This window comes from Pseudomonas citronellolis, assembly GCF_029335315.1.
In the GTDB taxonomy this organism is placed as follows: domain Bacteria; phylum Pseudomonadota; class Gammaproteobacteria; order Pseudomonadales; family Pseudomonadaceae; genus Pseudomonas; species Pseudomonas citronellolis_A.
This window is the reverse complement of sequence record NZ_JARJLT010000139.1, coordinates 1-55,064: the sequence shown is the minus strand read 5'-3', so window position 1 is coordinate 55,064 and position 55,064 is coordinate 1. Positions and strand designations below refer to the sequence as shown.

General features: G+C 62.5%; 53 protein-coding genes, 2 tRNA genes and 3 pseudogenes. 32 read left to right on the top strand and 26 right to left on the bottom strand.

Annotation, left to right across the window (positions count from 1 at the left end):
* Positions 1-14: 14 nt before the first annotated feature.
* Positions 15-836 carry a M48 family metallopeptidase gene (locus P3W75_RS11750; RefSeq protein ID WP_276227520.1) on the bottom strand — a complete coding sequence of 274 codons (822 nt, stop codon included), beginning with the start codon at positions 834-836 and terminating at the stop codon, positions 15-17.
* Positions 837-1,028: 192 nt separating this feature from the next.
* On the opposite strand from P3W75_RS11750, the gene P3W75_RS11745 reads away from it, so the two are divergent.
* A complete protein-coding gene (locus tag P3W75_RS11745) occupies positions 1,029-3,170 on the top strand; it encodes a methyl-accepting chemotaxis protein (RefSeq protein ID WP_276227519.1) in 2,142 nt (713 codons plus the stop codon).
* Positions 3,171-3,436: 266 nt separating this feature from the next.
* Here P3W75_RS11745 and hemH read toward each other — a convergent pair whose 3' ends face one another.
* Complete coding sequence (gene hemH / locus P3W75_RS11740; protein ID WP_276227518.1) at positions 3,437-4,462, bottom strand: ferrochelatase; 1,026 nt, start codon at positions 4,460-4,462, stop codon at positions 3,437-3,439.
* Between the two features lie 33 nt (positions 4,463-4,495).
* A complete protein-coding gene (locus P3W75_RS11735) occupies positions 4,496-5,398 on the bottom strand; it encodes a TIGR01777 family oxidoreductase (protein ID WP_276227517.1) in 903 nt (300 codons plus the stop codon).
* A 259-nt stretch (positions 5,399-5,657) separates the two neighbouring features.
* Here P3W75_RS11735 and P3W75_RS11730 point away from each other — a divergent pair, with 259 nt between their 5' ends.
* The 4 genes from P3W75_RS11730 to phrB all read left to right on the top strand — a co-directional run bounded on the left by P3W75_RS11730 (position 5,658) and on the right by phrB (position 10,066).
* Complete coding sequence (locus tag P3W75_RS11730) at positions 5,658-6,641, top strand: NAD(P)/FAD-dependent oxidoreductase (RefSeq protein ID WP_276227516.1); 984 nt, start codon at positions 5,658-5,660, stop codon at positions 6,639-6,641.
* A gap of 116 nt (positions 6,642-6,757) precedes the next feature.
* Positions 6,758-7,717, top strand: a complete 960-nt coding sequence (locus P3W75_RS11725) for a DUF1722 domain-containing protein (protein WP_276227515.1) — start codon at positions 6,758-6,760, stop codon at positions 7,715-7,717.
* A complete protein-coding gene (locus P3W75_RS11720; RefSeq protein WP_276227514.1) occupies positions 7,707-8,651 on the top strand; it encodes a MerR family transcriptional regulator in 945 nt (314 codons plus the stop codon). The genes P3W75_RS11725 and P3W75_RS11720 overlap by 11 nt, the downstream gene beginning before the upstream one ends.
* Positions 8,648-10,066 carry a deoxyribodipyrimidine photo-lyase gene (gene phrB / locus P3W75_RS11715; protein WP_276227513.1) on the top strand — a complete coding sequence of 473 codons (1,419 nt, stop codon included), beginning with the start codon at positions 8,648-8,650 and terminating at the stop codon, positions 10,064-10,066. The genes P3W75_RS11720 and phrB overlap by 4 nt, the downstream gene beginning before the upstream one ends.
* 204 nt (positions 10,067-10,270) lie before the next feature.
* On the opposite strand, the gene P3W75_RS11710 is transcribed toward phrB, so the two are convergent.
* The 6 genes from P3W75_RS11710 to hemA all read right to left on the bottom strand — a co-directional run bounded on the left by P3W75_RS11710 (position 10,271) and on the right by hemA (position 15,639).
* The gene (locus P3W75_RS11710) at positions 10,271-10,792 is read right to left on the bottom strand and encodes an acyloxyacyl hydrolase (RefSeq protein WP_276227512.1); all 522 of its coding nucleotides are present in this window, start codon (positions 10,790-10,792) and stop codon (positions 10,271-10,273) included.
* 126 nt (positions 10,793-10,918) lie between these two features.
* The gene (murI, locus tag P3W75_RS11705; protein ID WP_276227511.1) at positions 10,919-11,713 is read right to left on the bottom strand and encodes a glutamate racemase; all 795 of its coding nucleotides are present in this window, start codon (positions 11,711-11,713) and stop codon (positions 10,919-10,921) included.
* Positions 11,706-12,461: a molybdopterin-synthase adenylyltransferase MoeB gene (locus P3W75_RS11700; RefSeq protein ID WP_276227510.1), complete on the bottom strand. Its 756-nt coding sequence runs from the start codon at positions 12,459-12,461 to the stop codon at positions 11,706-11,708. Before P3W75_RS11700 ends, murI begins: the two co-directional genes overlap by 8 nt.
* Positions 12,455-13,285 carry a peptide chain release factor N(5)-glutamine methyltransferase gene (gene prmC, locus P3W75_RS11695; RefSeq protein WP_276227509.1) on the bottom strand — a complete coding sequence of 277 codons (831 nt, stop codon included), beginning with the start codon at positions 13,283-13,285 and terminating at the stop codon, positions 12,455-12,457. The genes P3W75_RS11700 and prmC overlap by 7 nt, the downstream gene beginning before the upstream one ends.
* Before the next feature lie 6 nt (positions 13,286-13,291).
* A complete protein-coding gene (prfA, locus tag P3W75_RS11690) occupies positions 13,292-14,374 on the bottom strand; it encodes a peptide chain release factor 1 (protein WP_276227508.1) in 1,083 nt (360 codons plus the stop codon).
* Entirely contained in the window at positions 14,371-15,639 is a 1,269-nt protein-coding gene (gene hemA, locus P3W75_RS11685; RefSeq protein WP_276227507.1) for a glutamyl-tRNA reductase, read from the bottom strand. The genes prfA and hemA overlap by 4 nt, the downstream gene beginning before the upstream one ends.
* Before the next feature lie 190 nt (positions 15,640-15,829).
* Here hemA and P3W75_RS11680 point away from each other — a divergent pair, with 190 nt between their 5' ends.
* The 22 genes and pseudogenes from P3W75_RS11680 (at position 15,830) to P3W75_RS11570 (ending at position 34,410) form a co-directional block, all read left to right on the top strand.
* A complete protein-coding gene (locus tag P3W75_RS11680; RefSeq protein ID WP_276227506.1) occupies positions 15,830-17,551 on the top strand; it encodes a tetratricopeptide repeat protein in 1,722 nt (573 codons plus the stop codon).
* A gap of 8 nt (positions 17,552-17,559) precedes the next feature.
* Complete coding sequence (gene lolB, locus P3W75_RS11675) at positions 17,560-18,183, top strand: lipoprotein insertase outer membrane protein LolB (protein ID WP_276227505.1); 624 nt, start codon at positions 17,560-17,562, stop codon at positions 18,181-18,183.
* Between the two features lies 1 nt (position 18,184).
* The gene (gene ispE / locus P3W75_RS11670; protein ID WP_276227504.1) at positions 18,185-19,033 is read left to right on the top strand and encodes a 4-(cytidine 5'-diphospho)-2-C-methyl-D-erythritol kinase; all 849 of its coding nucleotides are present in this window, start codon (positions 18,185-18,187) and stop codon (positions 19,031-19,033) included.
* A gap of 32 nt (positions 19,034-19,065) precedes the next feature.
* A tRNA-Gln gene (locus P3W75_RS11665) sits at positions 19,066-19,140 on the top strand.
* A 58-nt stretch (positions 19,141-19,198) separates the two neighbouring features.
* Positions 19,199-19,273: transfer RNA gene (locus P3W75_RS11660), tRNA-Gln, on the top strand.
* An 84-nt stretch (positions 19,274-19,357) separates the two neighbouring features.
* Complete coding sequence (locus P3W75_RS11655; RefSeq protein WP_024128138.1) at positions 19,358-20,299, top strand: ribose-phosphate pyrophosphokinase; 942 nt, start codon at positions 19,358-19,360, stop codon at positions 20,297-20,299.
* Positions 20,300-20,404: 105 nt separating this feature from the next.
* On the top strand, positions 20,405-21,013 hold the full coding sequence (locus P3W75_RS11650) for a 50S ribosomal protein L25/general stress protein Ctc (protein ID WP_276227503.1): 609 nt from the start codon (positions 20,405-20,407) through the stop codon (positions 21,011-21,013).
* Between the two features lie 41 nt (positions 21,014-21,054).
* Complete coding sequence (pth, locus tag P3W75_RS11645) at positions 21,055-21,639, top strand: aminoacyl-tRNA hydrolase (RefSeq protein WP_276227502.1); 585 nt, start codon at positions 21,055-21,057, stop codon at positions 21,637-21,639.
* Between the two features lie 25 nt (positions 21,640-21,664).
* Positions 21,665-22,765, top strand: coding sequence for a redox-regulated ATPase YchF (ychF, locus tag P3W75_RS11640; RefSeq protein ID WP_276227501.1), 1,101 nt, complete (start codon positions 21,665-21,667; stop codon positions 22,763-22,765).
* Positions 22,766-22,954: 189 nt separating this feature from the next.
* Positions 22,955-24,220 carry a tyrosine-type recombinase/integrase gene (locus tag P3W75_RS11635; RefSeq protein ID WP_043157457.1) on the top strand — a complete coding sequence of 422 codons (1,266 nt, stop codon included), beginning with the start codon at positions 22,955-22,957 and terminating at the stop codon, positions 24,218-24,220.
* Positions 24,221-24,461: 241 nt separating this feature from the next.
* A complete protein-coding gene (locus P3W75_RS11630) occupies positions 24,462-25,076 on the top strand; it encodes a hypothetical protein (RefSeq protein WP_147311980.1) in 615 nt (204 codons plus the stop codon).
* Positions 25,054-26,193: a helix-turn-helix domain-containing protein gene (locus tag P3W75_RS11625; RefSeq protein WP_079392140.1), complete on the top strand. Its 1,140-nt coding sequence runs from the start codon at positions 25,054-25,056 to the stop codon at positions 26,191-26,193. Before P3W75_RS11630 ends, P3W75_RS11625 begins: the two co-directional genes overlap by 23 nt.
* A 697-nt stretch (positions 26,194-26,890) precedes the next feature.
* A complete protein-coding gene (locus P3W75_RS11615) occupies positions 26,891-27,214 on the top strand; it encodes a hypothetical protein (protein WP_043157458.1) in 324 nt (107 codons plus the stop codon).
* Positions 27,215-27,327: 113 nt separating this feature from the next.
* Positions 27,328-28,296, top strand: a complete 969-nt coding sequence (locus P3W75_RS11610) for a DUF932 domain-containing protein (protein ID WP_033970295.1) — start codon at positions 27,328-27,330, stop codon at positions 28,294-28,296.
* Positions 28,297-28,451: 155 nt separating this feature from the next.
* On the top strand, positions 28,452-28,838 hold the full coding sequence (locus tag P3W75_RS11605) for a hypothetical protein (protein WP_276227500.1): 387 nt from the start codon (positions 28,452-28,454) through the stop codon (positions 28,836-28,838).
* Between the two features lie 103 nt (positions 28,839-28,941).
* Positions 28,942-29,946 (top strand): YqaJ viral recombinase family protein, encoded by a 1,005-nt coding sequence (locus P3W75_RS11600; RefSeq protein WP_043157463.1) that lies wholly within the window; start codon positions 28,942-28,944, stop codon positions 29,944-29,946.
* A gap of 80 nt (positions 29,947-30,026) precedes the next feature.
* On the top strand, positions 30,027-30,947 hold the full coding sequence (locus P3W75_RS11595; RefSeq protein WP_043157466.1) for a hypothetical protein: 921 nt from the start codon (positions 30,027-30,029) through the stop codon (positions 30,945-30,947).
* Positions 30,948-30,992: 45 nt separating this feature from the next.
* Positions 30,993-31,175 (top strand): hypothetical protein, encoded by a 183-nt coding sequence (locus tag P3W75_RS11590; RefSeq protein ID WP_024767088.1) that lies wholly within the window; start codon positions 30,993-30,995, stop codon positions 31,173-31,175.
* A gap of 92 nt (positions 31,176-31,267) precedes the next feature.
* On the top strand, positions 31,268-31,603 hold the full coding sequence (locus P3W75_RS11585; RefSeq protein WP_043157471.1) for a hypothetical protein: 336 nt from the start codon (positions 31,268-31,270) through the stop codon (positions 31,601-31,603).
* A gap of 141 nt (positions 31,604-31,744) precedes the next feature.
* Positions 31,745-31,982: pseudogene (locus P3W75_RS11580) on the top strand (hypothetical protein).
* A 209-nt stretch (positions 31,983-32,191) separates the two neighbouring features.
* The gene (locus P3W75_RS11575) at positions 32,192-33,130 is read left to right on the top strand and encodes a LysR family transcriptional regulator (protein ID WP_043157474.1); all 939 of its coding nucleotides are present in this window, start codon (positions 32,192-32,194) and stop codon (positions 33,128-33,130) included.
* 89 nt (positions 33,131-33,219) lie between these two features.
* Positions 33,220-34,410 carry an MFS transporter gene (locus tag P3W75_RS11570; protein ID WP_116825777.1) on the top strand — a complete coding sequence of 397 codons (1,191 nt, stop codon included), beginning with the start codon at positions 33,220-33,222 and terminating at the stop codon, positions 34,408-34,410.
* A gap of 199 nt (positions 34,411-34,609) precedes the next feature.
* On the opposite strand, the gene P3W75_RS11565 is transcribed toward P3W75_RS11570, so the two are convergent.
* Complete coding sequence (locus P3W75_RS11565) at positions 34,610-34,957, bottom strand: helix-turn-helix domain-containing protein (protein ID WP_024767084.1); 348 nt, start codon at positions 34,955-34,957, stop codon at positions 34,610-34,612.
* Between the two features lie 141 nt (positions 34,958-35,098).
* Between P3W75_RS11565 and P3W75_RS11560 the strand changes: the two genes are divergently transcribed.
* From P3W75_RS11560 to P3W75_RS11550, 3 genes are read left to right on the top strand one after another with little or no spacing between them, the layout of a single operon-like run.
* Positions 35,099-35,548 (top strand): hypothetical protein, encoded by a 450-nt coding sequence (locus tag P3W75_RS11560; protein WP_033970270.1) that lies wholly within the window; start codon positions 35,099-35,101, stop codon positions 35,546-35,548.
* Between the two features lie 40 nt (positions 35,549-35,588).
* Positions 35,589-35,954 (top strand): hypothetical protein, encoded by a 366-nt coding sequence (locus P3W75_RS11555; protein WP_033970263.1) that lies wholly within the window; start codon positions 35,589-35,591, stop codon positions 35,952-35,954.
* Positions 35,955-35,965: 11 nt separating this feature from the next.
* A complete protein-coding gene (locus P3W75_RS11550) occupies positions 35,966-36,232 on the top strand; it encodes a hypothetical protein (RefSeq protein ID WP_153576273.1) in 267 nt (88 codons plus the stop codon).
* A gap of 150 nt (positions 36,233-36,382) precedes the next feature.
* Here the strand turns inward: P3W75_RS11550 and P3W75_RS11545 are convergent.
* Positions 36,383-37,210 (bottom strand): annotated as a pseudogene (locus P3W75_RS11545) (aldehyde dehydrogenase family protein); the annotation flags it as partial.
* On the opposite strand from P3W75_RS11545, the pseudogene P3W75_RS11540 reads away from it, so the two are divergent.
* Positions 37,164-37,734: pseudogene (locus tag P3W75_RS11540) on the top strand (transposase); the annotation flags it as partial. The pseudogenes P3W75_RS11545 and P3W75_RS11540 overlap by 47 nt on opposite strands.
* Positions 37,735-38,263: 529 nt before the next feature.
* Here the strand turns inward: P3W75_RS11540 and P3W75_RS11535 are convergent.
* Positions 38,264-39,055: a hypothetical protein gene (locus tag P3W75_RS11535; protein ID WP_033970260.1), complete on the bottom strand. Its 792-nt coding sequence runs from the start codon at positions 39,053-39,055 to the stop codon at positions 38,264-38,266.
* Between the two features lie 96 nt (positions 39,056-39,151).
* The gene (locus tag P3W75_RS11530) at positions 39,152-39,991 is read right to left on the bottom strand and encodes an oxidoreductase (protein ID WP_043157478.1); all 840 of its coding nucleotides are present in this window, start codon (positions 39,989-39,991) and stop codon (positions 39,152-39,154) included.
* Between the two features lie 157 nt (positions 39,992-40,148).
* On the opposite strand from P3W75_RS11530, the gene P3W75_RS11525 reads away from it, so the two are divergent.
* Positions 40,149-41,156, top strand: a complete 1,008-nt coding sequence (locus tag P3W75_RS11525; protein ID WP_033970253.1) for an amidohydrolase family protein — start codon at positions 40,149-40,151, stop codon at positions 41,154-41,156.
* Between the two features lie 28 nt (positions 41,157-41,184).
* On the opposite strand, the gene P3W75_RS11520 is transcribed toward P3W75_RS11525, so the two are convergent.
* The 13 genes from P3W75_RS11520 to P3W75_RS11460 form a co-directional block, all read right to left on the bottom strand.
* Positions 41,185-42,105, bottom strand: coding sequence for a DMT family transporter (locus P3W75_RS11520; RefSeq protein WP_052172128.1), 921 nt, complete (start codon positions 42,103-42,105; stop codon positions 41,185-41,187).
* An 86-nt stretch (positions 42,106-42,191) separates the two neighbouring features.
* A complete protein-coding gene (locus tag P3W75_RS11515; RefSeq protein ID WP_231278067.1) occupies positions 42,192-43,067 on the bottom strand; it encodes a cache domain-containing protein in 876 nt (291 codons plus the stop codon).
* Between the two features lie 18 nt (positions 43,068-43,085).
* Positions 43,086-44,210 (bottom strand): acyl-CoA dehydrogenase family protein, encoded by a 1,125-nt coding sequence (locus tag P3W75_RS11510; RefSeq protein WP_033970251.1) that lies wholly within the window; start codon positions 44,208-44,210, stop codon positions 43,086-43,088.
* A gap of 28 nt (positions 44,211-44,238) precedes the next feature.
* On the bottom strand, positions 44,239-45,039 hold the full coding sequence (locus P3W75_RS11505) for a crotonase/enoyl-CoA hydratase family protein (protein WP_116825776.1): 801 nt from the start codon (positions 45,037-45,039) through the stop codon (positions 44,239-44,241).
* A 7-nt stretch (positions 45,040-45,046) separates the two neighbouring features.
* Positions 45,047-46,105: an acyl-CoA dehydrogenase family protein gene (locus P3W75_RS11500; protein WP_043157481.1), complete on the bottom strand. Its 1,059-nt coding sequence runs from the start codon at positions 46,103-46,105 to the stop codon at positions 45,047-45,049.
* 2 nt (positions 46,106-46,107) lie between these two features.
* Complete coding sequence (locus tag P3W75_RS11495; protein ID WP_043157482.1) at positions 46,108-47,256, bottom strand: acyl-CoA dehydrogenase family protein; 1,149 nt, start codon at positions 47,254-47,256, stop codon at positions 46,108-46,110.
* 99 nt (positions 47,257-47,355) lie between these two features.
* Complete coding sequence (locus P3W75_RS11490) at positions 47,356-48,663, bottom strand: amidohydrolase family protein (RefSeq protein WP_043157483.1); 1,308 nt, start codon at positions 48,661-48,663, stop codon at positions 47,356-47,358.
* A 149-nt stretch (positions 48,664-48,812) separates the two neighbouring features.
* Entirely contained in the window at positions 48,813-50,087 is a 1,275-nt protein-coding gene (locus P3W75_RS11485) for a cytochrome P450 (RefSeq protein WP_043157486.1), read from the bottom strand.
* 162 nt (positions 50,088-50,249) lie between these two features.
* On the bottom strand, positions 50,250-50,783 hold the full coding sequence (locus P3W75_RS11480) for a carboxymuconolactone decarboxylase family protein (protein WP_242412769.1): 534 nt from the start codon (positions 50,781-50,783) through the stop codon (positions 50,250-50,252).
* A complete protein-coding gene (locus P3W75_RS11475; protein WP_033970239.1) occupies positions 50,776-51,951 on the bottom strand; it encodes a thiolase family protein in 1,176 nt (391 codons plus the stop codon). The genes P3W75_RS11480 and P3W75_RS11475 overlap by 8 nt, the downstream gene beginning before the upstream one ends.
* Positions 51,948-52,853: a 3-hydroxyacyl-CoA dehydrogenase gene (locus P3W75_RS11470; RefSeq protein WP_043157489.1), complete on the bottom strand. Its 906-nt coding sequence runs from the start codon at positions 52,851-52,853 to the stop codon at positions 51,948-51,950. Before P3W75_RS11470 ends, P3W75_RS11475 begins: the two co-directional genes overlap by 4 nt.
* 14 nt (positions 52,854-52,867) lie before the next feature.
* Entirely contained in the window at positions 52,868-53,722 is an 855-nt protein-coding gene (locus tag P3W75_RS11465; RefSeq protein WP_033970236.1) for a fumarylacetoacetate hydrolase family protein, read from the bottom strand.
* A complete protein-coding gene (locus P3W75_RS11460) occupies positions 53,722-54,798 on the bottom strand; it encodes an amidohydrolase family protein (RefSeq protein ID WP_033970234.1) in 1,077 nt (358 codons plus the stop codon). Before P3W75_RS11460 ends, P3W75_RS11465 begins: the two co-directional genes overlap by 1 nt.
* Positions 54,799-55,064: the final 266 nt, after the last annotated feature.

Here is a 55,064-nt window from a genome sequence, read left to right as displayed (position 1 = left end):
GATCCCTCCGCACATCAATTGCGGCTCTTGGCCTGCTCGTACAGCGGCATCACCTTGGGAATGGTGGCCTGCAGGTTGGCCATGCGCGTGCTGTCCGCCGGGTGGGTGCTGAGGATCTCCGGCGGGGCATCGCCGCCGGCCTGGCCCATCTTCTGCCACAAGGTCAGCGCGGCGTTGGGGTTATAGCCTGCGCGAGCGGCAAGTTCCAGGCCGATGAGGTCGGCTTCGGTCTCGTTCTGCCGGCTGTTGGGCAGGGTCATGCTGTACTGCACCACCTGGTCGGCCAGCTGCATGCTGTCCTGGCCGAGGCCGAGCAGCGCGCCGCCGAGGTTCTCGCCCATCTGCACGGCGTAGGCCCGCGACATCTGCTCGCGGCCATGCTCGCGCAGGGCGTGGGCGATCTCGTGGCCCATCACCGCGGCGATCTCGTCGTCGGTGAGCTGCAGCTTATCGATCAGGCCACTATAGAAGATGATCTTGCCGCCGGGGCCGCAGTTGGCGTTGAGCTCGTCGCTCTTGATCACGTTGACCTGCCAGTCCCAGCCCGGGGCGTCCTGGCGGAACGCGCCGGTCTGCGGGATCAATCGCGCGGCCACGGCCTTGACGCGCTTGGCGTCGCTGCTGGCGTTGTCGAGCTTGCCCGCCGAGGTCGCCTCGGTGAGGGTCTTCTGGTAGGACTGCGAGTACATCTGGTCCACCTGCTGGCTCGACAGCATGCTGAACATGTACTGCTTGCGCTCGACGCCGACGGCGCCGCCGCTGGTGGTGTTCACCTGTTGGCAGCCGGCCAGCAGCAGGGCCGCGGCCAAGCCGGTGAAACGGAATATGCGGGGCATGATGCTCTCCTGAAACTATGCAATCACCCTTGGACAGCGCGCCATGGTAGGCCGCCCCCCGATGGCCGGCAACCGCTCCGAGTGGCTCTCGACACAAGGGCGTTACAACCCATTACAACGCCCGCCTAAGGAAAGCCTGGAGTCCTGCCGATACAGCTGAACAGGCTTTCCCTGGTACGCGGGTATTTCGTCATGAAGTTCAAGTCGATCCAGTTTTCCGTGGTGGCGCTGGCCGGAGCCAGCGTCCTGGCCGTGGTGGCGGCGCTGGTGCTGTACGCGCTGTTCGCCAGCGGGCGCACCCAGACCCTGGTGCAGGAGCGCACCCAGGGGCTGCTCGAGAAGGTCATCAACGAACGCCTGGTGGCCCTCGCCCGCGCCCAGGCCAGCCAGATCCAGCGCGAGCTGGAATACCCGCTGACGGTGGTCAAGGGCCTGGCCCAGGCCAACATGCTGATGGACGACAAGGACGCCGAAGGCAAGCCGATGCTGGGCATCAGCCGCGGCGAGATGTCCAACCTGCTGCGCCAGACCGTGCAGCAGAACCCCAAGCTGCTGGACGCCTTCGCCGGCTGGGAACCCAACGCCTTCGCCGGCGCCGACAGCCTCTACGCCGGGCAGACCGGCGCCGGCTACGACGCCAGCGGACGCTTCATGCCCTGGTGGTACCGCAAGGCCGACGGCAGCCTGACCGTGGAAGCCATGGGCGACACCCTGGAAAGCCAGAAGGTGCTCCCCACCGGGGTACGCGAGGGCGAGTACTACCTGTGCCCGAAAGAGCGCCTGAAGCCCTGCGTGATCGACCCCGCGCCCTACGAGATGGGCGGCCGGATGGTACTGATGTCGTCGTTCAACGCCCCGGTGGTGGTCAACGGCCAGTTCCGTGGCGCGGTCGGCGCCGACCTGTCGCTGGACTTCATCCAGGACCTGCTCAAGGCTGCCGACGCCACCCTGTATGACGGTGCCGGCGAGCTCGCGCTGATCTCCGCCAACGGCCGCCTGGTGGCCTACACCAAGGACGCCGCGAAGCTCGGCGAAGCCGCCGCCAAGGTGCTCGACGCCAGCCAGGCCGCCAGCCTGGCCAAGCTGCAGGGCGAAGAGCCGCTGTACATCCAGGACGAGGCCCGCGACACCATCGACCTGTTCCTGCCCTTCGCCATCGGCGACACCGGCACGCGCTGGACGCTGATGCTGGAAATCCCCCGCCAGGCCGTGCTCGGCGAGCTCAAGCAGCTGCAGGGCGCGCTCAAGGCGCAGAGCGATTCCGACACCCTGGGCATGACCCTGGTCGGCCTGCTCATCGCCGCCGGCGGCCTGCTGGTGATCTGGCTGGTCGGCCACGGCATCGCCCGGCCGCTGCGCCAGCTGGTCGGCATGCTCGACGACATCGCCCAGGGCGAAGGCGACCTGACCCGCCGCCTGTCCAGCGACCGCGCCGACGAGCTGGGCTCAATCGCCAGCGGCTTCAACACCTTCCTCGGCAAGCTGCAGGGCATGATCGGCCAGGTGGTGACCTCGGTGCAGCACGTCAGCGACTCCTCCGAGCACACCGCGGACATCGCCATCCGCACCAACCAGGGCGTGCAGAAGCAGCTGGCGGAAATCGAGCTGGTGGCCACCGCCGTCCACGAGATGACCGCCACCGCCCAGGACGTGGCGCGCAACGCCACCCACGCGGCGGAAGCGGCCAGCCATGCCGACCAGGCCGCGCACCAGGGCAAGCAGATCGTCGAAAGCAGTTCGGCGGCGATCCAGGCCCTGGCCACCGAGATCGGCCGCGCCGTGGGCGTGGTGCAGACCCTGGCCCGCGACAGCGAGAACATCAACGCCATCCTGGTGGCCATCCGCGGCATCGCCGAGCAGACCAACCTGCTGGCGCTCAACGCCGCCATCGAGGCGGCCCGCGCCGGCGAGCAGGGCCGCGGCTTCGCCGTGGTGGCCGACGAGGTACGCAACCTGGCGCAGAAGACCCAGCAGGCCACCCAGGAAATCCAGACGATGATCCAGCAGCTGCAGAACGGCACCCGCGAAGTGGTGCAGGTGATGCAGCAGAGCCAGGACAAGACCGACGACAGCGTGCGCCACGCCCACGAGGCCGCGCAGGCGCTGGAATCGATCACCCAGGCGGTGTCGGTGATCAACGACATGAACACCCAGATCGCCAGCGCCGCCGAGGAGCAGAGCGCGGTGGCCGAGGACATCAACCGCAACGTCGCCAATATCGGCCTGGTCGCCAACCAGGTCGCCGGCGGCGCCGACGAGGCGTCCCAGGCCAGCGCCGAGCTGACCAAGCTGGCCGAGCAGCAGCGGCGGCTGGTGAATCAGTTCAAGGTGTAGGCCCTGGCGGCCCCCGGTAGGAGCGAGCTTGCTCGCGAATGGGGTTTGCCGGTGGCATGGGCGCCGGGCTAAAGAGCGCCCTCTCCCTGAAGGGAGAGGGGGCTGTCCTGAGCGGACTGGAAGTCAGGCGTCATCCTCACACCTTCGTCGCTCCCTGGACGTAGGGCGGATAACGCCTACGGCGTTATCCGCCGTTTTCGTCAGGCTCCGCTGCCTTGGCCAACGGCGGATAAGCGCAAGCGCTCATTCGCCCTACGTTCCGGGCGTCAGAGCGGTTCCGGCAGGCGCTCGCACAGCCGCGCCAGGGCCAGGGCCCAGGCCTGCTGGTCGTTGAGACAGGGGATCAGCACCAGCTCCTCGCCACCGGCGGCGATGAACTGTTCGCGGCCGCGCTGGCCGATTTCCTCCAGGGTCTCGATGCAGTCGGCGACGAACGCCGGGCACATCACCAGCAGGCGCTTCACGCCCTGCTTGGCCAAGGCTTCCAGCTGCGTCTCGGTGTAGGGCTCGATCCACTTGGCCTTGCCCAGGCGCGACTGGAACGACACCGACCAGCGCCCTTTCTCCAGCGCGGCGGCCTCGGCGAGGATTTCCGCGGTGCGCAGGCATTGGCTGCGGTAGCACAGCGCCAGGACCTCGGGACGCACATTGCGGCTGCTGGTGGCGTTGAGATCGTGGGCCGGGTCGCGCACCAGCTTGCGGATGTGCCGCTCGGGCAAGCCGTGGAAGCTCATCAGCAGGTGGTCGTAGGGCTGCTCCAGGTACGGCTGCACGCTGGTCAGCAGCGCCTGCTGGTATTCCGGCTCGGCGTAGAACGGCGGCAGCACCATCAGGCGCATGCCGTGCAGGCCGAGCTGGCGGATCAGCCGCCGGGTTTCCTCGATCACCGTGGTCGTGGTGCTCTCGGCGAACTGCGGATACAGCGGCGCCAGGGTCACCCGGCGCACGCCCTGCTCATAAAGGTCGAGCAGGGCGTTCTCGATCGACGGCTGGCCATAGCGCATGCCCAGCGCCACCGGACCATGCGGCCAGAACTTGCGCATCACCTGCTGCAGGCGGCGGCTGATGACCACCAGCGGCGAGCCCTGGTCCCACCAGATCGACGCGTAGGCGTGGGCCGACTCTTCCGGGCGCTTGCGCAGGATCAGCGACACCAGCAGGCGCCGCACCGGCCAGGGCAGGTCGACCACATAGGGGTCCATGAGGAACTGATCCAGGTAACGGCGCACATCGGCCACCTCCGTCGAGGCCGGCGAGCCCAGGTTGACCAGCAGCAGTGCGTTGAGGGTCATTCAGCATCCTTAGTGACGGTGACGGGCGGCGGTTCAGCGCTGTGCGAGCACAGCCGCGAGGGCCGCCGGCAGATCGTTGTAGCGGAACACGAAGCCGGCCTCCAGCAGGCGCCGTGGTTCGACCCGCTGGCCGCCGAGCAGCAGCACCGCCATCTCGCCGAGCGCGGCACGCAGTACGAAGGCCGGCACGCTCAGTAGCGTCGGGCGGTGCAGCGCGCGCCCCAGCGCCCGGGTGAAGTCGCGGTTGCGCGCCGGCTGCGGCGCGCAGGCATTATACGGACCGCTGGCGTCGCTCCGCTGCAAGAGAAAATCGATCAGGCCGATCACATCCTCGATATGCACCCAGGGCATCCACTGCCGGCCGTCTCCCAGCTGGCCGCCGAGGCCCAGGCGGAACGCCGGCAACATGCGCTTGAGGAAGCCACCTTCCGGCGCCAGCACCAGCCCGGTGCGCAGGCGCACCACGCGGATGCCCAGGCCCTCGGCCTGCAGGGCTATCTGCTCCCAGGCCAGGCACAGTTCGCTGGCGAAATCCTCGCCGGCGGCCGCGCTATCCTCCCCCAGCGGGCGCTCGCCGGCATCGCCGTACCAGCCGACCGCCGAGCCGCTGATCAACACCGCCGGGCGCTGTGCGCGGCCCTCCAGCCACTCGACCAGACGCTCGGTCAGGCGCACCCGGCTGTCCCACAGCTGCGCCTTGCGGCGCGACGTCCAGGGCCGCTCGGCGATGGGTTCGCCAGCCAGGTTGACCACCGCGTCGAGCGGCTCGTCAGCCAGCTCCTCGAACGCGGAGATGCCGCGCACATCCACGCCGCAAAGCGCCGGTACCTGTTCCGCACGCCGGCTCAGCACCGTCAGCCGGTGTCCGGCGGCGCGCCAGTGCTGGCACAAGCGGCGACCGATGAGCCCGGTGCCGCCGGTAATCAGGATGTGCATCTGAACCTCCTTGCGCTGACCTGCCCCTACCATCAGTCTGGACGAGGGAATGACGCTTGCATTGGTGAACCCGTCTGCCGGTTTCGACGGTCTACGCTGTAAGTGCCGGAATCGACACGCCGCGCCCGACGGAATGGTCGCGCCGCCGGATGGATTCCCCGCATCGCTCGAACGCGAGCCGCACAATTATACAAGAAAGTTCGATTGTACAAGATTGTGCGAGTCGCTAACCTGAACTTCTCAACCTATGAGGCATGTCATGAGCGCCCCCATTGCCATCATTGGCACCGGAATCGCCGGACTCTCAGCCGCACACGCCCTGCTCGACGCAGGACAGGACGTCCAGCTGTTCGACAAGGGCCACGGCAGCGGCGGCCGCATGGCGAGCAAGCGCAGCGATGCTGGCGCCCTCGACCTCGGCGCCCAGTACTTCACCGCCCGCGACCGCCGCTTCCTCGACGCCATCCAGCACTGGCGCGACGCCGGCTGGGTGGAGGAGTGGGACCCGGCCCTGTACCAGTACCGCGACGGCATGCTCAGCCCGTCGCCCGACGAACAGCCGCGCTGGGTCGGCATCCCGCGCATGAGCGCGATCACCCGCGCGCTGCTGCACGGCCTCAAGGCCACTTTCTCCTGTCGCATCACCGAAGTCTTCCGCGGCGAACAGCACTGGCAACTGCAGGACGCCGAAGGTTGCAACCACGGGCCGTTCAGCCATGTCCTGGTCGCCACTCCGGCGCCCCAGGCGGCGGCGCTGCTGGCCGGCGCGCCGAAGCTGGCGGCGGCCGCGGCGAGCATCGCCATGGAGCCGACCTGGGCCGTCGCCCTGGGCTTCGCCGAACCGCTGCAGACCCCGGTGCAGGGCTGCTTCGTCCAGGAGGGCCCGCTGACCTGGATGGCCAGCAACCGCTGCAAACCCGGCCGCGACGAGCACCTCGACACCTGGGTGCTGCACGCCAGCAGCAGCTGGAGCCGGCAGAACATCGACAAGCCCAGGGAAGAAATCATCGAGCACCTGAGCGGCGCCTTCGCCGAGATGATCGGCTGCGCCGTGCCCGCCCCGGCCTTCGCCCTGGCCCACCGCTGGCTCTACGCGCGGCCGCTGGAAGCGCACCAGTTGGGCGCGCTGGCCGACGCCGACCTGGGCATCTACGCCTGCGGCGACTGGTGCCTCTCCGGACGCGTCGAAGGCGCCTGGCTGAGTGGCCTGGAAGCCGCGCGGCGGCTGCTCCAGCACCTGTGATCCGACGGCGCCCGCCGGGGCGCCACCTTGTACAAGTACGTTGCCGCCGTACAACTATTCGCCTATTCTGATCGAAAAGTTGTACAACCAAGGCAACCTTGTACAGGTCTGGCGCCATGCACACTCCCCCACCCCGCCCACGACTCGCCATCAGCGCCTGCCTGCTCGGCGCCAACGTGCGCTATAACGGCGGGCACAAGGCGTCGCGCCTGTGCCTGGAAGAACTCGGCGAGCACTTCGACTTCGTGCCGCTGTGCCCCGAGGTCGCCATCGGCCTGGGCATACCGCGCCCGACCCTGCGCCTGGTCGAAACGGCCGGCGCCGTGCGCGCCCTGGAGTCACGCGAGGCCAGCCGCGACCACAGCGACGCACTGCGCCGCTACGGTGACGAACAGGCCCGGCAGCTGGAGGACATCGGCGGTTACATATTCATGCAGAAGTCGCCCTCCTGCGGCCTGCAGCGGGTCAAGCTCTACTCGGCCGGCGACCAGCCCCTGGCGGGCGGCGCGCGCGGTCTCTACGCCGAGGCCTTCTGCGCGGCACGCCCGGAGCTGCCGGTGGAAGAGGAAGGCCGGCTGCACGACGCGACGCTGCGCGAGAACTTCATCACCCGCGTCTACGCCCACCTGGAATGGCAGGCGCTGTGCCGCGCCGGGCTGACGCACAAGGCGATCCTCGACTTCCACTCCCGCTACAAGTACCAACTGCTCGCCCATAGCCCACGGCAGTACGCCGAGCTGGGTCACCTGCTGGCCGACATCGGCCGCCACGCCGCCGAGACCTTCGGTGCGGATTACTACCGGCGCTTCGCCCAGGCCATGCGCCACTGCGCCAGCCGCGGCAACCACGCCAACGTGCTGCTGCACCTGGCCGGCTACCTCAAGCGCGCGCTGGCGGCGGAGGATCGCGGCGAACTGTGCGAGCTGATCGACCAGTATCGCCGCGGCGTCGTGCCGCTGGTGGTTCCGCTGGCCCTGCTCAAGCACCACTTCCGTCGCCACCCGCATCCCTACATCGCCCGCCAGGCGTACCTGCAACCCCATCCGGAGGCCCTCGGGCTACGCAATGCCATCTGAACCTTCAACGCTCATTCCCGCCGACTATCGCGAGGCGCTGGCCGCCGGCTGGCTGCCGATCCGCGAGGTGGCCCAGCGCACCGGCGTCAACCCGGTGACCCTGCGTGCCTGGGAGCGTCGCTACGGCCTGGTCGTCCCGCAACGCACGGCCAAGGGCCACCGCCTGTACTCCCCGGCGCAGCTGGAGCGGGTGCGCCACATCCTCACCTGGCTGGAGCGCGGCGTCGCCGTGGGCAAGGTCCGCGACCTGCTCGATGAACCGCCACAGGCACGTACGGACGACGCCTCGCCATGGGACGGCCTTTTGCAGCAGGCGCTGGCGGCCATCGGCCGGCTCGACGAGGCGCGCCTGGACGAACTGTTCAACGGCGCCCTGTCGCTCTACCCGGCGCAGACCCTCTGCGAATTCCTCATGCTGCCGCTGCAGGCCGAACTCCAGCGGCGCTGGCAGGGCCAGTTCGGCAGCGGCGTCGAGCGCCTGCTCTACCACGCCTGGCTGCGCAGCAAGCTGGGCGGCCGCCTGTACCACTACAACCGCCAGCAGCACGGCCGCCCGCTGCTGCTGGTCAACCAGTCGGAGCACCCGCGGGAAACCGGACACTGGCTCTGCGCCTGGCTGGCCAGCTCCGCCGGCTGCCCGGTGCAGGTGTTCGACGGGCCGCTGTCGGCCGGCGAGATTCCCCTGGTCGAGCAGCGCCTGGCCCCCCGCGCCCTGCTGCTGTATTCCGACAAGGCGCTGCCGCCGGCGCAACTGCCGAGGTTGATCGAGGGGGCGGCCTGCCCCGTCCTGCTGGCCGGCGCCGCCGTGAGCATCCACCCCGAAGAGCTGGCGGCGCTCTGCGAGGCGCACCCCAACCTGCACCTGGCGCGCGACCCACTGCAGGCGCGCGACATCCTGCAACGCGCAGGCCTGCTGCATGGCGGTGGCGAATGAAGCGCCAGTTGCTCTGGCTGCGCTGCGACCTGCGCGTGCGGGACAACAGCGCCCTGCTCGCCGCCGCCGAGGCCGGCCCGGTCATCGCCTGCTACCTGCTCAGCCCCGGCCAGTGGCGGGCGCATGACGACTCGCCGAACAAGGTCGACTTCTGGCTGCGCAACCTCCACGCGCTGCGCCGCGAGCTGGCGCACCTGAACATCCCGCTGCTGCTGCGCGAGGCGGACACCTGGGAGCAGGCCCCGGCGGCCTTGCTGCGACTCTGCCGGGAACTGGACATCGGCGTGGTCCGGGCCAACGAGGAATACGGTGTCCATGAAAGCCGCCGCGACCAGGCGGTGAAAGCGGCCCTGGAAAACGCCGGGATCGGTTTCCGCAGCTACCTCGACCAGCTGTTCTTCACCCCCGGCAGCCTGCTCACCCGTGGTGGCACCTATTTCCAGGTGTTCAGCCAGTTCCGCAAGCTCTGCTACCAACGGCTGGCCAGCGCCCTGCCCGCATGCCAGCCGACACCGCGCGCGCAGGCGCCGCTGGATATCGCCAGCGACCCGCTGCCCGAGGAAATCCCAGGCTTCCGCATTACCGCGCCGCAGGCGCGGGAGTTCTGGCCGGCGGGCGAGGCGGCCGCCGGAGAGCGACTCGCGGCCTTCGCCGAGGACGACCTGGCGCATTATCAAGAGCGCCGCGACCGCCCCGACCTCGACGGCACCAGCCAGCTCTCGGCCTACCTCGCCGCCGGCGTGCTGTCGCCGCGTCAGTGCCTGCACGCCGCGCTGGCGAACAACCACGGCGAGTTCGAAACCGGCAACAGCGGCGCGGTGGCCTGGATCAACGAGCTGCTCTGGCGCGAGTTCTACAAGCACATCCTGGTCGGCTTCCCCTGGGTCAGCCGCAACCGCGCCTTCCGCCAGCAGACCGAAGCCCTGCCCTGGCGCAACGCGCCGGCCGACCTCGAGGCCTGGCAGCAGGGCCGCACCGGCTTCCCGATCATCGACGCGGCGATGCGCCAGTTGCTGGCCACGGGCTGGATGCACAACCGCCTGCGCATGCTCACGGCCATGTTCCTCAGCAAGAACCTGCTGATCGACTGGCGCGAGGGCGAGCGCTGGTTCATGCGCCAACTGGTCGACGGCGACCTGGCGGCGAACAACGGCGGCTGGCAATGGAGCGCCTCCACCGGCACCGACGCGGCGCCCTACTTCCGCCTGTTCAACCCGCTGACGCAGTCGCGGCGCTTCGACCCCCACGGCCGCTTCCTGCGCCAATGGCTGCCGGAACTGGCGCAACTGGAGGGCGACGCCCTCCACGAGCCGGCGCGCCTGGGCCTGTTCGGCGCGCCCGGCTACCCGGCGCCCATGCTCGACCTGGGCGCCAGCCGCGAGCGGGTGCTGGAGGCGTTCCGCAACCTGCGGTAGGGCGTGCAGCCGTGCGCAGTTGTAGGCCCTCTCGGCAATCAAGCCGGGGGAACCTGGGATGACGGCCAGGCGGCGGATAACGTGGAACGTTATTCGCCCTGCGCTTGCCCACCCTCTGCGTTCTGCGGACGAGGCTCGCGCCCTGGGGAAATGCGGGCATGAAAAAACCGGCCACCTGGGCCGGTTTTTTCGTGCAGCGAGGTCTTACAGCGGGAGGCTGTAGAACAGGCTGTAGGACTCGATGCCGTCGTTGGGCTGGTTGAGCCCGGCATTGGAGTAGTGGATGGCGCGCACGCCAACCTTCTGGCCGTCGGCGAACTTCACGCCGAAGCCCAGGCGGTCCTCGAAGGCGAAGGCGCTGCCCAGGTCGCGATCGCCGACTTCGGCGCCGGTGAAGCCGGCGAGGCCGATGCCAGCCTCGATGAAGGGCTTCACGCTGTCGCCATTGAATTCATAGACGAACACCGGGGCGACGGAAAGCGAATAGCGGGCGCCCGCGCGGTCCCCGGCGCCCCAGTAGGTGACGCCGGTGTCCCAGTATCCGGTCAGGTGGCCGGTGCTGCTTTCCCACCAGGATTTGTCCCAGTTGAAGCCGGCGCCCAGACGCAGCGTCATGTCGCCCTGGCCGGTAGCCCCCACCGCGGCGGAGAGGTCGACGGCCTGTGCGGCGACGCTCGCCCCCATCATCGTTGCGGCCAGGACGGCCAGCGAGAGTAACTTCTTCATCGAAAGACCCTTATGGATAAGTTGAATGAAAAATCCCCGCGAATAGCGAACGATTATAAGGCGATTTGCCAGATCCCGATTGCGAAATGTCAGCGGATTGTTGTCGTCCCGTGGAAACTTCGTTGCTCAATCGGCAAAGAAGCTGACCGACTCGTCAGAGCCCCATAGGATCGGCAGCACCCGTTCGAACATCTCGACCGCGCCGCTGGAGTGGAAGTGCGTTTTATTTGCCGGCCCACCGCCGAGCAATCCCCGACTGGCCAGCGAAGCTTCCAGGTGACGGGCCACTGCCGCGCCGGTGTCGATCAGCGCCACGTCCGGCGGCAGCATCTGCGCCAGCAGGGGGCGCAGGAAGGGATAGTGGGTACAGCCGAGGATCAGGGTGTCGCAGCCCTCGGCCAGCAACGGCGCGACGAAGCCCTGCAGCAGCGCGCGAGTCTGCGGCCCGTCCAGGTCGCCGGCTTCGATGCGCTCGACCAGCCCCGGGCAGGGCTGGGTGACCACTCGCACGTCACTGGCGAAGCGGTCGAGCAACGCGGCGAAGCGCGCGCTCTTCAGCGTCCCGGTGGTGGCCAGCACGCCGACCACGCCGCTACGGGTGGCCGCCGCGGCCGGCTTCACCGCCGGCTCCATGGCCAGGATCGGCAGCTGCGGATAAAGCTCCCGCAGGTCGGACGCCGCCGCCGCGGTGGCGGTATTGCAGGCCAGGACCAGCGCCTTGCAACCCTGGCCGATGAGGAACGCGGCGATACGCCGGCAGCGCTCGCGGATGTATTCCGGGGATTTCTCGCCGTAGGGAACGTGGCCGCAGTCGGCCAGGTAGATCAGCGATTCGTTGGGCAGGCGCGCGCGTATCTCGCGCAGCACCGAGAGGCCGCCGACGCCGGAGTCGAAAACCCCGATCGGCCGCCGGTCAGCCATGCCGCACGCCACATACGGGGCACTGCGGGTCGCGCTTGACGCGCAGTTCGCGGAAGCGCGTGCCGAGGGCGTCCACCAGCAGCAGGCGGCCCACCAGCGGCTCGCCGAAACCGGCCAGCAGCTTCAGCGCTTCCAGCGCCTGCAGGCTGCCGACCAGGCCCACCAGCGGGCCGGCCACACCGGCTTCGCTGCAGGTCAGCTCGGCTTCGCTGCCATGGCCGTACAGGCAGTGGTAGCAAGGGCTGTCGTCGCGACGCGGATCGAACACCGAGAGCTGGCCCTCCAGGCGGATCGCCGCGCCACTCACCAGCGGCTTGCCGGCGGCGACGCAGGCGGCGTTGACCGCCTCGCGGGTGGCGAAGTTGTCGCAGCAGTCCAGCACCAGGTCGACCTGTGCCAGCACCGCCGCCAAGGAATCCTCGTCCAGCGCCCGACGATGCGGCACCAGCTTCACCTGCGGGTTGATCGCGGCAAGGCGGGTCATGGCCGAATCGACCTTGCCGCGCCCGACCTGGGTGCTGTCGTGCAGCACCTGGCGTTGCAGGTTGGTCAGGTCGACGCTGTCGAAGTCGGCCAGGTGCAGCTCGCCGACGCCGGCCGCGGCCAGGTACAGCGCCACCGGCGAGCCCAGGCCGCCGAGGCCGACGATCAGCACGCGGGATTCCTTCAGGCGCAGCTGGCCGTCGATGTCGATCTGCGGCAGGAGTATCTGCCGGCTGTAACGCAGCAGTTCGTCGTCGTTCAGCATGGCAGGCGCCCCAGGCTGATGCGTTCGTGGCCGCCGAGGTCGCGGCGGCTTTCCACGTCGACGAAGCCGCCCGCGCCGAGCAGGTCGCGTACCGCCGCGGCCTGATCGTAGCCATGCTCCAGCAGCAGCCAGCCGCCGGCTTCGAGGTGACGGGGGGCCTGGTCGATGATCAGGCGGATGTCGTCGAGGCCATCGGCGCCGGCGACCAGCGCGCTCTTCGGCTCGAAGCGCACGTCGCCTTGCTGCAGGTGCGGATCGCTGCCCGGGATGTACGGCGGGTTGCTGACGATCAGGGCGAAGCGCTCGCCGCCCAGCGCGGAGAACCAGTGGCTCTGGCGAAAGCCGACGTTGCCCAGACGCAGGCGCTCGCGATTGCGCTCGGCGAGGGCCACCGCCTCGGGAATCCGGTCGACGCCGGTGACCTGCCAGCTCAGGCGTTCGCAGGCCAGGGCCAGCGCGATGGCGCCGGTGCCGGTGCCCAGGTCGAGCACCCGTGCCGGGCGGGCAGGAACCAGTTGCAGGGCGGTTTCCACCAGCAGCTCGGTGTCCGGACGCGGGATCAGGGTGTGCGGCGCCACTTCCAGGTCCAGGCTCCAGAAGCCCTGGCGACCGAGGATGTAGGCGATCGGCTCGCCGGCGCGGCGACGCTCCAGCCAGGCGCTGAAGCGCTCGTGGGCGTCACGGTCGACGAGCCGTTCCGGCCAGGTGCGCAGGAAGCTGCGCGGTTTGCCCAGGGCGGCGGCGAGCAACAGCTCGGCGTCCAGGCGCGCGCTGGGTGAATCCGGCAGCTCGGCTTCGGCGAGCAGGGTCATGATGGTAGCCATGGCGCCTCAATCCCCCAGGGCGGCCAGCTGGTCGGCCTGGTATTCCTGGAGCAGCGGCTCGATCACCTGCTCGACTTCGCCCTGCATCACTTCGCCCAGGGAATACAGGGTGAGGTTGATGCGGTGGTCGGTGACCCGCCCCTGGGGGAAATTGTAGGTGCGGATGCGCTCGGAGCGGTCGCCCGAGCCCACCAGCAGCTTGCGGGTGCTGGCGATGGCCTGCTGCGCCGCGGCCTGCTGCTGGTCGTTGAGCTTGGCGGCGAGCCAGGCCATGGCCTTGGCGCGGTTCTTGTGCTGCGAACGCTCTTCCTGGCACTCGACCACGATGCCCGACGGGATGTGGGTGATGCGCACGGCCGAGTCGGTCTTGTTCACGTGCTGGCCGCCGGCGCCGGAGGAACGGTAGGTATCCACCCGCAGGTCGGCCGGGTTGATCTCGATGGCGGCCTGCTCGTCGGGCTCCGGCAGCACCGCCACGGTGCACGCGGAGGTGTGGATGCGGCCCTGGGATTCGGTGGCCGGCACCCGCTGCACGCGGTGCGCGCCGGACTCGAACTTGAGCTTGGCGTAGACATTGTCACCCTCGACGCGGGCGATCACTTCCTTGTAGCCGCCGTGCTCGCCCTCGTTCTCCGAGAGGATCTCGAGCCGCCAGCCCTGGCGTTCGGCGTAGCGCGAGTACATGCGGAACAGGTCGCCGGAGAAGATCGCCGCCTCGTCGCCGCCGGTGCCGGCGCGGATTTCCAGGAACACGTTGCGGTGGTCGTTGGGGTCCTTGGGCAGCAGCATGCGTTGCAGGCCGTCTTCCAGGCCGACCAGGCGCGCCTTGGCGTCGGCGACCTCTTCCTCGGCCATCTCGCGCAGGTCCGGGTCGCTGTCCTTGAGCAGCGCCTGGGCGCCCTCGAGGTCGGCCTGGGTCTTGCGGAATTCGCGGAACGCCAGGAACACCGGCTCGACTTCGGCGAACTCGCGGGAGTAGGCGCGGAACTTGGTCTGGTCGCTGATCACCTCGGCGTCGCCGAGCAGAGCGGTGAGCTCCTCGTAGCGGTCACTGAGGGTGTCGAGCTTGGTCAGCAGGGAGGCTTTCATCGCTTCTCGGTGCCCTCGTCGAGGGCGAACAGTTCCTGGGCCAGGGCCAGCGCGTCGATGCGGCCCTCGGCGGAGAGTTTCTTCATCTGCACGCTGGGCGCGTGCAGCAGCTTGTTGGTCAGGCCACGGGCCAGCTGGGCGAGGATGTCGGTCGGGTCGCCGCCGTTGGCCAGCAGGCGCTGGGCTTTCTGCAGCTCGTCGTCGCGCAGGCGCTCGGCCTGCTGGCGGTAGGCGCGCAGCACGTCGACCGCGGCCAGCTCGCGCAGGCGCTGCATGAACTCCAGAACGCCGTCGCCGACCAGCTCCTCGGCGGCCTGGGCGGCGCCCTGGCGGCTCTTGAGGTTCTCGGCGACCACCTCGTGGAGGTCGTCGACACTATAGAGGTAGACATCGTCCAGCTCGCCGACTTCCGGCTCGATGTCGCGCGGCACGGCGATGTCGACCATGAACATCGGCTTGTGCCGGCGCTGCTTCAGCGCACGCTCCACCGCGCCCTTGCCGAGGATCGGCAGCTGGCTGGCGGTGGAACTGATGACGATGTCGCTGTGCGCCAGGTGCTCGGGCATGTCCGCCAGCAGGATCGCCTCGGCGCCGAGCTCCTGGGCCAGCACGCTGGCGCGCTCCAGGGTGCGGTTGGCCACCACGATGCGCTTCACGCCCTGCTCGTGCAGGTGGCGGGCGACCAGGGTGATGGTCTCGCCGGCGCCGATCAGCAGCGCCTGGCTGCGGTGCAGGTCGCTGAAGATCTGCCGCGCCAGGCTCACCGCGGCGAAGGCCACGGACACCGGGTTCTCGCCGATGGCGGTGTCGGTGCGCACGGTCTTGGCGGTGCTGAAGGTAGCCTGGAACAGGCGCCCGAGCATCGGCCCGATGGTGCCGGCCTCGCGGGCCACGGCGTAGGCCGACTTCATCTGGCCGAGGATCTGCGGCTCGCCCAGGACCATGGAGTCCAGCCCGGCGGCCACGCGCATCATGTGGCGTACGGCGTCCTCGTCCTGGTGCACGTAGGCGCAGGTGCGCAGCTCGTCCAGGCTCAGGCGATGGTAGTCGGCGAGCCAGGCCAGCACGTCGTCGGATGCCGGGTTCTCGATCTCCAGGTACAGCTCGCTGCGGTTGCAGGTGGAGAGGATCGCCGCCTCGCGGCTGGCGGTCAGCCGGCAAAGCAGCTGCAGGGCCTCGACCATCTGCCCGGGGGTGAACGCCACGCGCTCGCGGACCGCCACGGAGGCTGTCTTGTGGTTGATGCCCAGAGCAATGAAGGCCATGCAGGATCGCTGAGGTAATTCGGGAAGCCCGCAATTGTCCTACGTCGACCGATGGAGGACAACCACCGCAATGCATGCCGCCGCTCCAGGCGTCTATGCTGGGTTTTGCCTGCCCCCACCCCATGGGCTTGCCGATTCGCTTATGTCATGATGGGGTCCACCACGCCGTTCAGGTCCCTCTCTTTCGTCTATGAACAAATCCCTAGCGCTGCTGACCGCCCTGCTGCTGCTCGGCGGCTGCCAATCCATGCTGCACAAGGCTCCAGCGCCGAAGCCGGCAAAGGAGAGCGCAGCCAGCGCGGAGAAGGACCGCAAGTACGGCTCCTTCAGCGAGGACACCCTGTACTCCCTGCTGGTGGCGGAGATCGCCGGCCAGCGCAATCGCTTCGACATCGCCCTGGCCAACTACGTCGACCAGGCCAAGCAGACCCGCGACCCGGGCGTGGCCGAACGCGCGTTCCGCATCGCCGAATACCTCGGCGCCGACCAGGAAGCCCTGGACACCTCGCTGATCTGGGCCAAGGCCGCCCCCGACGACCTCGACGCGCAGCGCGCCGCCGCCCTGCAACTGGCGCGCACCGGCCAGTACGACGAATCCATGGTGTATATGGAGAAGGTCCTCAACGGCCAGGGCGATACCCATTTCGACTTCCTCGCGCTGTCCGCCGCGGAAACCGACCCGGACACCCGCGCCGGCCTGCTGCAGAGCTTCGACCGCCTGCTGAAGAAGTACCCGGACAACGGCCAGCTGCTGTTCGGCAAGGCCCTGCTGCTGCAACAGGACGGCCGCCCGCAGGAAGCCCTGAGCCTGCTGGAAAGCAAACCCGCGAGCCGCCACGAGGTCGCCCCGCTGCTGCTGCGCGCGCGCCTGCTGCAGAACATGAAGCGCAGCAACGAGGCCCTGCCGCTGCTCAAGGACGGCATGAAGGAGCACCCGGACGACAAGCGCGTGCGCCTGGCCTACGCCCGCCTGCTGGTGGAGCAGAACCGCCTGGACGACGCCAAGGCCGAGTTCTCCGGGCTGGTCCAGCAATTCCCCGACGACGACGACCTGCGCTTCTCCCTGGCCCTGGTCTGCCTGGAAGCCCAGGCCTGGAGCGAGGCCAAGATCTACCTGCAGGAACTGGTCGACCGCGACAGCCATACCGACGCGGCGCACTTCAACCTCGGCCGCCTCGCCGAGGAACAGAAAGACCCGGAAACCGCCCTCAAGGAATACGCCCAGGTCGGCCCCGGCAACGACTTCCTGCCGGCGCAACTGCGCCAGAGCGAGATCCTCATGGACTCCGGGCGCCAGGCGGAAGCCTCGCGGCGCCTCGCCGAAGCCCGCGAGCGCCAGCCGGACTACGCCATCCAGCTGTACCTGATCGAGGCCGAGGGGCTGTCCAACCGCAACCAGGTCGAACGCGCCTGGCAGGTGATCCAGCAGGGCACCAAGCAGTTCCCCGACGACCTCAACCTGCTCTATACCCGCTCGATGCTGGCGGAGAAGCGCAACGACCTGGTGCAGATGGAGCAGGACCTGCGCCAGATCATCCAGCGCGAGCCGGACAACGCCATGGCCCTCAACGCCCTGGGCTACACCCTGGCCGACCGCACCACGCGCTACGACGAAGCCTTGCAACTGATCCAGAAGGCCCACCAGCTCAATCCCGACGACCCGGCCATCCTCGACAGCCTGGGCTGGGTCAACTACCGCCTGGGCAACCTGGAACAGGCCGAAACCTACCTGCGCCAGGCCCTGGAAAAATTCCCCGACCACGAAGTGGCCGCGCACCTGGGCGAAGTGCTCTGGGCTCGCGGCAAGCAGCGCGAGGCCCGCGAAGTCTGGGCCAACGCCCTGCAGAACCAGCCCGATAGCCCGGTGCTGCGCGACACCCTGCTGCGCCTGACCGGGTCCAAGACCCCCTGAGATTCCCCATGCGCCTGATTCACCTTCTCGGCGGCGCCGCCCTGCTGCTTCTCGCGGGCTGCGCCGGCCTCACCTCCCACGAGGCCCTGCAGGGCCAAGGCAACCCCGACAGCTGGAAAGCCCACAAGGCACAGGTCACCGCCCTCGACGGCTGGCAGATCGACGGCAAGGTCGGCATCCGCGCCCCCAAGGACTCCGGCAGCGGCACCCTGTTCTGGCTGCAACGCCAGGACTACTACGACATCCGCCTGTCCGGCCCGCTGGGCCGCGGCGCCGCGCGCCTGACCGGGCGCGAGGGCGCGGTGACCCTGGAGGTCGCCGGGCAAGGCCGCTACCAGGCCGAATCCCCCGAAGCCCTGCTGGAACAGCAACTCGGCTGGCGCCTGCCGATCTCCCACCTGCTCTGGTGGGTGCGCGGGCTGCCGGCGCCGGACAGCAAGAGCCGCCTGACCCTCGACAGCGACAGCCACCTGGCCCGCCTGGAACAGGACGGCTGGGACGTGGAATACAGCAGCTACGCGCAGCAGAACGGTTACTGGCTGCCCGAGCGCCTGAAGCTGCACGGCCAGGATCTCGACGTCACCGTGGTGATCAAGAGCTGGCAGCCGCGCCAGCTCGGCCAGGCCCGCTAATATGCGCGAACGCCTGACCCTGCCGGCCCCGGCCAAGCTCAACCTGTTCCTGCACATCCTCGGCCGCCGCACCGACGGCTATCACGAACTGCAGACGTTGTTCCAGTTCCTCGACCACGCCGACGAACTGCACTTCGCCCTCCGCGACGACGGGCAGATCCGCCTGAACACCGAGATTCCCGGCGTTCCCCACGACAGCAACCTGATCGTCCGCGCCGCGCGCCAGTTGCAGGAGCAATCCGGCTGCCGGCTCGGCGCCGACATCTGGCTGGACAAGCGCCTGCCCATGGGCGGCGGCATCGGTGGCGGCAGCTCCGACGCCGCGACCACCCTGCTCGGCCTCAACCACCTGTGGGACCTGGGCTGGGACGAAGACCGCCTGGCCGCCCTGGGCCTGCGCCTGGGCGCCGACGTACCGGTGTTCGTACGCGGCCACGCGGCCTTCGCCGAAGGGGTGGGCGAGCAGCTCACGCCGGTCGAACTGGAAGAACCCTGGTTCCTCGTTGCCGTGCCGCAAGTCTTTGTCAGCACAGCAGAAGTTTTCTCCGATCCCGAGTTGACACGGGATACTCCGCCCATTAAAGTTCGCAGCCTTCTTGGGGCGGACGGTCGAAACGACTGTCGGACGGTCGTCGAGAAACGTTACCCAGCTGTACGTAACGCGCTGATGTTGTTGAACAATTTCACATCGGCAAGACTGACCGGAACCGGAGCTTGTGTGTTTGGGAGCTTCCCAAACAAAGGCGATGCTGATAAAGTTCGCCGCCAACTTCCGGCCACTCTGCCAAGCTTCGTCGCACAGGGTCGCAACATCTCCCTGTTGCATCGCAAGCTTCAAGAGTTGACCTGAGAAGGAATGCAGAGCATTCGGTTGTACGATACAGGGGCGTCGCCAAGCGGTAAGGCAGCAGGTTTTGATCCTGCCATGCGTTGGTTCGAATCCAGCCGCCCCTGCCATTAACCCCACGGGGGTTCACGTACGACGCGAACGGAAGCGCTGCACTGCAAAATTCATAGGGGCGTCGCCAAGCGGTAAGGCAGCAGGTTTTGATCCTGCCATGCGTTGGTTCGAATCCAGCCGCCCCTGCCATACACAAAAAAGCTGTTCAGAAGCTACGGCCTTTGAACAGCTTTTTGGTTCATCAGGCCCACCCTCAGCCGGCAGGTACTGCGCGTGTCCAAGATGATGGTCTTCACGGGGAACGCCAACCCCGACCTGGCACGCCGAGTCGTGCGCCAACTGCACATTCCCCTCGGTGATGTTTCCGTCGGCAAGTTTTCCGATGGCGAAATCAGCGTCGAGATCAACGAGAACGTCCGTGGTAAGGACGTCTTCCTGATCCAGCCGACCTGTGCGCCGACCAACGACAACCTGATGGAACTGGTGGTGATGGCTGACGCCTTCCGCCGTTCCTCGGCTACTCGTATCACGGCAGTCATTCCCTACTTCGGTTATGCCCGCCAGGATCGCCGCCCGCGCTCCGCCCGCGTGGCCATCAGCGCGAAAGTCGTCGCCGACATGCTGACCGTCGTAGGCGTCAACCGTGTTCTCACCGTTGACCTGCACGCCGACCAGATCCAGGGCTTCTTCGATATCCCCGTCGACAACATCTACGGCTCGCCCGTGCTGGTCGACGACATCGAAGACCAACGCTTCGAGAACCTGATGATCGTCTCCCCGGACATCGGTGGCGTGGTGCGCGCTCGCGCCGTCGCCAAGTCCCTGGGCGTCGACCTGGCCATCATCGACAAACGTCGTCCGAAGGCCAACCAGTCCGAAGTCATGCACATCATCGGTGATGTCGAAGGCCGTACCTGCGTACTGGTCGACGACATGGTCGATACCGCTGGCACCCTCGGCCACGCCGCCAAGGCTCTGAAAGAGCACGGCGCCGCCAAGGTCATCGCCTACTGCACCCACCCGGTGCTGTCGGGCCGTGCCATCGAGAACATCGAAGGTTCCGTACTGGACGAGCTGGTGGTGACCAACACCATCCCGCTGTCCGCCGCTGCCCAGGCCTGTGGCCGCATCCGCCAACTGGACATCGCTCCGGTTGTCGCAGAAGCCATGCGCCGGATCAGCAACGAAGAATCGATCAGCGCCATGTTCCGCTAAGGAACAGGCCTGACGAACGCGCCCCGCCACGGCGGGGCAATTGAAGATTCGCCCGAACGCTGGTCGCAAGCGTTCGGGCGATCTTGTCATTCTGGAGATTGTGTAATGGTTGACTTTAATCTGAATGCTCAAGCGCGTTCCGACCTGGGGAAAGGTGCGAGCCGCCGCCTGCGTCGTAACGCCGGCCTGATTCCCGCGGTCATCTACGGTGGCGACAAAGCCCCGGTTTCCGTGACCCTGGAACTGCGCGAAATCGCCAAACTGCTGGAAAACGAGGCTGCCTTCAGCCACGTCATCGCCCTGAGCGTCGACGGCGCCAAGGAAACCGTGCTGATCAAAGCCCTGCAGCGCCACCCGGCCAAAGGCTTCGTCATGCACGCCGACTTCCTGCGCGTAGTCGCCGACCACAAGCTGACCGCTCACGTTCCGCTGCACTTCCTCAACGAGGAAACCGCAGTTGGCGTCAAGCAAGGTGGCGGTGAAGTTTCCCACGTCATCTCCGAAGTCGAAGTTTCCTGCCTGCCGAAAGACCTGCCGGAATTCATCGAAGTCGACCTGGCGAAAGTCGAAGTCGGTCAGATCGTTCACCTGTCCGACCTCAAACTGCCGAAAGGCGTGGAACTGGTTCAGCTGGCTCATGGCAATGACCTGGCCGTGGCCAACATCCACGCTTCCCGCGTAGTCAAGGAAGAAGGCGAAGGCGCTGCCGAGTAATCACTCGCCAGCCCCTAGCGTCTAAGGAAAGGGCCCCCGTCGTGACCGCCGTGCAACTGATCGTTGGCCTGGGCAACCCAGGCCCGGAATACGAACAGACCCGGCATAACGCGGGGGCCCTTTTCGTTGAGCGCCTGGCCGACCGCGAACGCGTCAGCCTGAGCCTCGACAAGAAGTACTTCGGCCTGGTCGGCAAGTTCAGCCACCAGGGCCGCGACGTTCGTCTGCTGATCCCCACCACCTACATGAACCGCAGCGGCCAGGCCGTGGCGGCGCTCGCCGGGTTCTTCCGCATCCCGGTCGATGCCATCCTGGTGGCCCACGACGAACTCGACATGCCACCCGGCGTCGCCAAGCTCAAGAAGGGCGGCGGCCATGGCGGGCACAACGGACTGCGCGACATCATCGCCCAGCTCGGCAACCAGAACGGCTTCCATCGCCTGCGGCTTGGCATCGGCCATCCGGGGCACAGCAGCCTGGTCTCCGGCTTCGTCCTCGGCCGCGCTCCGCGCAGCGAACAGGACCTGCTCGACACCAGCATCGATTCCGCCCTCGGCGTGCTGCCGGAAATGCTCGCAGGCGACTGGACGCGCGCGATGCAGAAGCTGCACAGCCCGAAGGCCTGACCCGTCTCGCCAGAGGTACACCACCATGGGCTTCAACTGCGGCATCGTCGGCTTGCCCAACGTCGGCAAATCCACCCTGTTCAACGCCCTGACCAAATCGGGTATCGCGGCCGAGAACTTCCCCTTCTGCACCATCGAGCCGAACAGCGGCATCGTGCCGATGCCCGACGCGCGCCTCGACGCCCTGGCGGCGATCGTCAAGCCCGAGCGGGTGATCCCCACCACCATGGAGTTCGTCGACATCGCCGGCCTGGTGGCGGGCGCCTCCAAGGGTGAAGGCCTGGGCAACAAGTTCCTCGCCAACATCCGCGAGACCGACGCCATCGCCCACGTGGTGCGCTGCTTCGAGGACGACAACGTCATCCACGTCAGCAACAGCGTCGACCCCAAGCGCGACATCGAGATCATCGACCTCGAACTGATCTTCGCCGACCTCGACAGCTGCGAGAAGCAACTGCAGAAGGTCGCGCGCAACGCCAAGGGCGGCGACAAGGAAGCGGTGGCGCAGAAAGCCCTGCTGGAAAAACTCATCGCCCACTTCACCGCCGGCAAGCCCGCGCGCAGCCTGGTCAAGGACATGGGTGACGAAGAGAAGCGCCTGGTGCGCGGCTTCCACCTGCTGACCAGCAAGCCGGTGATGTACATCGCCAACGTCGCCGAGGAAGGCTTCGAGAACAACCCGCACCTGGACGCCGTGCGCGCCATCGCCAAAGAAGAAGGCGCGGTCGTGGTGCCGGTGTGCAACAAGATCGAAGCGGAAATCGCCGAACTGGACGACGACGAGGAGAAGCAGATGTTCCTCGAGTCCATGGGCATGGAAGAGCCGGGCCTGAACCGCGTGATCCGCGCAGGCTACGAACTGCTCAACCTGCAAACCTACTTCACCGCCGGGGTGAAGGAAGTCCGCGCCTGGACCGTGCGCATCGGCGCCACCGCCCCGCAGTCCGCGGCGGTGATCCACACCGACTTCGAGAAAGGCTTCATCCGCGCCGAAGTCGTGGCCTACGACGACTTCATCCAGTTCAAGGGCGAACAGGGTGCCAAGGAAGCCGGCAAATGGCGCCTGGAAGGCAAGGACTACATCGTCAAGGACGGCGACGTGATGCACTTCCGCTTCAACGTCTAAATCGAAATATAGATCTCAGTAGACGCTGATGTACACGAAACCCCTTGATACCCGCAGTATCAAGGGGTTTTTCATGTCTACCAAAATCTACGAGTGCGCGTTGCGATCTACACCTTAGCCGGGTACGCTGCCGGGTACAGCGAATCCATACCCGGAAAGATAACCGGGTACAGAGCGAAGGAAGCCATCATGCCTCTCACCGATACTCAGTGCCGAACCGCGAAACCCAAGGAAAAGCCATACAAGCTCACGGACGGAAACGGCTTGTACCTGGAGGTGAAGCCCAACGGCGTCAAAGCCTGGCGCTATCGGTTCGAGCTGAGCGATGGCGACGCCAAAAAGGAAAGCGTCTTCGCGATTGGCGACTACGTGATCGGTCCGAAAGCAGAATCCCCCGAGCAAGCCCAAGAACGGCGAAATGGCCGACGATTCACGCTTTCTGAAGCACGCGATGAGCGCGTAAAAGCACGCGCGCTTGTCATACAAGGGATCAATCCAGCCCATCACCGTCAACAAGAGCGAATCAAGAAAGCCCACGAGCGAGCAATCACTTTTGAGGCTGTCGCTAAGGAGTGGCTGACACTGAAGGACTGGGAGGAAATCACCAAATCCAAGCGGCTCAAAATGCTGGAGCGGACCGTCTTCCCAAGGATCGGTGAAATACCGATTAAATCAATCACCCCTGCTCACATCCTTGAGGTTCTGAAGGGTGTAGCCCAGGAAAACGGTCCGTCGGTCGCAGCTGAAGCCAAACGGACTATGTCTGGCGTCTTCGAACTGGCAATCGCCACTCTCCGCGCCAGCAACGACCCCGTACACCCTGTTCGAAAAGCATTGCCCGCAAACAAAACACAGCACAAGCGAGCACTCTCGACAGAGGAAATTGGCCAACTTTTGCGAGACGTTGAATCCCACGGCGGGCGCCATGAAACCCTCTGCGCTTTCCGCCTAATGTGGCTGACGCTGTGCAGGCCAAACGAAGCTGTGGAAGCCCAATGGTCGGAATTTGACTTGGACAAGGCCATCTGGCGCATTCCTGCGGAGCGGATGAAAAAGCGAAAGGAACACACAATTCCGCTCCCCAAGCAGGCATTAGAGATGCTGCAGACCCTTCGGAGCATCACCGGTAAGTACATTCATGTCTTTCCGCACAGAGATGTGCGCACCCGACCAATGGTGTCTGCATCGTTCCGCCAGATGCTCAACGTCTTGGGCTGGGGCGGAAAATACAGCCCTCACGCCACACGTACGACAGGCAGCACCAGGCTCAATGAGCTGGGATTTTCAGCAGACTGGATCGAAAAGCAGTTGGCACATACCGAACAGAATGCAGTTCGGCGCACCTACAACCACGCAGAGTATCTAGCCGACCGAACCAAGATGATGCAGCAGTGGGCGGACATGCTGGACACCTGGAAGAACATTGAGAAAGAGACTTTAAGCGTAAGCGCCTAAGAGATTGCCAGGCCCTCCCCTCCATAGCCGGAACAACAGCCCCCCCAAGCGCCCCTCCCCACGATCAATTGGCCAGATTAAAGCCACTCATTCACGCTTGGCTATTTCGGATAATAATTGGGTTGCAGCCCGTGAAGCAGTTTACATTTCCACCGCAGGTTTACTTTCTCTAGAACGGTTGACAAACCCACGAAAAAGCCCATAAGCTTACTCTGACTTTCCAGGCAGTGAGCACCCCTTCATGTTCAAAAAACCATCAGATATCCATTCGTGCCTCACCGACGAATCCGTTGATCGCATTGGCTTCCTGATTGCTCAGGTTCGCTCAGAAAACCTCGATACGGCCAATGATCGTGACACCGGATGGAGCCTGGGCTGCCGCGCTTACACTTGGTGTTGCTCGGAAATTATCGAGTTGGCCAAGGCTGAATCCTGGGTCACCATAGTTAACCCTACTTTGAAATTCATTTTCAAAATAGGGAGCGTCGAGATCAGTTTCTATAAAGGAACAGCTAGCAAGCCAAAGAAAAATATCTATAGCCGAGCTCAGGCTTACCCTGAGCTTCGTCAACTGTCTCTGCTTTCCAACATGATGGTTCCCGAGAAACTAGTTTGGGCTTATGCAGTCGAAACTGATATCGAAGGGCTTACTACTGGAATTGAATTCTTCGGAATGAGCGAATCGGGAGAAGTAATTTCTTCGCGCACTATTCCTCTGCACAAAGTCCCGGCGCTGCCATCTATCATTAACGGCACAGAGAACGCGCCCAAGGATCTTAAACCTGCTCCTGTCTCGCTTCCAAGACCGAAGGACGAGAAAGCAGCAGAGAACGATGAGCCACGGAAAGATGAGTAAAAGAGAGTTTTTCTTCGGAGATAATTTACGCATTGCCCGACTTATGTCGGGCATTTCTTTGAATGATCTGGGAGAAAAAGTTGGCACGACGCGGCAATATATTCACCAACTCGAAACCACAGACAAGACACCTTCTCAGGACCTTATAAGAGCCTTGGCATTCGAGTTAAATGTTGAAGAAGACTTCTTCTCCCTCTCGCTAGGAAATCTTGTAAAAGAAGAAGAGTGTCACTTCAGAAGACAGAAAAGCACTCTAGTATCATCCAGAAGAGAGTGCACCGCCTGGGCGACTCTTCTTTACAAACTTACTGAAGCCCTTGAAAAGTATCTTGAGCTTCCTAAAGTGAACTTCCCCCAGCGCGAAGCCAAAAACTTTTTTGATGTTGAAAAAGCCGCAATGGAGTGCAGGCAGTACTGGGGACTCGGCAATGGCCCCATAACAAATATGGTACGGGTAGTCGAAAACGCTGGGGCAGTTGTATCTAGCTTTGGTGACGTATCAGAAAAGGTAGATGCTTTATCACTACACCGGGGTCGACCGATTATACTGATAAACCCTCAAAAATCAGCACCTAGAATTAGGATGGATATCGCACATGAAGCGGCTCACATAGTTCTACACGACGGAGTTGAGACAGGCGATAGAGAAACAGAAGGCCAGGCGGACTATTTTGCAAGCCATTTCCTACTTCCGAACCAGGCCCTGATTCAAGGCTATAAAAGCAGAAGCAGAACCAGGATAGACTGGCAAGCAATAATATCTTTGAAGCTAAAGTGGGGAATTAGCATTCGAGCAATAATTTACAGACTCAATCAAGCAGAAATAATATCCCCCTCTCAGTACAGAACCGCGAACATCCACCTAAGCAAAAATGGGTGGACAAAATCTGAAGAATACGACAATGAAATTGCGACCGAGTCACCAGAACTGCTTCCCACGGGAATTTCCATTCTAGGAAGTTCATACGGAAAAAACTTCGGCGGCTTACTTACCGAATTAAAGATAAGCAAAGAATTTCTTTCAAAACTAACCCAATCCGAAAAAATAATTCAAGAAATCTTCAAAAACGACTCTTTGCCAGACAACATAACAAACATCGCCGCCTATAGAAAATAGACCGAGACCAGGCCCTAGCCTCATAGGGCCTGCATCTTTATACATGCGACCGGAATTCCGGCAAAATCTTCAAGCTTCAAACTCTAAAAAAACTTCAGCCCTACATCACCGTAATGACATACCTACCATGGAGGCCTACCGGCCATGTCATTGCAGTGCCCTCGCTGTATCTCTCTCAAGATCGCATCTCTGATTCCCGCCATTAAGATCTTCGCCCTGGTCGGCACTGTCAGTGGCGTTGCGCGCGGTGCATCCACAGCCCTTGCCGGCGGTCAGACCGGATCGGCGGCTGGCACCAGCACTGGCCCTTTGGGTATCACCCTGGGTTCGCTATCCGGCGCCTTTCTCGGCGGCCTAGCTTGTGGCGTCGGCGATTGTGCGCTCGGCGCCCAGCTCGCGACCAGTTAGATAGCCATGTGCAAGCCAACATCCGCTGCCTGAATTGCGGCCATCACCTCAACCTCTCGACCTGACCGGCTTTCCCGACCCTCCTCCCGTCCATCTTTCCGCCGGTATCAACGGTACTCGTCTCTGAGAGAAGGGTGTAGCCGAACGGATAAGCATGCGATTGGCGCGTACGTAACACCCGATTACACCGACCTGAATCAAAAAATTTTCACACCTATATCACTGACTTGAAGACCTAACGGTAGGCCTTCTCCCATCGTCAATTCGACCTGATATAGGAAAATCCCCCATGAACTGTCCCGTGTGTAGCTCTGTGCGCATCGCAAAAAAGGACCTCGGCAAAAGAGCCGGAGGGGTCATCGGCTCCATTGGTGGCGCTGCCAGCGGGGTCTCCAGCGTTCTCGCCGGCGGCGAAGCCGGCGCTGCCATCGGCGCTATCGGTGGCCCTCTGGGCATTGCCCTGGGCGGCCTCACTGGCGCCATCCTGGGAGGGCTTGTCGGCGGTGCCACCGGCGCAATGGCCGGCGCCGCGATTGGCTCACAGATCGATGAGCGTGTGCTGAACAACTACCAATGCCTGGAGTGCGGCCACGAGTTCAGCCTTGCTGACTGAGGCCCTGTTGCTCCCGCTCCACCTCTAGCTCCTATCCCCTTCTCGCTTTCCCTTCAGCCGGTGCTGCAGCCATGCAGCGCTGTAGGCCGGCTATTGCTCAAAGGACACTCATCATGGCTCATCTCATCGAACAAATGGCTTACGTTGGCGCAGCCCCCTGGCATGGCTTGGGTAGTCGCCTCTCCCCGAAACAACCACTGGAAATCTGGCAACGTGAAGCCGGCATGGACTGGCAGATCCAGGAAAGCCCGGTGCACTTCAAGGCCGACGCCGTTGGCCACCTGGGCAGCATCCACTCCTTCCCCGAGCAAAAGGTGCTCTTTCGCTCCGACACCAAGGCGCCACTGTCCGTGGTCTCCCAGCGCTATCAGGTGGTGCAGCCGCGCGAGGTGTTGGAGTTCTACCGCGACCTCACCCAGGTCTCCGGCTACGAGCTGGAAACCGCGGGAGTGCTCAAAGGTGGCCGCAAGTTCTGGGCACTGGCGCGCACCGGGCAGAACACCTCACTAAAGGGTAACGACCTGGTCAATGGTTACCTGCTCCTGGCTACGTCCTGTGACGGCACCCTGGCCACCACCGCCACGCCCACCACTGTGCGAGTAGTGTGCAATAACACCCTGACCATTGCCGTCGATGGCGCGACGCGCGCGATCAAGGTGCCGCACAACACCCGCTTCGATCCGCAGTTGGTGAAGAAGCAACTCGGCATTGCCGTCTCGCAATGGGACGACTTCATGTACCGCATGCGTATGTTGGCCGAGCGTAAGGTGAAGTCCAAAGAAGTGCTGAGCTTCATTACCACAGTGCTGGGTGATAGTTCGCCCAGCGGTCAGAAAGCGAATGTCGTGCCGAACATCCGTGCCATGCAGAAGGTGGAGAGCCTGTACCAGGGGCAAGGTCGCGGCAGCAGTCTCGAAGCGGCAAACGGTACCGCCTGGGGTCTGCTCAACGCGGTCACCGAGTTCGTCGATCACCAGCGGCGAGCTCGTAGCACTGAGTACCGCATGGACTCGGCCTGGTTCGGCCAAGGCGCCATCATCAAGCAACGTGCACTGGATGCTGCCTTGAAGCTGGTCGCCTGACTGCAGTTTTATCTTCTCGTTATTGCTCTTCGCCCAATCGATCCTGCAACTACAGCAGTGGTTCTGCAGGTAACTCAGTGTTGGGCAATCACTGCCACCCACCGGGGTCCCACTCCCTTAGGGTGGGCCTCGGAGTTTCATCGGAGGCCTCTCTCATGGGCTGGTTGTTCTCATCTCGTACCCGGTCAGAGCTGATCCAGGATCTGACTCAATCTGAAGACCATGCGCACGCCAGCGTTCGCGTTGTCGCCCATACCTTGCGGGGCAATGTGCTGTGGTCGGTCGCTGAAGTAACGGCAAAGACCGAAGGGGTTCATCCTAACCTCGCTCCCGGTGATTCCATGCATTACATCCGCTGCGACCTGCTGCAACGCAGTGGCGGCGAGTGGGGGTACAAAGCCATGGATGAATCAGCGGCGCCTTGCTACTACAGCTGCCCGCTGCGCTATCTCGACATGGCCAAGTCACTCTCGCCCGAGTGGCGCGAGAAGGTTCGTGCCTATCACACACAGCGACGTCAGTCGGCAATCTCTTCGGCTTGATGGCTCGAGCACTTCCGCTGCTGTTTTTAGTTTCTCCCTCATCCCTCCAACGCCCGACTGGCTCTGCTGGTCGGGCGTTTTTTATGCCCGAAGGAAACCTTTCATGACTCATGCTCACCCTACTCCTCGTCGGCACCGGCAGCCCCCTGCCCTGCGCTTGGTCGGCACTAAAGAACTGTCCCGAGAGGAATGGCTGACGGTGCGCAAGCACGGCATCGGTAGTTCGGATGCTGCGGCTGCGGTTGGCCTCAATCCCTACAAGTCGCAGCTGGAGCTGTGGCTGGAGAAAACCGGCCGCGATGCCGGGCTACCCAAGAGTGATCCGAACGACGAAGAGAGCCCGACCTACTGGGGCAACATTCTCGAACCCATCGTCGCTCTCCACTACACCCGCCGCAGCGGCAACCGGGTGAGGCGGATCAACGCCGTGCTGCAGCATCCGGATCCCTCGTTGAGCTGGATGCTGGCCAACATCGATCGCGAGGTGATTGGCGCGAGCAATGTGCAGGTCCTCGAATGCAAAACCGCCGGCATCAATGGAGCACGTCTGTGGAAAGAGGGTGTGCCGGTCTATGTGCAATTGCAGGTAATGCATCAGTTGGCAGTGACCGGCAAGCAGGCGGCCGATGTCGCCGTGCTGCTCGGTGGTCAGCGCCTGGAGATCCATCGCATCGAGCGCGACGAGGAGCTCATCGCCCGATTGATCGAGCTGGAACGCGACTTCTGGGGCTACGTGCAACGCGATACGCCGCCGCCGGCGGATGGCTCCGAGTCAGCAGAGCAGGCCCTGCGCTGCCTGTATCCGGAGGACCATGGCAGCACCCTGGACTTCTCCGAGCACTCGGTACTGTCGGCCGCATTCGATGAGTTGCAGCGTGTCCGCGCCAGCCTGGAAATGCAGGGCAAGCGTGAGGCCGAGCTGAAGCAGCAACTGCAACAGGCCATGGGCGATAGCAGTCGCGCGCTGTTCGCCAACGGCTCGGTGTCCTGGCGCAAGGCCAAAGACAGCGTGGTGCTCGATGTGCCTCTGCTGCTCAAGGAAAAACCCTACCTGCTGGCGCGCTACCCAACCACCAAGGTTGGCAGTCGCCGCTTCCTGATCTGCTGACGTCCGATTCCCCCTTGGCCACCCCGGTGTTTCCCCTGCACCGCGGTGGCCTTTTTTATTTCATCCACTGGAGAACCACCATGCTCAAAGGCTTGGCCATTACCCCGCCGGTGCTCGGGCGGATTTCCATCGGCAAGGTCGTCGAGAAAAACGGCAAGCGACTGCCGGAGAAAGATGATCAATTCACCATTACCTCGCAGGTCCAGTTGCGCGAAGGTTGGCTCGCTCACCCACTGGACGAGGAGTTGCGCAAAGCCCAGGAGGGCAAGATTCGGCGCATTCCGATCCGCCTGTTGTTCAACGCCCCAGAGCTGAACTTTCGCGCCGAGTACTGCTTGTTCGATCGGCAGTCTGGACGTCCGATCTGTGTCGGCAATGGCGAGACTTGCAAGCGTCGGGGCCAGGACGGAATCGCCTCGCTGCCCTGCCCTTCGCCGGATGGTTGCCCACTAGCGAAAGGTGGCGCGTGCAAGCCCTACGGCCGCCTCAACGTGGCCATTGGCGATGAGGATTCGCTGGGCAGCTTCGTGTTCCGCACCACCGGCTTTAACAGCATTCGCACCCTTGCGGCCCGACTGCAGTACTTTCAGGCGATCTCCGGTAACCGCCTGGCATGCCTACCGCTGGAGCTGCGCCTGCGTGGCAAGTCCACCCGGCAGAGCCATGGCTCGCCGATCTTCTATGTCGACATCACCGTACGTAGTGGACTGTCGATGGAGGAGGCGCTGCTGCAAGCCCGGGAACTCGATGAAGCGCGCCAGGCCTCCGGCTTCGACCAGGTAGCGCTGGATGCGACCGCGCGGCTGGGCTTTGCCAACGGTGCGTTCGAAGACAGCGACGAGGAAACCGTAGCCATCGCCGAGGAGTTCTTCCCGGAACAGTCTGTCGAATCTCCAACTTTGAATGTGCCTGCAGCAGCTCAACCGGCTGCACCGAAACCCACCTTGTCGACGCTGCTGAAAGCTCGTGCCGAAACCCGGGCACAGCACGCTGCGAAATAACACCCACGACGTCTTTCCCCATCAACCTACGAGGAGGATCGCGCCATGAACCTGGTGCGTTTCATTGGTTTGCTGTTCGCGTTTATCGGTGTGTTGGCCAGCTGCGCAGCCGCCATAGCCCTGCTAGTGCTCATGCTGCGTTTCTGGCCCCTGCTGTTGGTCATCGTGCTGGCACTCGTTCTGTTCCGCCAACTCCTCCAGGAAGTCGGCGTCCGCATCTCCGCCTGATCCACACACTGGCAAAAGCAGGAGCCATCCAGGCTCCTGCTCGTTCACTGATTCCCCTTCATTTCATCCTGCCTAATACAGGAGCACTGACCATGATTACACGGTGCCTGATCTGCAATTCCTCCGTGGTGCTGTCCAAGGACGCCGCCAAAGCGCTGGCCAGGCTAATGGGCACGCTGGATGGTTTCTTACGTGGCATCCAGCAGTCGCCAGCTCGCCAACAGCCGATTCCCTCGGACCTACATTGCGAAAGCCCTTTGGAGCGCGCATTCAACCTAATGCTCGATGGCATTTGTGGGGCGGCAGCGAACTGGAATAGCACCGGCGAATTCATTCGCGACGTGCGCCGCTTTCAGTTCATGGAGTACGACTGCCTCTGCCTCCGCTGCGGGGCGAAATACAACGAAGAGCCCGCGCCTCGCGGCTAGCACGGCTTTCTCTGACAGCGCTCTCCCTCTCTCCGTCCAGCAAATCGCTCGTGCCCCGTCGCGGGCCGCCTCATTGATGCGCCTGACCAACGACTTGATCGGGCTTTTTTATGCCCGCAGAAAATCCATGGAGCTCAACCAATGACAGCCATGTTCAAGGCCGGAGAAACCGCCGGCACCTACATTGCCGACACCCCGCTCACTGAAGACGACATCCTCGCAATGGCCAGGCAGCTGGCCTGCCACCGAATGCGAAAAGGCCAAGCCCTCCAGCACCCCAAGGACGTATTCAGCTATCTGCAGATCCTTCTGCAGGAGTAATCACATCGTGGTGGGAAGTGAAGGCTGCGTATCGCTGGCTGAACTGGGTTACCTATGAGGCATGGGAGGGTTACATCGGCTTCTGCATACAGATCCGAAGCGCAGCTCTTACAGGCATCGATGCCTTACCTCTCCCTACGAAGAAGTCACTGCGCCACGGATAGCCTGCGGGCTATCCGTGGCACCACAATCTCGTATTATTTTTTTTGATTAGGCAGCCTATCGCAGGTTTCAGAAGGCCGTGGGCAAACAAAGCGAGAGCAATTAGTGCAGTCCTCTGAGCGTTTGAAAGGTATCGATGTCTTCGTCTGTGTGGCTGACCAAGGAAGCTTCGCTGCCGCCGCAGATTGCCTGAGTCTCACAAGCTCGGCGGTGAGCAAAAGCATCGCGCGACTCGAAGCGCGCCTGGGCTTGCGCCTCTTCGAGCGCACTACCAGGCGGCTTGCCCTAACCGACGCGGGAAATGCCTTCTACCGCACCTGCTCGAGAGTACTGGCCGATCTCGAAGAGTCCGAGCTGTCGCTCCACGCGGACTACGTCGAAGCACGGGGACGTGTGCGGATCGATTTGCCGGCCGCCTATGGTCGTCTGCATGTAATGCCTGCGCTGCTCGACTACTTGCGCCACCATCCCCTCCTGACGCCGCACATCTCCTTCACTGACACCTTCGTCGACCCCGTTGCCGAAGGTATCGACATCCTGGTGCGCATTGGCGGTTCGGACGTGTGGCCGGAGGAACTGGGGCACCGCTATATCGGCACCCAGCGCTTCATTTTCTGCGCGGCACCGTCGTACCTGGAAGCGCGCGGCACCCCACTGGCCGAGAGCGACCTCGATAGCCATGACATCGTCGTCTATGGGCATACCGATGGCGCGGGCAGTCACTGGCACTTGGCTGGCGCACAACCTGGCGAGCGGGAGCGGCGAGAGATGCCCGCGCGGATGACCATCGGTGATGGCGAGGCCGTGGTTCTCGCGGTTGCCCAGGGTTATGGCATCGCCCAGCTGCCCACCTGGCTGGTCAAGCACAAGCAGGCCAACGGCGAAGTGGTGGAAGTACTTCCGAACTTGGCGACCGATGGCTTGCCGATGAACCTGGTGTGGCTGAAAAAGCGGGAAGCGCTGCCCAAGGTCAGCGTGCTGCTGAAGGTGCTGGCAAGCACGCTGCGGCACGACGGGCACCAATTGGTATCGAACAATTCATGAATTTAAGTCCGCACACCCATGAATAATCGCCAGCGATAGGAATTTACCGAACGAATAAGATGGCGGCCTTTACTTAAAGAGCCGTCGTTATGAGCGCACACGAACCAACCCCGCTCGATGTAGTACCTGCTCGTCGCGCCCGCATCGGGATCTTGATTCTGGCCATTTCGGCCTTCGTGATCGTCACCACCGAATTCTTAATCGTCGGGCTCCTGCCGAGCCTATCTCGCGATCTGGGCATTTCGATTTCGACAGCAGGGCAGCTAGTGACGCTGTTCGCCTTCACCGTGATGCTCGCCGGGCCGCCGCTCACCGCCGCCCTCGCACACCTGGACCGCCGCAAGCTGTTTGCCGGCATCCTGCTGCTGTTTGCGGCCTCGAATGCCCTGGCAGCCGCGGCGCCTAACCTCTGGGTGCTAGCCATCGCCCGCTTCCTACCAGCATTGGCACTGCCGCTGTTTTGGGGAACGGCTAGCGAAACCGCTGCGAGCCTGGTCAGTCCCGCACACCAGGGGCAGGCGGTAGCGCGCGTCTACCTGGGTATCTCCGCCGCCCTGCTGCTGGGCATTCCGTTGGGCACCCTGGCTGCCAACGCCATCGGCTGGCGCGGCGCTTTCTGGGCTCTGGCGACCCTGTCGCTCCTGATGGCAGTGGCCCTGCTCCTGTGGATGCCACCGGTGGCGCGTACGGCCCGGGTCAACTTCGCCCGCCAGGCGCGCATTTTTTGTGAACCGTTTTTCCTCGCCAACGTGGCACTGTCGGTTGTGGTCTTCACCGCCATGTTTGTTGCATACACGTACCTCGCCGACATTCTCGAACGCATTGCCGGCGTGGCGCCGGCGCATGTCGGCTGGTGGCTGATGGGCTTCGGCGCCATCGGTCTAATCGGCAACTGGATCGGCGGCCGCGCAGTCAGTCACTCGCCGCTCAAGGCAACGGCGCTGTTCCTGGTTATTCTTGCGCTGGGTATGGCCGCGGTGGCGCCATTCGCCAACTGGCCAGTTGCGCTGTGGGGTGCGCTTGCCCTCTGGGGCATTGCCAACACAGCCCTGTACCCTATCTGCCAGGTACGCGTGATGAGCTCGGTGGAGCACTCACAGGCACTGGCCGGAACCACGAACGTGTCCGCGGCCAATGCTGGTATCGGGCTCGGCGCATTGCTAGGTGGGCTGGCCATCCCAGAGCTGGGGCTAGCGTCGATCGGCTATGTAGCGGCAGCTGTGGCGCTGGTCGCCGTGTTGCTAGTACCTATTACGGCTCGTATGCGGGCTCGCCCCTGATCCGTCTTGATCGCACAGCAGAGGCTGTCTGTGCGGATGAGTGCGATGACAAACAGGAACATCCCCTGCGATCGCGATGACCACCTGCACTCATTCAGCTCAACGAATAAAGCTGCTCCTGCCCTCAGTAGAGAGTGAGTAAGACGGCCAGTGCTTGCCTGGCCGCTCACTTAGTCTGACCCGACAGATACAAGTCCACTCAGGCGCGACTGAGTCGCTCGCTCAACCGCTCCACCATCTCCACGACCATCTGACGGTCGCTCTCCTCCAGGGCATTCAGCAATCCACTAATCCGCGAAGCCTGATCATCCGGGCGCAAGCTGGCCTCGCTCAGCAGCTCCATCGCATTGCAATTGAAGATCGTCGCGAACTCGAACAATCGAGCAATGTTGGGCATAACGATTCCGCGTTCAATGCGGGATACCGCCTCATTCCCAACGCCCAGAATCTCCGCCACCTCGTCCTGCGTCATGCCACAGCGCACGCGTTGCTTGGCAATCGCCCGCCCTACTGCTTCCGCCAGTGCCTTCTGATTCGTTTCAACCATGACGCCTCCCCCATTCAACCTGAATGGTTGGGCATCGCCTCATTGACATGAAGAACATCACAAGTTGAAAATCAACTCCAAAGGTTGATTTTCAACCTGATTAGTGATCGATCCCCAACCACAGGCACAAGGACCGTCTGCATGCGCAAGAAAATCCTCCTGGTTTCATTAGTAGGCTGGGCAACAGCCAGCACCACATTCGCCGGAACGTTTGAGTGGACCAGTGGCTGGGGTCAGGGCGTAACGGAGCACCTTGTCGATGATGGCAATGGCAACGGCCTGAACATCTCCTGCTCCAGCGATGACGACCAAGCTGTCAGGGCCTACGCAAGCATCGCAGGCCACGAGTACTCCTCCGAGAGCGACGAGGGCTTCGATGTCATCGTCGACGGCGTCACCTACAGCAACCCCTTCTTCACCGACTGCCACGCCTGCGGTGCCAACTTCCCAGGCTTCTGGGCGGCACTTCGCAAGGCCAACAACCTGCAAATCACTGCCCACGGCAAGACCGTCAAGCTGCCGACCAAGCATCTGAGCCGCGAGCTGTTACCACTCAACAACAAAGAGAACTCGTGCAAGTCGGCCTGGTAGCCAACAAATCCTTACAACACAACACCCTCAGGAAATAAGCATGGAACAACAACACGAACAGGACTCGGTGAGCTCCGAGGCCGACTTCCCAATCAGTCCCGCGGCAATTGGCTGGGGACTGGCTGCAGTGATCTTTTCGGCTCTCTGCATGGTCTTCAACAACTCGCCGTTGGTATTGGGTGCAGGCTTCTTCGTGAAGGTTTTTGCGGTGATCGTAGGCTCGGTATTGGGCCTGATCGGTGCCCTGCTTGGAGATGCTATCCGCAAGTTCGCCCATCCGGATGCGGTCTATACCAACGGCGGCATCCTCAACCTGATCTGGATAAAGGTGTTCTGGCTCATTGGACCTCAGGTGATCGGCCTAGTGGCCGGGTCGCTCATCGGCTGCGCCATTGTGCTGCGCTAAGGACAGGCTGTATGAGAGCAGCTTTTGCCGTACTTCTAATGGTTGCAATGGTATCGGGATGCTCTGACGAGAACTCGAAAGTGCGTGGGCAATTCCTTGCCGGGTGTATCCAAGGCGGCGCCCCGAAAGCCATCTGTGCCTGTACCTTCAGGAAGCTGGAAGCCAGCTACAGCCCGGCGCAACTGCAGGCATTCAACAAGCCCAATGCGGCGCCACCTGAAGCATTTCTCATGAGCGTGGTGATAGCCGCTAAAGCTTGCCAGGCCGAACAAGAGTAACAGTGCCCTTGCGACCTCCTGCTGGCAGCCCTAAATGGGACTGTTGGTGGGAGGTATTTTTTGTCTCTTCCTAAAAGCGGGTTCCAATGCCTAGAGGCTGGGGCCAGATGAACAGCCGCTGCGGAGCTCTCCCGGCGAGTGATCGCCACTTCAACCCGCGCTGGTCAGCAAGGTCTTGGGCTCCAGGTAGGCGCTCATGCCCCAGCGGCCCATCTCGCGCCCCAGCCCCGAGAGCTTGAAGCCGCCGAAGGGCGCGCGTGGCTCATGGGCCAGGGTGTTGACCAGCACGCGGCCCGCATCGATCTGGCGCGCCACGCGCTCGCAGCTTTCCGGGTTCGTGCCCAGCACCAGGGCGCTCAGGCCATAGCGCGTGTCGTTGGCAATGGCGATCGCATCGGCTTCGTCCTCGTAGGGGATGATGGTCAGCACGGGGCCGAAGATTTCCTCGCGTACAATGCGCATCTGGTTGTTGGCCCGGGTGAAGAGCGTGGGCTTGACGAACCATCCTGTGTGCAGGCCATCGGGGCGGCCTTCTCAGCCTGCCAGCAGCGTGGCGCCTTCTTCCTGCCCGATGCGGATGTAGCTCTGTACCCGCTCCCATTGCTTGCGGCTCACCATCGGGCCGATGTCGGTGTCGGCATTGCGCGGGTCGCCAGACCGGATGTGCGAGACCGCCTCCTTCGCCACCTGCTCGAACTCTGCCAGGCGGCTGCGCGGCACGAGGATGCGCGTGCCCGCGATGCAGGCTTGGCCGCTGTTCATGAACCCGGCCATCAGCACGAGCGGCATGACGGCGGCGAAGTCCGCATCGTTGAGCACCACGGTTGGCGACTTGCCGCCCAACTCCAGCGTCACGCGCTTCATCGTGGCCGCGCCCGTGGTCACCAGATGCGGGCCCACGGCGGGCGACCCCGTGAACGAGATATTGGCGATGCCAGGGTTGCGCGCAATCTCCTCACCGACAACATCGCCGCGCCCATTGGATGATTACGTCGCGGACACCAATCCAGTGCGGGTAGTCGATGTATTCGTCGATGAACTCGACCTCGGCCGACTCGGTTTTGATGGGGTCGTCCCCGCTGAAACCGGTCGGCCTGCATACCACCCTGCCGTCCTGCTGAAGATCTACATCTACGGTTACCTCAACCGCATCCAGTCCAGTCGCCACCTCGAACGCGAGGCACAACGCAACGTCGAGCTGATGTGGCTGACCGGACGCCTGACACCGGATTTCAAGACCGTCGCCAACTTCCGCAAGGACAATGGCAAAGCCATTCGTGGTGTCTGGCGGCAGTTCGTGGTGTTGTGCCAGCAGCTCGGTTTGTTCTCAGAAGCGCTGGTGGCTATCGACGGCAGCAAGTTCAAATCGGTCAACAACCGTGATATCAACTTCACCAGTACTAAGCTGCAACGGCGGATGGAATAGATCGAATCCAGCATTAGCCGCTACCTCTCGCTAGACACTGCTGACCGACAAGAGCCTGCTGTGGCTCAGGCCAAGGCTACTTTCCGGACTAGTCAGGCAGAAGCGCTCAACCGGGCATCCGCCAGGAATTACGACACCTCGACCGACGTCGCTCCATGGACGCACTCTACGTCTGCCCGACTCACTCGGAGTTCAGACAAGTGGCAACGATCTTGTGGCCGTTCAGATCACGTACATACGCGGAATATACGTGAGGGCCGAAGTCCCGCAGACCGGGGCCCCCTGCGTCGACGCCTCCCGCCTGCAGAGCTATCTTGTGAAATTCATCCACCGCAGCCCGGGTGGGGGCGGTCAAAGCCGGTGCCTACTGTTGCGATATTGCCATCAATTGGCTTCAGGACCACGAAACGAGAACCTGCGCCTCCCAGACCGCGGCATTCTTCATGGATTCAAAACAGACGCAGCCCAGTTTAGGAAGAACAAGATTGTAGAAGGCGCGCGCATTTACCAGGTCATTGGTGCCCTCACTCAAATGCGCAAACATGATTACAGTCCCCCGTAGGATAATTTCCGGCTTCTAAGGACCAAGCAACTACACGCGCGAATTATCTGGGCGTCGTCCCCAAGCGCCGCACTTCATCATCAAGGGCGGTCATCGCTTTCATCAGGTACCGTTCTACCGCATTCGGCGCCCAGTGCCCAGACGACTCTAGAAGGCGCGGACGCACGAAATGGTAGTCACTCAGTGGAGCGTTCAGAGTCGTGGACAGATCGTGGCCGCGCGCGGATAACTCAGCAAAGTGCCGTTCGATACTGCTATCCAGCGAGACGAGAGCTTGATCGTCGAGAATCCAGACGTCGCCGCCGAAGTTCGGAAAGGACGCCAGCTGGTAGGAGATCAACATCTGCCCGATATTCTGACTGAGCTTGTGCAGTCCGTCTTGCACTTGCCCCGGATCAGGAGCAGCGTCGTAGTGCTCGGTCAGTGACCTTTCCAGGTTGGAATACCCCTCAACGACAGCGGGCAACCAACGGGAATAAGCTGCCTGAACCTTGCGAGCGTCAGCGACGCTTTGTGGCAGGTGCTTCAGTTCGACAACCGCATTGTCAAACCGGCGTACCTGCTCAATTAGAGACGCATCCCCCACTTGCGTGGCCATTTCGCGCAAGCGTCCCATTGCACGGGTGGAGACCTCCATGTTCTCTGCCTCATAGGGGGAGCCATTGAGGTTGTAGTAGAGCAGCGCATTGACAGCTGCCCGGATCGCCAGAGTACGCATCTCATGCAACGCCTGTCGGTCCTGTGCTCCCAGAGCCTCTCCCCTGGCACAAGCCAGCAGCATCAATATCAACAGGTAACTCTGAAACCGATTGTCTTTCTTGTTATCGCGATTCAAGTAGAAGTTCCTTCACAAATCCTGTGATGCCTTCGACCCAATGGCAATGTCCGGCCCCAGGCAGAGCTGAACCTACCCTCAACGATTTCCCTAGGCTCAGCTGAAATTTCCGTCGGTGAATGCCGACCAATCGCGCCACTGCTCCACTTCGCGACTCAACGCCGCCAGTTTTCCTGTCATTACCTGCAGGGCATCGGAACCGGCCAGGTAGCGCAGCGGCGGATGCTCTTCACCGGCCAGTCTCACAAGCATCGCACCTAGCTTGGCGGGATCACCATTCTGTTGGTGATTGTTAGCCGCCGACGACGCCTTGATACGACGACTGAGCTCAGCATAGTCCTCCAGGCTGATGCTGCCCAAAGCAGCCGAACTGCCATCGAGAAAGTCGGTACGAAAGGCGCCTGGCTCGACCAGGGTTACGCGAATGCCGAACTGCGCCACTTCTTGGGCAAGGGATTCGGAAAACCCCTCCACAGCGAACTTCGCCGAACAATACAGCGCCGCACCAGCCATGCCGCTCACACCAGCAATGGAGGAAACATTGAAGATGTGTCCACTACGCTGTCGGCGCAACGTTGGCAGCACTGCACGGCAGACATGGAACAGACCGAAGACATTGGTTGCGAACTGCCGCTCTGCAGCTCCGGCGTCGTTCTCCTCGAAGGGACCCAGTTGGCCATATCCCGCATTATTCACGACAACATCAATACGCCCGAAACGTTGTACTGCTGCCTCGACCACGGTCGCCGCCTGGCCAGCTTCGGTGACATCTAATTGCAGAGCCAGTACACGCTCGGCAAAGGGCTCGAACGCCCGCTCGAGACGAGTCAGATGGCGTCCTGTCGCAACGACATTGTCACCTGCCTCCAGCGCTGCTCTGGCAATGGCCTCGCCGAGACCACGAGTGGCCCCCGTGACGAACCAAGTCTTCCTCATTGTTGTTCTCCGGGCTCGATGGATTGCTGGGCCAGCCAATGTCGAAGGCTGGCTTGATGATTGCCTGGAAATCATATGAACAAATTTTACATTTATGTTCAAATAAGATTTCATAAAACCGTGCCACTGCCTTGCAACTCCCCCTGAGGACTACACCGTGCTGATCGATATCCATGCTCACCTCGTGACAAAGGGAATGCTGAACCGCCATGAGTTCTGGGGTCCCTTCATGAAGACCACAGGCTTCACCGTCGGTCACTTTTCCCTGGGCACCAAGCAGCCGTCCAAAGCGCAAAGCGACGAGGAAGCAGAAGCCAACTTACTAGCTCGCATGACCCATGAAAGCCGCCGGCGTCTGATGGCCGAGCGCGGCGTAGACAAACTGGTAGTCTCTGCACCCTCTCATGCATTCATGTACTGGGCAGGTGAGTTCGGGAGCGAATACGCACGCATATGCAATGACGAGATGGCCACCTATTGCCGTCGGGATCCGCAGCATTTCGACTTCTGGTGCCATGCAAACCTGGCCGAACCGGAAACAGCGACAAGGGAGATCGAGCGCGCTGTCCAGCACCTAGGCGCCAAGGGGGTCTGTGTCGGCGGTACCAATTTCAATGGTATCGAGACCCATGACGAACGCCTGTTTCCGGTCTGGGAGAAAATCGAGCAGTTGGATGTGCCTATCATGGTGCACGGCTTCAACCAGTCCATCTACTGGGGCGAGAAGCACACCGACGACAAGTTCGAGACCACCTCGATCGTTGGTGACTGCGTCGATGAAACGCTGTTCTTCTGGTACCTGATCTGCGGTGGTGCGCTGGATGCGTTTCCCAAGCTCAAGGCTTACATCACCCATGCTGGCGGTATGGCGGTGTTTCAGCTCGGCCGCCTCAGCGAACTGAATCAGGCCATGGCACCGGACGCCCGCAACCGCAGGCCATTGATGGACTACCTGGACAACTTCTACTTTGACCTCGACGTTCATGCGCCAGGCCTGCGCCGTGGCGTGGTGGAGGTCGTCGGTGTGGATCGGCTGGTCTACGGCACTAACTTCGGGGGAGCCTATGCCCATGGCGACCTCACCGAGAACCTGGGCTTGAGCGAAGATGACCGGGAGAAGATTCGCAGTGGCAATGCGATCCGTTTGCTCAAACTGGAACCCTAGGCCAGCCGCTGATCATCCCGAGGCGGGCTCAGGTGTTGGAGCACCTGGGTCCCGTACCTCCCGTACCGTTCCTGGTCCCACTGCGCGACATCGGTACGAGTCCCTGCACCACAGCGATGCCAAACAGAATCAGGCCGCCACCAATAGCGTGATAGCCATGCAGTTCCTCGCCCAGCAGTAGCACTGCCAGCAAGCCGGTGAACAATGGCGTGAGGTTCATGAACACCGCAATTTTCTCCGCTCCAATCTCCCCAAGCGCATGGTTCCAAAGCCCAGGCGCCAGCGCCGACGCGAACAAACCAGCATAAGCCACCAACGGCAAGTTGCGTGCTGTCAGTTGCACCGAAGGGGTCAGCAGGAACGCTGGTAGCAACACGATCAAGCCACAGAAAACCTGCACATAGAGTGATTCCCAAGTCGCTATCGGCAATCGCCAGCGCTTGAGCAGCAGGCAGTAGACCGCATAGGACAGCGACGCCATGAGCATGAGGAACTCGCCCAAGCCCATGCCTTCTCGCCACAGCCGACTCGGCCGTCCGGCACTGATAAGCAGGGCGAGCCCGCAGAATGAAACCAGACAACCGAGCCAGACAGTACGCGTCGGCCGTACCCCCATCAACGGTAATGCCAGCAGTGTGGTCAGCAACGGCATGGTGCCCAGAATAAGGCCCATCGAGGTGGCAGAAACCTTATGCGCGGCGAAATAGGCCAGCGACTGATACAGAGCCATACCCAGCACTCCAAGGGCAAAAAGCTGCCAGAAGTGCCGGCGGATCAACCGCCGCTGCTTCCAGACCCTGGGCAGCAGCCAGGGACTAAGCACGATGAGCGCTAGGAGCCAGCGATAGAAGGAAATGGCCGCCGGCTCGATAGCACCGACGGCCAGTCGATTGACTACCGTGCTACCGGCCCAGATCAGCGACGCTAGAATGGGGAGCAGATAGATCATGAGTCATCCGTCCTAACGAACCCGGGCGTCACTGGAAACCAGCGCACATCCAGACACGCTCCCCGCTTCGCGTACGACAATGCCCTTCAGGTCTCAGGGCGTACGTAATAGCCGACCGCCACGGCATATCGCCCTACCTGGCGAAGCAGGGTGTTCTTCTGCTCAAGGCGACTGTTCGCAGGGTTGCGCCACAGATAGCTCACCTCTGCATATCCACCGCCCTTCTTCAGTGCCTCGAGCATCTGTATACCGATCCGCTTTTGGTCGGCGGACTGCAAGGCACGGAATTGAGTACCAACCAGGCGCAGGTTGTAACCGTGGGCGCTGAACTTCAAAGTATCCAGATCGACGATGAATACATACAGGTCATCACGGATAAACTCCACATCCAGGCTGTTGACCTGCTCGATCACCTTCGCGGGGTTGGCTGCCATCGCGGCACTCGCGCGCGCTAACAGTTGGATAGCCTCCTGCTTGCTGGAGCGAGGCATGTAATAGCCAACCGCGAAGATCCGCTCACCAACGCGCCTGAAAAACACTCGTTTGCGCTCGGCCTTGCCATCAACCCAGTTCACCCAGTGGTAGTCGGCGGTATGGGTTTCACCATCCTCTGGCAACGCCAACGCAGCCTTGAAGGACTTGTTCAATTCAGCGTCGAGCACGCCACCGATATTGCGCCCCACCAGGTTCGCCGACGGCCCGCCGCTGGCCAACATCACACCACTAGTGTCGACGACATAGACATAGAGCTGGCCATCGATGAACTCTCCCTGACGACTGAAGGCCGCAAAAGCAGCCTCCCCCTTTGCCCGGTAGTAGGCAACAGCCCGTTCCAACAGACGATTGGCCTGCGTGGCCTCCGCCGCATAATTTCCTTCGTCCTGGGCCAGAGCGCTGGACAGGTAAAGCATACCGAGCAGCAGTAGCAAGACATGGCGAAAGATAGACAACTTGGAGGTCATTGGCGCGAAGCCCTCCGATCACAGGGTACGTCCAATGATTTCCTTCATGATTTCAGAGGTGCCGCCATAGATGCGTGCAACCCGTGCATCCACCCAGGCGCGGCTGACCTTGTATTCGCTCATGAAGCCGTAGCCACCGTGCAACTGGAGGAACTCGTCGAGCAACTTGCCCTGCATCTCCGAACCGAGCAACTTGGCCATGGCGGCGACATCCGCCGGTAGTTCACCACGCATTACCTTGGCCAGGCAGTCGTCGACGAAAACCCGCAGCATGGTCGCCTGCGCCTTGGCCTCGGCGAGCTTGAAACGGGTGTTCTGGAAATCCAGTACCGGCTTTCCAAATACCTTACGATCGCGGGTGTATTCGATGGTTTCTTCCAGCAGGGTATGGATCGACTGCGCCGCACGGATGGCGATGATCAGACGCTCCCAGGCCAACTGATGGGTCAGATACTTGAATCCCTGCCCCTCCTCGCCCAGGCGATTGCTAGCCGGCACCCGCACCTCGTCGAAGAACAGCTCGGCGGTATCCTGCCCCTTGAGGCCAATCTTCTCCAGCAAGCGCCCCTTGGAGAAGCCCTTGCGCTCTTCCTCGATACAGATCAAGGTCAGTTCCTTGGCCGCCGGGTCGAGCTTGGTGGCAGTGACTACCAGTCCGGCATTACCACCATTGGTGATGAAGGTCTTCTGTCCAGAAACGATGTAGTCTCCGCCATCGCGGCGTGCCAGTGTGCGCATCGAGCGTAGGTCGCTGCCGATGCCCGGTTCGCTCATGGCGATCACGCCAATCAGCTCGCCACTGACCATCCGTGGCAGCCACTTCTGCTTCTGCTCTTCGCTGCCATAGGCGACGATGTAGGGTGCGACTATCTCCGAGTGAGTGGTGAAACCCACGGCAGTCGCATTGGCCCTGGCCAACTCTTCGATCATCACTGCGGAGTGGCCGAAATCGCCACCGGAGCCGCCATATTCTTCCGGCACCGTGGAGCACAGCAGCCCGGTCTCGCCCGCTTTCAGCCAGACATCCTTGGGCACGATGCCATTCTTTTCCCACTCATGCAGATGAGGCACGATCTCGCGATCGACGAAACGTCGCGCCTGCTCGCGGAACAAGTTATGGTCTTCACGAAAAACACCACGCATAACTATCACTCCAATTCAATCGGTCTTCTCAACGGTCCAGATAATCCGGCTTGCGCTTGTCCAAGAAGGCGGAGACCGCTTCCCGGTGGTCTTCCGTGTGGTGGGCCAGCGACTGGTATGCGGCGGACAGCTCCAGCAGCGAATCGAGGCGCAGGTGCTGGCCCTCTCGCAGCAACCGCTTGCACAGACGCAGCGCATGCCCCGGATTGCCAGCGATGCGCTGTGCAAGCGACAGAGCCTCGGCTTGGAGCGCCTCGTGGGTGCAGACCTGTTCCACTAACCCCCACTCCAACGCCTTGGCGGCATTGATGGCGTCACCGGTGAAGGCCATCAGACTTGCCTTGGGGATGCCGATGATGCGTGGCAGCAACCAGGCCCCCCCATCGCCCGGGACAATCCCCAGTCGGACGAAACTTTCCGCGAACAGTGCCGTGGTCGACGCCAGTCGGATATCGCACATGCAAGCCAGGTCTAGTCCAGCACCTATCGCCGGGCCGTTGATGGCGGCAATCACCGGGACATCCAGTTCGTACAACGCCAGCGGGATGCGCTGGATACCATCACGATAGGTATTACGCAGTTCGTAAGGGGACCCGGCGAATATCCCCTCGCGACTGCGCATGTCCTTGACATTGCCGCCAGCGCAGAAGGCGCTGCCATTGCCGGTAAGCACCATGACCCGCACCGAGTGATCCCGACGCAGTTCGGCGCACAGGTCGACGAACTCTTGGATTTGCTCCGGCGAGGTCAGCGCGTTGCGGGTTTCCGGGTGGTTCATGCGTACGGTGACGATAGCGCCGTCCCGCTCGATCTGCAGAAAGGGATTCATGCTGTAGTCACCCGAGTTCAGGTAGTGATTGGGCTGCGTGCCCTGTAAGCAACGGCCAGTAGCCCTGGCCGCCAGCGGCGCAGGCCAGTTGACCGATACGCTGACTCCACAGACTGGCCGAGCCGAACTCGCTACGCCAGGCCCACAGGCGACGAGACAACAGGTGCAGCGAGTACTCTTGGGTAAAGCCGATGGCACCGTGCACGGAATGGGCGATACCGGCGCCGACGCTGGCGGCCTCGGCGGTACTGACCTTCGCAACAGCAATACTAAGGGCGGCCAGAGCGCTGTCCGACTCGACGAAGGCAGCCTCCGCTGCGACACCAGCGGCCGCCGCCTGCTCAGCTAATACCGCGAGCTGTTGCTGGATAGCCTGAAAGGCACCGATCGGACGGCCGAATTGGTGGCGTTCGCAAGCGTAGCCGGAGGTCATTTCCAGCAGCGCTCGCAAGGCCCCAGCGATCTGCGCGGAACGCAGCAGCGCTCCCCCCAGTAGCAGGACATCACCTGACATTCCCGTGGGCAGTGGCGCGCTGGCAAGCACCGGAGCCGAACTGAAGCGCAAACCATCGCGCGGCTCGCCAGCCACATTCAGGGCCAGGAACTGTGCGACCGCCGCGGTACGATCCAACAGGACCACACGTGGGCCATCGGCGGCATCAGCAATGGCCACCACGGCATCGGTATGCCGGCCCCAAGGCACGTCATGCACAAGGCCATCCACCTTGTCGCCCCGTAGGCTGAGCTGGGCGCTGGCGGCAAAGCTGAGGACATCACCACGCCCCTCGAGCCCGGCCTTGCCAAGCAGCCAGTTGGCAAGTAGCGCTTCCCCTAGGGGGATTGGTGCAGCAAAACGGCCGGCGGCACGTGCCAGCACATAGAGATCAGCCCACCCCGCCTCGGCACCACCCAGGGCTTCGGGTACGGCAGCCAGGCTGAAACCGGAGTTCTTCAGGACGCTCCAGAGTTCGGCCGGCCACACACCACCCTCGCAGCCGAGCACGTATTCCGGCGTGGCTAAGTTGCCGAAAAGGCGCTCGATGGTTGATTCGAATAGTTCTCGCATAGTTATCGCAACCCCAGGCCGCGCGCGATGATGCCGCGCAGGATTTCGCGGGTACCGCCGCGCAGAGAGAAGGAAGGCGCCATCTGCATCAGATAGGCCAGAACCCGGGCATGCTCGCTACCGCCAACCAGGCGAGGTTCGGCCTCGAGCAGGAGTTGGGCAACCTCGGGCAGTTCCTGCTCAAATAGATTTCCCAGATCCTTGACGCAGGAAGCAGCCCAGGTCGGATGCTCGCCGGCAGCCAGTTGCGCAGTGACTGCCAGCGACATGTTGCGCAAGGTCAGTAACTTAGCCGTGAGGCGACCGATCTCGCGGCACTGCAGGGCATCCGGGCTATGACCCAGCGCATCGACCAGTGTTGTAAGCAAGGCCATGCAACTGAGGAAGCGTTCCGGACCGCTACGCTCGAAAGCCAGTTCGGCGGTGACCTGCTCCCAGCCCTTGCCTTCGGTACCGATCAGCGCATCCGCATCGAGCTGAACGTTGTCGAAGAACACCTCGTTGAAATGCTCGCCACCGGCCAGGTCGCGGATAGGACGGACGGTGACCCCCGGTAGACTCAGATCGACGATGAACTGCGACATGCCCTCATGGCGCGCCGCCTGTTTCTCGCCGGTGCGCACCAGTGCAATCATGAAATGCGAGTGCTGGGCGTTTGTGGTCCACACCTTCTGCCCGTTGAGCAGCCAACCGCCGTCATTGCGGCGAGCTGAGGTCTTGATCGACGCCAGGTCGGAGCCGGAGTTCGGCTCGCTCATGCCAATACAGAAGTAGCTTTCGCCGCGGCAGATCGGCGGCAGGTAATACTCTTTCTGCGCCTCACTCCCGAAACGATTTATCAGCGGGCCGCTCTGCCGATCGGCAATCCAGTGTGCCGATACCGGCGCGCCGGCTGCCAACAACTCTTCGATGATCACGTAGCGCGAGAAAGGGCCGGCTTCACTGCCGCCATAGCGCCTGGGCAACGCCATACCGACCCACCCCTGGGCGCCGAGTTGGCGACTGAACCTCGCGTCAAAACCCATCCAGGATTGCGCCATAGCAGTCGGTGGATAATCGCCAAGACAGTCTTGGAGAAATGCCCGCACCTCGTGACGGAGCGACTCCGCCTCAAGGGGAATCTTGCTGTAAGTGAATTGAGCGATAGACATGCGAACTCTCGAAATGGGGCACAAGGCCAATCACGGAAAGGTGATCCGAAACCTGCCAGCCCTCTTCCGACACAGGGAAGAGGGCTGGCAGGTGCCTTATCAGAGAGCGGTGCCAGCGTCTGCCTTAGCGAACATCGCATTAATATCGCCGGAAGTGACAGGTTTTCCGTCGGCACGTCCGTGGTCGGCGCCGCCGAGCCCCAGAGCCGGCTCGGTCTTCACGTGCGCAGCTTGGGCGCGCAGGGCACCGACCGTGCAGCTGTCGCGACCAAGGATCGCGAACGGGTCGTAGGAGAACTCGCGCATGGCGTTGAGGTGAGTGACCTTGTCGATGGTCTCCTTGGGCAAGTGTCTCAGGCCCTCCCAGGCCGTTTCCGGCGAGTTCGGCCAGGTGCAGTCGGAGTGCGGGTAGTCGCTTTCCCAAGTGACCATCTCTTCATTCATGAACTTCAGGTTCTGCAGCCCGAAGTTATCCTCGATGAAGCAGGTGATGAAATGCTTCTTAAAGATGTCGCTGGGCATCTGCCCGCCGAAGTTGGAGTTGGTCCAGGCGTTGTGATGGCGATGAGTGAAATCAGCGCGCTCCAGCAGGTAAGGGATCCAGCCGATACTGCCCTCAGAAAGAGCCATGCGCAGCTTCGGGAATTTTTTCCACATCGGCGCCCAAATCCAATCGGCCGCCGAGTTGGCGATGGAGATCGGCATGGAGGTGATCCAGGCATCGATCGGCGACAGCTCGGAAGCGTGCTCTGCCTTGACGCCCGTGCCAATGTGACAACAGATCACTACGTTGTAGTCAGAACAGGCTTTCCACAGCGGATCCCAGTAGTCGCTGTGGATCGACGGGTAACCATGAATCGCGGGGTTGTCCGACAGCGACAGGGCATGCACGCCTTGCTTAGCCAGACGTGCAACCTCTGCAGCAGCGGCCTGCATGTCCCACCAAGGCACTAGCATCAGTGGAATGAAGCGTCCCGGGGCGGCGTTGCACCAGTCATGCAGGTGCCAGTCGTTGTAAGCCTGAATGGCCGCCAGGGACACGTCACGGTCCGCATGTACCTGGAAGCGCTGGCCGGCGAAGCCGGGGAAGGTCGGGAAACAGAGCGAACCGAGTACGCCATTGGCATTCATGTCGTCCACACGGTCACTGATATTCCAGGTGCCGCGACGCATCTGCTCATAGCCCAGCGGCTCCATGCCGTACTCCTCCTTGGGCCGGCCTACCACCGAATTGAGCCCCATGTAACCGGTGGCCTGCTCCTCGAAGACCCACACATCGCGCTCTCCGCGCTTGACGACGTGGGGCTCGCGCCCCTTGAAGCGGGCCGGCATGTGGCGTGCAAAGGCATTCGGCGGCTCGATCGCGTGGTCATCAACGCTGACGAGAATCAGATCTTCAATCTTCATTGTTGTTTTCCCCTTGGCTTACGGGTTCCTGATGTGCTCCTGATCATAGTGCACGCCTGAAATAAATTAAACACTTTATTTAAAAATGTTCAATTAACTCCTCTGCCAGGAGCACCATGGCGCGCCCCGCAAAGCGCTGGGCGCATGCCTCAATCCCAGATCACATGCAGGTGATGGGGGCCACGCAATTGCGCTCCGATAATTTGCGGAGCCGGTTTGTCGACATCGAGACGAATGTTCGGCATCAGGTCGAGGACAGCATTGAGCGCACAGTTGATTTCCGTCTTGGCGACGAACTGGCCAATACACATATGCGGACCGAAGCCGAAGCCGAATGACGGTTTGGCCTTGCGGTCGATGTCGAAACTATCGGCCCGCTCGAACGCATCCTCATCGCGGTTGGCAGAGGTGACAATGCACGAGACCATGGCCCCCTTGGGAATGGCCACACCGCGAATTTCGACATCCTTGGCCGCCTGGCGCACCTTGAAGGTGGCTACCGGTTCGTAGCGCACCGCTTCGTCGATGGTCCTGGGGACCAAGCTGCGGTCCTTGCGAATACGCGCGAGCAACTCCGGCCGCTCCAGCAGCAGAGTCATCAAGGTGCCGAAGGTGCGAGTGGTCGTCTCGCTGGCCGCCGGTAGCAGCGAACGGACAAAAGTGGTGATCTCATGATCATCAAGCGAGCGCCCCTCGTACTCGGCCCGAATCAGGCGGCTGATCAGATCATCGCCCGCAGCGCCTTCGGCACGACGTTGCGCCACGACCACCTTGACCACGTCGTATAGAGCCTGGGCGGCCTCCATCGCCGCGCCGCGTGCGGCAGCAGCCTTCTCGGGGTCAACCTGCGGGCCAGCCAGGATAGCCAGCGCCCAGGCAGCATACTGCTCGATCTCCTCAGGGCGGTCCTCGGGGAAGCCGATCAGCGAGTAGATCACGCGAATGGGGAAGTACAGGGCGAACTCCATGAGGTCCGCACGCTTGCTGGCGACCATGGGCTTCAGGTACTCATCGCGGATGACCCGGTCGATCTTGGTTTCCTTCCAGCGATTGACCGTCTCGGGCATAAACACCGGCTGCAACAGGCTGCGGATGTTCTTGTGCGCACCTCCATCCATAGCGGTGAGAATCAGGCCATCGAAGAACGCCCCCAGCCCTTCGGCGATGAAGCCACTGGTGAAGTTCGTGGCGTCGCGCATCACAGCCATGACATCGTCGTACTTGAACAGCGTGAATACCGGACGGTCAGGATCAAGTCCGGCAATCGATGGAACGCCAAGGCGCGCCATGAAGTTCTCTGGGAGAACCGGGGATTTCTCGCGCATCTCACGATATACCGCGTGCAGATCGATATCGGCACCTCGGTAGTTGCTCGCGACATTGGCGAAGACTTGCTCCAAGTTGCTCTGGACCGGGGCGGACATGGACATCTCCTTTCTTGTTGTATGTAGCCGGTATGCGTGGTCCTGCGAGAGACACGCCGTATCGGACATATTAGGCACGCCACGTAAAAATCTGAACGATTTTTTACATTTTGTCCAAAATCAAGAAAAGAAATGTCCAGCCCAGGCGTTTGAGAGACGCACTCAGTAAGCCTGCTGGACGTAAGTCATACGCCCACCGGCCAGCATCAGGGCACAATAGAGATTGATTTCCGTCACCTGAGCCGGGCTGAAGAATTCAGACATTCGCGCGTAGTGCCCGTCGTCGATGGCCATGTAGTCACCGGCAAACAGTTCGGCAAAACGCAGAGCGGCCCGCTCCGCAGGACTGAAGCGCTCGCTGTCGATCGCCAAGCAGGCAATGTCGTCCTCGCTGACCTCATCGGACTTGCGCGCCAACTGGCACGCCTGACAGGTGGTGATACTGGCGATCTTCAGCCGCAACAGCTCGCGCAAGCGCTCGCCCAGCAAGCTGTCCCGATAGAAGCCGGCCATCAGTTCCAGCCAGGCCAGGGCCAGACCAGGGCGATGCGCCCAGACCTGAATCGGCCTTGTCGAACTGAGCATGCGGGTTTCCTGCCCCCGCACGATCGCCTCGAGCAGCTCGGCCGGCATATCCTCTAGCGGTACCATGGAAATTCGCGCCATGCCTGCAGCCCTCTCCATCTGTTCAGCCAAGGCGCTCGATGATGGTCGCGGTCCCCATGCCTCCGGCACAGCAAATCGCCTGCAGCCCATAACGGGCATCACGCCGCTCCAACTCGTTGAGCAGCGTGGTCATCAGCCGTGCGCCACTGGCGCCAAGCGGGTGGCCCAGGGCGATGGCCCCACCGTTGACATTGAGTCGCTCGTGCGAGACACCGGTTTCATGCATCCAGGCCAGCGGTACCGAAGCGAATGCCTCGTTGACCTCGAACAAATTGATATCACGAATGCCCAGGCCAGCTTTCTGCAGCACCTTGTACGTAGCTGCGATCGGGCCAGTGAGCATCAGTGTCGGATCGGACCCCACCGTGGTGAATGCACGAATCCGCGCCCGAGGCTTCAATCCCAGACGCTGAGCAGTTTCCGCCGACATCAGCAGCAGTGCTGCCGCACCATCGGAAATCTGTGAGGAGTTTCCGGCGGTGATGCGGCCGCCCTCGGGGCGGAAACTGGTCTTCAAAGTCGACAACTTAGCCCGCGACGTGTCACGACGAATGGTCTCGTCCGCCCGCAGTGGTGCTGCAGGTTCGCTAAACCCATGCTCGCGCAAACCCTCGACCGGCACTTCTACGATTTCATTGGCGAAATGTCCGGAATCAGCCGCAGCGGCCGCCCGGCTATGGCTGACGAAGGCGTAGTCGTCCAACTCGTCACGGCTGAGCGACCACCTCTCAGCAATACGCTCGGCGGCCTCACCCTGACTGGTCAGCTCATAACGCTCGGCGGCCATCCAACCAAATGCTTCGCCGTGAATCTCGCGGTTGCTCCCCATCGGTACACGGCTCATGTTCTCCGCGCCGCCGGCAACCACGATATCAACGGCCCCGGCGACGATGGCGCCAGCAGCGACATGCACCGCCACCTCGCCCGACCCGCACTTGCGGTCGATGGTCAGTCCAGGGATATCCACCGGCCAGCCGGCACCAAGCAACGCGGTTCGGGCAATGTTGGCCGACTGTTCGCCGATCTGGGTGACGCAGCCGAGTATCACGTCATCAACCTGCGTTGGCGACAGACCTACGCGCTCCAGCAGTTTGCCAATCACCAGCGCTCCCAGGTGGTCGGCACGCACACCGGCCAGGCCGCCGCGGAAACGGCCAATCGGAGTACGCACTGCATCGACAATCACGATGTCTTTCATAGTGCGCTCGCCTTGAGACCGGAGCCCGGTACGCGCTTGCCATCCTCATAGCGATAGACGCCATGCCCGGTCTTGCGGCCGAAGCGCCCGGCGGCGACCATCTTGATAATCAGCGGGCAGGGCCGGAACTTCTCTCCCAAGGTCTGATGCAGGTAGCGCAAGACAGACAATCGGGTATCCCAGCCAGTCAGGTCGCCCAGCTCTAAAGGCCCCATGGGGTGGTTGAAGCCCAGACGCAGAGCCGTGTCGATATCCTCAGCACTGGCCGTGCCCTCCTGGAGCATGTACATCGCCTCGTTGCCGAGCAATGCGGACATCCGGCTAGTGGTCAGTCCGGGGGACTCGTTGACAACGATCGAGGTCTTGCCCATGGCATCGCACAGCCCACGAGTACGCACCAGCGTCTCGTCACTAGTCGCCAGACCGCGAACCAGCTCCACCAGCTTCATCTTGTGCACCGGATTGAAGAAATGCATGCCGATGACCCGCTCGGGGCAGGCTAGGGTGGCAGCGATCTCGGTCACACTCAGCGCCGAGGTATTGGTGGCGATGATTGCGCCGGGGGCGAGCAGCGGCTCGGCCTGGGCAACCACTGCCCTCTTCACGTCCAGTCGCTCGGAAACCGTTTCCACCAGCCAATCGGCCCCCTGCGCGGCCTCGGCCAAGTCGCCACTGGTGGACAGGCGCGCGAAGGATGTTTGCGCCGACTCAGCAGAGACTTTGCCGAGAGATACACCATCCTCGAGGATCTTGCCGATATTGCCCCTGGCGCGGGACAACGACTCAGGGTTGGTATCCACCAGCACGGTGGGATAGCCAGAACTGGCGAACCCATGCGCAATACCGGTCCCCATCAGACCAGCCCCCACCACCACGATCTTTTCTTGTTTATCAGTGCTCATGCTTCGCTCTCGATTCAGTCGCGGGACTTCTTGCCCACTACGTTGCGCAATGTGCCTATGCCCTCGATGGTTGCCTCGACGACATCACCGGGATTGAGGAATCGGCCAGTTCCCATGCCGACACCGGCCGGCGAACCGGTGAACAGCACGTCACCGCAGGCGAATCTGGATCGCTGCTGGACAAAACGAATCAGTTGACCAACATCCCAGGTCATCTCTGCAGTTGAGCCGTCTTGTCGAATCTCGCCGTTGACCTTGAGGATTAGGCGCAGCTCAGGCGAGCCGGCTGGAAATTCGTCCTTGGTGACGATCCAGGGCCCAAGCCCGGTAGTACAGTCCTGACTCTTGGCCGCAAACAGATCCATGCCGATACCCGCCGGACCACTGCGCTGCAGGTCCCGTGCGCTGACGTCGTTACCAACGGTGTAGCCCAGAACGCTGGCCAGCGGGTCATCGAGGTCTATCTCCGAACTACCGATCACTGCCACCAATTCGACCTCGTGGTCTAGCTCCTCGGTCAAAGGTGGATAGCGAATCGGGTCTTTAGCGCCGATCAGCGCACCGTAGGCCTTGAGGAAGGCCACTGGCTGTGAAGGGCTGGCGAGACCGAAGTCGTCAGCCAGGTGCTTGGCATAGTTTGCACCCGCCACCACCACCCGGTTGACCGGCTCTATCGGAGGTAGCAGGCACATCTTAGACAGCGGTAGCGACGGTCCGGAAAGGCGCAGGGCACTGATACCAGCCCCCCTGGCCAATGCAGGGGCCCACTGGGAAAATTCCCCATCGATGGCATGAACCTCGTCGCGCTCAGGGTCGACGACAGCCCAGAAGGGCCCCGTCTGGAAATAGGAACAGCGCGCCAGCTTCATCAGGCACCCACCTTGCCCACTTTGGTCGGATCCAGGTGCAGGAGATCGCAGGCGTTTTTCCAGCGGATCTTCTGCAGATCTTCGTCGGACAGACGCAGCCCATCCGTCAGGTCATGGCGCACCGCATCACTACCGCCGAAGTTGGAGCCGTACACCACACGATCAGCACCAATTACGTCCAGCATGGCCTGACGCATGGGGAGCTCGTGCAACTCCACGTCGAAATAGAAATTGGACAGATAATCCAGAAATGGCTTCTTGTTATGATAGACGTCTAGGTTGGGATTGGTCTGCGCCATGCGCCCCAACTGATAGGGCACGAAGCCACCACCATGGGTGATGTAGACTTTCAGGTTCGGGAAGCGATCCAGCACACCACCATTGATCAGGTACCAGAAGCACTTGGTTTCGTCATAGTTCATACCGACGATCGCGGTTGTCTCATAGCGATCGGTATTGGCGTCCTTACCCCAGGTCACGGACTGGTTGTAGCCGTGCACGAAAATCGGCAGGTCGAGGTCGCACAGCGTCTCCCACACGGGATCTAGCTCGGGTGAGTCGTATTCCAGTCCGCCAAAGTTAGAGCCACCGGCAACCAGGCCCTTGGCGCCCAGTTCAGTGCAGGCACGACGGATTTCCTTGGCCGCTTCGAGCGGTACATTCAGTGGCGCGTGGGCCCAGAACATCAAGCGATTGGGCGCGGCGGAGCAGTAACTTGCCAGCGCATCATTGACCCGGCGAGCAAAGGGCACGGCGAACTCGGCTTCCGCCCAGTACATGTAGCAGTGGCTCGGCACCGAGAGCACCTGAGCAGCCTGACCCGCCGCATCCATCGCAGCGAGGCGATGGCTCGGATCACGCCATTTCGCCATGTATTCCGCCACGTTCAGCGTTTCGCCACGGGCATGCGCCTCGCGCAGGGCCTTCTTACGTTCCGGAGCCCCCAGGGTCAGTATCCAGTCACCCACTCGCAGCTTGATGTCGCCATCGGATTGCAACTCGAAGGCCGGCCCCCAGTAGGGATGTTGATCGTAGTAATCGGGATGCGGCGCATGGGCGTGAAGATCGATGAGCATAATCTGGATACCTCAGGGTGGCATTTTTTATGTTTGTGTAGCGCAACGCTCGTGATGTAACCGACCTAGCCGGGTACACATCACTCAACATGCGCGTCAGGCCCGCTTTCATGGCGAAGCATAATTTTAAATTGATCATAAATCAAAAATCTGTTCAATTTATTTTTAAGATCACAATACACAACCCCTACCCCGCCCCCTTCGAGTCAAGCGGTGACAGAACGGCTCTAGGAGGGATGGGAAAGGAAAAAGGTGAGGAAGACAGG

What these genes read in the sequence shown, in the direction of transcription:
- P3W75_RS11750 (WP_276227520.1), bottom strand. Translation starts at nt 836, where the DNA reads ATGCCCCGCATATTCCGTTTCACCGGCTTGGCCGCGGCCCTGCTGCTG.
- P3W75_RS11745 (WP_276227519.1), top strand. Translation starts at nt 1,029, where the DNA reads ATGAAGTTCAAGTCGATCCAGTTTTCCGTGGTGGCGCTGGCCGGAGCC.
- hemH (WP_276227518.1), bottom strand. Translation starts at nt 4,462, where the DNA reads ATGACCCTCAACGCACTGCTGCTGGTCAACCTGGGCTCGCCGGCCTCG.
- P3W75_RS11735 (WP_276227517.1), bottom strand. Translation starts at nt 5,398, where the DNA reads ATGCACATCCTGATTACCGGCGGCACCGGGCTCATCGGTCGCCGCTTG.
- P3W75_RS11730 (WP_276227516.1), top strand. Translation starts at nt 5,658, where the DNA reads ATGAGCGCCCCCATTGCCATCATTGGCACCGGAATCGCCGGACTCTCA.
- P3W75_RS11725 (WP_276227515.1), top strand. Translation starts at nt 6,758, where the DNA reads ATGCACACTCCCCCACCCCGCCCACGACTCGCCATCAGCGCCTGCCTG.
- P3W75_RS11720 (WP_276227514.1), top strand. Translation starts at nt 7,707, where the DNA reads ATGCCATCTGAACCTTCAACGCTCATTCCCGCCGACTATCGCGAGGCG.
- phrB (WP_276227513.1), top strand. Translation starts at nt 8,648, where the DNA reads ATGAAGCGCCAGTTGCTCTGGCTGCGCTGCGACCTGCGCGTGCGGGAC.
- P3W75_RS11710 (WP_276227512.1), bottom strand. Translation starts at nt 10,792, where the DNA reads ATGAAGAAGTTACTCTCGCTGGCCGTCCTGGCCGCAACGATGATGGGG.
- murI (WP_276227511.1), bottom strand. Translation starts at nt 11,713, where the DNA reads ATGGCTGACCGGCGGCCGATCGGGGTTTTCGACTCCGGCGTCGGCGGC.
- P3W75_RS11700 (WP_276227510.1), bottom strand. Translation starts at nt 12,461, where the DNA reads ATGCTGAACGACGACGAACTGCTGCGTTACAGCCGGCAGATACTCCTG.
- prmC (WP_276227509.1), bottom strand. Translation starts at nt 13,285, where the DNA reads ATGGCTACCATCATGACCCTGCTCGCCGAAGCCGAGCTGCCGGATTCA.
- prfA (WP_276227508.1), bottom strand. Translation starts at nt 14,374, where the DNA reads ATGAAAGCCTCCCTGCTGACCAAGCTCGACACCCTCAGTGACCGCTAC.
- hemA (WP_276227507.1), bottom strand. Translation starts at nt 15,639, where the DNA reads ATGGCCTTCATTGCTCTGGGCATCAACCACAAGACAGCCTCCGTGGCG.
- P3W75_RS11680 (WP_276227506.1), top strand. Translation starts at nt 15,830, where the DNA reads ATGAACAAATCCCTAGCGCTGCTGACCGCCCTGCTGCTGCTCGGCGGC.
- lolB (WP_276227505.1), top strand. Translation starts at nt 17,560, where the DNA reads ATGCGCCTGATTCACCTTCTCGGCGGCGCCGCCCTGCTGCTTCTCGCG.
- ispE (WP_276227504.1), top strand. Translation starts at nt 18,185, where the DNA reads ATGCGCGAACGCCTGACCCTGCCGGCCCCGGCCAAGCTCAACCTGTTC.
- P3W75_RS11650 (WP_276227503.1), top strand. Translation starts at nt 20,405, where the DNA reads ATGGTTGACTTTAATCTGAATGCTCAAGCGCGTTCCGACCTGGGGAAA.
- ychF (WP_276227501.1), top strand. Translation starts at nt 21,665, where the DNA reads ATGGGCTTCAACTGCGGCATCGTCGGCTTGCCCAACGTCGGCAAATCC.
- P3W75_RS11635 (WP_043157457.1), top strand. Translation starts at nt 22,955, where the DNA reads ATGCCTCTCACCGATACTCAGTGCCGAACCGCGAAACCCAAGGAAAAG.
- P3W75_RS11630 (WP_147311980.1), top strand. Translation starts at nt 24,462, where the DNA reads ATGTTCAAAAAACCATCAGATATCCATTCGTGCCTCACCGACGAATCC.
- P3W75_RS11625 (WP_079392140.1), top strand. Translation starts at nt 25,054, where the DNA reads ATGAGCCACGGAAAGATGAGTAAAAGAGAGTTTTTCTTCGGAGATAAT.
- P3W75_RS11615 (WP_043157458.1), top strand. Translation starts at nt 26,891, where the DNA reads ATGAACTGTCCCGTGTGTAGCTCTGTGCGCATCGCAAAAAAGGACCTC.
- P3W75_RS11610 (WP_033970295.1), top strand. Translation starts at nt 27,328, where the DNA reads ATGGCTCATCTCATCGAACAAATGGCTTACGTTGGCGCAGCCCCCTGG.
- P3W75_RS11605 (WP_276227500.1), top strand. Translation starts at nt 28,452, where the DNA reads ATGGGCTGGTTGTTCTCATCTCGTACCCGGTCAGAGCTGATCCAGGAT.
- P3W75_RS11600 (WP_043157463.1), top strand. Translation starts at nt 28,942, where the DNA reads ATGACTCATGCTCACCCTACTCCTCGTCGGCACCGGCAGCCCCCTGCC.
- P3W75_RS11595 (WP_043157466.1), top strand. Translation starts at nt 30,027, where the DNA reads ATGCTCAAAGGCTTGGCCATTACCCCGCCGGTGCTCGGGCGGATTTCC.
- P3W75_RS11590 (WP_024767088.1), top strand. Translation starts at nt 30,993, where the DNA reads ATGAACCTGGTGCGTTTCATTGGTTTGCTGTTCGCGTTTATCGGTGTG.
- P3W75_RS11585 (WP_043157471.1), top strand. Translation starts at nt 31,268, where the DNA reads ATGATTACACGGTGCCTGATCTGCAATTCCTCCGTGGTGCTGTCCAAG.
- P3W75_RS11570 (WP_116825777.1), top strand. Translation starts at nt 33,220, where the DNA reads ATGAGCGCACACGAACCAACCCCGCTCGATGTAGTACCTGCTCGTCGC.
- P3W75_RS11565 (WP_024767084.1), bottom strand. Translation starts at nt 34,957, where the DNA reads ATGGTTGAAACGAATCAGAAGGCACTGGCGGAAGCAGTAGGGCGGGCG.
- P3W75_RS11560 (WP_033970270.1), top strand. Translation starts at nt 35,099, where the DNA reads ATGCGCAAGAAAATCCTCCTGGTTTCATTAGTAGGCTGGGCAACAGCC.
- P3W75_RS11555 (WP_033970263.1), top strand. Translation starts at nt 35,589, where the DNA reads ATGGAACAACAACACGAACAGGACTCGGTGAGCTCCGAGGCCGACTTC.
- P3W75_RS11550 (WP_153576273.1), top strand. Translation starts at nt 35,966, where the DNA reads ATGAGAGCAGCTTTTGCCGTACTTCTAATGGTTGCAATGGTATCGGGA.
- P3W75_RS11530 (WP_043157478.1), bottom strand. Translation starts at nt 39,991, where the DNA reads ATGAGGAAGACTTGGTTCGTCACGGGGGCCACTCGTGGTCTCGGCGAG.
- P3W75_RS11520 (WP_052172128.1), bottom strand. Translation starts at nt 42,105, where the DNA reads ATGATCTATCTGCTCCCCATTCTAGCGTCGCTGATCTGGGCCGGTAGC.
- P3W75_RS11515 (WP_231278067.1), bottom strand. Translation starts at nt 43,067, where the DNA reads ATGACCTCCAAGTTGTCTATCTTTCGCCATGTCTTGCTACTGCTGCTC.
- P3W75_RS11510 (WP_033970251.1), bottom strand. Translation starts at nt 44,210, where the DNA reads ATGCGTGGTGTTTTTCGTGAAGACCATAACTTGTTCCGCGAGCAGGCG.
- P3W75_RS11505 (WP_116825776.1), bottom strand. Translation starts at nt 45,039, where the DNA reads ATGAATCCCTTTCTGCAGATCGAGCGGGACGGCGCTATCGTCACCGTA.
- P3W75_RS11500 (WP_043157481.1), bottom strand. Translation starts at nt 46,105, where the DNA reads ATGCGAGAACTATTCGAATCAACCATCGAGCGCCTTTTCGGCAACTTA.
- P3W75_RS11495 (WP_043157482.1), bottom strand. Translation starts at nt 47,256, where the DNA reads ATGTCTATCGCTCAATTCACTTACAGCAAGATTCCCCTTGAGGCGGAG.
- P3W75_RS11490 (WP_043157483.1), bottom strand. Translation starts at nt 48,663, where the DNA reads ATGAAGATTGAAGATCTGATTCTCGTCAGCGTTGATGACCACGCGATC.
- P3W75_RS11485 (WP_043157486.1), bottom strand. Translation starts at nt 50,087, where the DNA reads ATGTCCGCCCCGGTCCAGAGCAACTTGGAGCAAGTCTTCGCCAATGTC.
- P3W75_RS11475 (WP_033970239.1), bottom strand. Translation starts at nt 51,951, where the DNA reads ATGAAAGACATCGTGATTGTCGATGCAGTGCGTACTCCGATTGGCCGT.
- P3W75_RS11470 (WP_043157489.1), bottom strand. Translation starts at nt 52,853, where the DNA reads ATGAGCACTGATAAACAAGAAAAGATCGTGGTGGTGGGGGCTGGTCTG.
- P3W75_RS11465 (WP_033970236.1), bottom strand. Translation starts at nt 53,722, where the DNA reads ATGAAGCTGGCGCGCTGTTCCTATTTCCAGACGGGGCCCTTCTGGGCT.
- P3W75_RS11460 (WP_033970234.1), bottom strand. Translation starts at nt 54,798, where the DNA reads ATGCTCATCGATCTTCACGCCCATGCGCCGCATCCCGATTACTACGAT.